Source organism: Paracoccus aminophilus JCM 7686, from assembly GCF_000444995.1.
Lineage (GTDB): Bacteria > Pseudomonadota > Alphaproteobacteria > Rhodobacterales > Rhodobacteraceae > Paracoccus > Paracoccus aminophilus.
In genome coordinates, this window is the sequence record NC_022041.1 from 325405 (window position 1) to 379183 (window position 53779).

58 protein-coding genes and 1 pseudogene (2 of these 59 running past the window's edge) are annotated in these 53779 nt (G+C 64.4%); 31 read left to right on the top strand and 28 right to left on the bottom strand.

The window, feature by feature from the left end; genetic code table 11:
• Positions 1 to 279, bottom strand: partial view of a TIGR00645 family protein gene (locus tag JCM7686_RS01665; protein WP_020949131.1) — the 5' portion only. It extends 246 nt beyond the left edge of the window; 279 of the gene's 525 nt are visible here — the first part of the coding sequence; the start codon lies at positions 277 to 279; the stop codon falls past the left edge of the window.
• A 119-nt stretch (positions 280 to 398) separates the two neighbouring features.
• Complete coding sequence (locus JCM7686_RS01670) at positions 399 to 869, bottom strand: YbaK/EbsC family protein (protein ID WP_020949132.1); 471 nt, start codon at positions 867 to 869, stop codon at positions 399 to 401.
• A 53-nt stretch (positions 870 to 922) separates the two neighbouring features.
• Here JCM7686_RS01670 and JCM7686_RS01675 point away from each other — a divergent pair, with 53 nt between their 5' ends.
• Positions 923 to 1273, top strand: coding sequence for a hypothetical protein (locus tag JCM7686_RS01675; RefSeq protein WP_020949133.1), 351 nt, complete (start codon positions 923 to 925; stop codon positions 1271 to 1273).
• Between the two features lie 58 nt (positions 1274 to 1331).
• On the opposite strand, the gene JCM7686_RS01680 is transcribed toward JCM7686_RS01675, so the two are convergent.
• The gene (locus JCM7686_RS01680; protein WP_020949134.1) at positions 1332 to 2528 is read right to left on the bottom strand and encodes an FAD-dependent oxidoreductase; all 1197 of its coding nucleotides are present in this window, start codon (positions 2526 to 2528) and stop codon (positions 1332 to 1334) included.
• 74 nt (positions 2529 to 2602) lie between these two features.
• On the opposite strand from JCM7686_RS01680, the gene JCM7686_RS01685 reads away from it, so the two are divergent.
• Both JCM7686_RS01685 and JCM7686_RS01690 read left to right on the top strand, forming a co-directional pair.
• The gene (locus tag JCM7686_RS01685; RefSeq protein ID WP_041527056.1) at positions 2603 to 3064 is read left to right on the top strand and encodes a MarR family winged helix-turn-helix transcriptional regulator; all 462 of its coding nucleotides are present in this window, start codon (positions 2603 to 2605) and stop codon (positions 3062 to 3064) included.
• Positions 3065 to 3208: 144 nt separating this feature from the next.
• Positions 3209 to 4474, top strand: a complete 1266-nt coding sequence (locus JCM7686_RS01690) for a lytic murein transglycosylase (protein ID WP_020949136.1) — start codon at positions 3209 to 3211, stop codon at positions 4472 to 4474.
• A 91-nt stretch (positions 4475 to 4565) separates the two neighbouring features.
• Here the strand turns inward: JCM7686_RS01690 and JCM7686_RS01695 are convergent, their stop codons facing one another.
• The 4 genes from JCM7686_RS01695 to gpmI are packed head-to-tail and all read right to left on the bottom strand — an operon-like array spanning position 4566 to position 9203.
• Positions 4566 to 5063: an RNA pyrophosphohydrolase gene (locus tag JCM7686_RS01695; RefSeq protein WP_020949137.1), complete on the bottom strand. Its 498-nt coding sequence runs from the start codon at positions 5061 to 5063 to the stop codon at positions 4566 to 4568.
• Positions 5060 to 6487: a S41 family peptidase gene (locus tag JCM7686_RS01700; protein ID WP_020949138.1), complete on the bottom strand. Its 1428-nt coding sequence runs from the start codon at positions 6485 to 6487 to the stop codon at positions 5060 to 5062. Before JCM7686_RS01700 ends, JCM7686_RS01695 begins: the two co-directional genes overlap by 4 nt.
• Complete coding sequence (locus tag JCM7686_RS01705) at positions 6484 to 7683, bottom strand: murein hydrolase activator EnvC family protein (protein WP_020949139.1); 1200 nt, start codon at positions 7681 to 7683, stop codon at positions 6484 to 6486. The genes JCM7686_RS01700 and JCM7686_RS01705 overlap by 4 nt, the downstream gene beginning before the upstream one ends.
• Entirely contained in the window at positions 7680 to 9203 is a 1524-nt protein-coding gene (gpmI, locus tag JCM7686_RS01710; protein ID WP_020949140.1) for a 2,3-bisphosphoglycerate-independent phosphoglycerate mutase, read from the bottom strand. The genes JCM7686_RS01705 and gpmI overlap by 4 nt, the downstream gene beginning before the upstream one ends.
• Positions 9204 to 9435: 232 nt before the next feature.
• Here gpmI and JCM7686_RS01715 point away from each other — a divergent pair, with 232 nt between their 5' ends.
• Positions 9436 to 9993, top strand: coding sequence for a hypothetical protein (locus JCM7686_RS01715; protein WP_020949141.1), 558 nt, complete (start codon positions 9436 to 9438; stop codon positions 9991 to 9993).
• A gap of 184 nt (positions 9994 to 10177) precedes the next feature.
• On the opposite strand, the gene rlmN is transcribed toward JCM7686_RS01715, so the two are convergent.
• On the bottom strand, positions 10178 to 11356 hold the full coding sequence (gene rlmN / locus JCM7686_RS01720; RefSeq protein ID WP_020949142.1) for a 23S rRNA (adenine(2503)-C(2))-methyltransferase RlmN: 1179 nt from the start codon (positions 11354 to 11356) through the stop codon (positions 10178 to 10180).
• A gap of 133 nt (positions 11357 to 11489) precedes the next feature.
• Positions 11490 to 12020: an invasion associated locus B family protein gene (locus JCM7686_RS01725; RefSeq protein WP_020949144.1), complete on the bottom strand. Its 531-nt coding sequence runs from the start codon at positions 12018 to 12020 to the stop codon at positions 11490 to 11492.
• 142 nt (positions 12021 to 12162) lie between these two features.
• Between JCM7686_RS01725 and JCM7686_RS01730 the strand changes: the two genes are divergently transcribed.
• Complete coding sequence (locus tag JCM7686_RS01730) at positions 12163 to 13155, top strand: asparaginase (protein ID WP_041527058.1); 993 nt, start codon at positions 12163 to 12165, stop codon at positions 13153 to 13155.
• A 75-nt stretch (positions 13156 to 13230) separates the two neighbouring features.
• On the opposite strand, the gene JCM7686_RS01735 is transcribed toward JCM7686_RS01730, so the two are convergent.
• Genes JCM7686_RS01735 through fsa form a run of 4 tightly spaced genes read right to left on the bottom strand, consistent with a single transcriptional unit; the run spans position 13231 to position 16388 of the window.
• Positions 13231 to 13995: a TSUP family transporter gene (locus tag JCM7686_RS01735; RefSeq protein WP_020949145.1), complete on the bottom strand. Its 765-nt coding sequence runs from the start codon at positions 13993 to 13995 to the stop codon at positions 13231 to 13233.
• A 59-nt stretch (positions 13996 to 14054) separates the two neighbouring features.
• A complete protein-coding gene (locus JCM7686_RS01740) occupies positions 14055 to 14990 on the bottom strand; it encodes a tyrosine recombinase XerC (protein WP_041527059.1) in 936 nt (311 codons plus the stop codon).
• A 7-nt stretch (positions 14991 to 14997) separates the two neighbouring features.
• Entirely contained in the window at positions 14998 to 15735 is a 738-nt protein-coding gene (locus JCM7686_RS01745; RefSeq protein ID WP_020949147.1) for a DUF484 family protein, read from the bottom strand.
• On the bottom strand, positions 15735 to 16388 hold the full coding sequence (gene fsa / locus JCM7686_RS01750; RefSeq protein ID WP_020949148.1) for a fructose-6-phosphate aldolase: 654 nt from the start codon (positions 16386 to 16388) through the stop codon (positions 15735 to 15737). The genes JCM7686_RS01745 and fsa overlap by 1 nt, the downstream gene beginning before the upstream one ends.
• 156 nt (positions 16389 to 16544) lie before the next feature.
• Between fsa and JCM7686_RS25005 the strand changes: the two genes are divergently transcribed.
• The 3 genes from JCM7686_RS25005 to JCM7686_RS01760 all read left to right on the top strand — a co-directional run bounded on the left by JCM7686_RS25005 (position 16545) and on the right by JCM7686_RS01760 (position 19630).
• Complete coding sequence (locus JCM7686_RS25005) at positions 16545 to 16676, top strand: hypothetical protein (RefSeq protein ID WP_268935163.1); 132 nt, start codon at positions 16545 to 16547, stop codon at positions 16674 to 16676.
• A gap of 147 nt (positions 16677 to 16823) precedes the next feature.
• Entirely contained in the window at positions 16824 to 19031 is a 2208-nt protein-coding gene (locus JCM7686_RS01755) for a primosomal protein N' (protein WP_020949149.1), read from the top strand.
• A 110-nt stretch (positions 19032 to 19141) separates the two neighbouring features.
• Positions 19142 to 19630, top strand: coding sequence for an ABZJ_00895 family protein (locus tag JCM7686_RS01760; RefSeq protein WP_020949150.1), 489 nt, complete (start codon positions 19142 to 19144; stop codon positions 19628 to 19630).
• A gap of 110 nt (positions 19631 to 19740) precedes the next feature.
• Here JCM7686_RS01760 and JCM7686_RS01765 read toward each other — a convergent pair whose 3' ends face one another.
• Both JCM7686_RS01765 and JCM7686_RS01770 read right to left on the bottom strand, forming a co-directional pair.
• The gene (locus JCM7686_RS01765; protein WP_020949151.1) at positions 19741 to 20664 is read right to left on the bottom strand and encodes a cation diffusion facilitator family transporter; all 924 of its coding nucleotides are present in this window, start codon (positions 20662 to 20664) and stop codon (positions 19741 to 19743) included.
• 159 nt (positions 20665 to 20823) lie between these two features.
• Positions 20824 to 21564 carry an N-formylglutamate amidohydrolase gene (locus JCM7686_RS01770; protein ID WP_020949152.1) on the bottom strand — a complete coding sequence of 247 codons (741 nt, stop codon included), beginning with the start codon at positions 21562 to 21564 and terminating at the stop codon, positions 20824 to 20826.
• Between the two features lie 123 nt (positions 21565 to 21687).
• On the opposite strand from JCM7686_RS01770, the gene pyk reads away from it, so the two are divergent.
• From pyk to rplT, 4 genes are all read left to right on the top strand, one after another.
• Positions 21688 to 23133: a pyruvate kinase gene (gene pyk, locus JCM7686_RS01775; protein WP_020949153.1), complete on the top strand. Its 1446-nt coding sequence runs from the start codon at positions 21688 to 21690 to the stop codon at positions 23131 to 23133.
• Between the two features lie 36 nt (positions 23134 to 23169).
• Positions 23170 to 23499 (top strand): hypothetical protein, encoded by a 330-nt coding sequence (locus tag JCM7686_RS01780; protein ID WP_020949154.1) that lies wholly within the window; start codon positions 23170 to 23172, stop codon positions 23497 to 23499.
• 107 nt (positions 23500 to 23606) lie between these two features.
• On the top strand, positions 23607 to 23807 hold the full coding sequence (rpmI, locus tag JCM7686_RS01785) for a 50S ribosomal protein L35 (RefSeq protein WP_020949155.1): 201 nt from the start codon (positions 23607 to 23609) through the stop codon (positions 23805 to 23807).
• Between the two features lie 12 nt (positions 23808 to 23819).
• Positions 23820 to 24179 (top strand): 50S ribosomal protein L20, encoded by a 360-nt coding sequence (gene rplT / locus JCM7686_RS01790; protein WP_020949156.1) that lies wholly within the window; start codon positions 23820 to 23822, stop codon positions 24177 to 24179.
• Positions 24180 to 24267: 88 nt separating this feature from the next.
• Here rplT and JCM7686_RS01795 read toward each other — a convergent pair whose 3' ends face one another.
• Positions 24268 to 24888 carry a ParB-like protein gene (locus tag JCM7686_RS01795; RefSeq protein ID WP_041527060.1) on the bottom strand — a complete coding sequence of 207 codons (621 nt, stop codon included), beginning with the start codon at positions 24886 to 24888 and terminating at the stop codon, positions 24268 to 24270.
• A gap of 187 nt (positions 24889 to 25075) precedes the next feature.
• Between JCM7686_RS01795 and JCM7686_RS01800 the strand changes: the two genes are divergently transcribed.
• The 8 genes and pseudogenes from JCM7686_RS01800 to JCM7686_RS01840 all read left to right on the top strand — a co-directional run bounded on the left by JCM7686_RS01800 (position 25076) and on the right by JCM7686_RS01840 (position 32653).
• A complete protein-coding gene (locus JCM7686_RS01800; RefSeq protein ID WP_020949157.1) occupies positions 25076 to 26428 on the top strand; it encodes a cytochrome P450 in 1353 nt (450 codons plus the stop codon).
• A 67-nt stretch (positions 26429 to 26495) separates the two neighbouring features.
• Positions 26496 to 26834: an arsenate reductase family protein gene (locus JCM7686_RS01805; RefSeq protein WP_020949159.1), complete on the top strand. Its 339-nt coding sequence runs from the start codon at positions 26496 to 26498 to the stop codon at positions 26832 to 26834.
• Positions 26835 to 26902: 68 nt separating this feature from the next.
• Complete coding sequence (pheS, locus tag JCM7686_RS01810; protein WP_020949160.1) at positions 26903 to 27985, top strand: phenylalanine--tRNA ligase subunit alpha; 1083 nt, start codon at positions 26903 to 26905, stop codon at positions 27983 to 27985.
• 206 nt (positions 27986 to 28191) lie between these two features.
• The gene (locus tag JCM7686_RS01815; protein ID WP_041527061.1) at positions 28192 to 28701 is read left to right on the top strand and encodes a hypothetical protein; all 510 of its coding nucleotides are present in this window, start codon (positions 28192 to 28194) and stop codon (positions 28699 to 28701) included.
• A gap of 151 nt (positions 28702 to 28852) precedes the next feature.
• Positions 28853 to 29089, top strand: a pseudogene (locus tag JCM7686_RS23795) (hypothetical protein); the annotation flags it as partial.
• A 591-nt stretch (positions 29090 to 29680) separates the two neighbouring features.
• On the top strand, positions 29681 to 32068 hold the full coding sequence (pheT, locus tag JCM7686_RS01830; RefSeq protein WP_020949162.1) for a phenylalanine--tRNA ligase subunit beta: 2388 nt from the start codon (positions 29681 to 29683) through the stop codon (positions 32066 to 32068).
• A 139-nt stretch (positions 32069 to 32207) separates the two neighbouring features.
• Entirely contained in the window at positions 32208 to 32387 is a 180-nt protein-coding gene (locus tag JCM7686_RS01835) for a hypothetical protein (protein ID WP_041527064.1), read from the top strand.
• Positions 32363 to 32653: a hypothetical protein gene (locus JCM7686_RS01840; protein ID WP_020949163.1), complete on the top strand. Its 291-nt coding sequence runs from the start codon at positions 32363 to 32365 to the stop codon at positions 32651 to 32653. The genes JCM7686_RS01835 and JCM7686_RS01840 overlap by 25 nt, the downstream gene beginning before the upstream one ends.
• Positions 32654 to 32700: 47 nt before the next feature.
• Here JCM7686_RS01840 and JCM7686_RS24850 read toward each other — a convergent pair whose 3' ends face one another.
• Both JCM7686_RS24850 and JCM7686_RS01850 read right to left on the bottom strand, forming a co-directional pair.
• On the bottom strand, positions 32701 to 33234 hold the full coding sequence (locus JCM7686_RS24850; protein ID WP_020949164.1) for an ankyrin repeat domain-containing protein: 534 nt from the start codon (positions 33232 to 33234) through the stop codon (positions 32701 to 32703).
• A 151-nt stretch (positions 33235 to 33385) separates the two neighbouring features.
• Positions 33386 to 34084, bottom strand: a complete 699-nt coding sequence (locus tag JCM7686_RS01850) for a glutathione S-transferase N-terminal domain-containing protein (RefSeq protein WP_020949165.1) — start codon at positions 34082 to 34084, stop codon at positions 33386 to 33388.
• 93 nt (positions 34085 to 34177) lie between these two features.
• Between JCM7686_RS01850 and mscL the strand changes: the two genes are divergently transcribed.
• Positions 34178 to 34618 carry a large conductance mechanosensitive channel protein MscL gene (mscL, locus tag JCM7686_RS01855; RefSeq protein ID WP_020949166.1) on the top strand — a complete coding sequence of 147 codons (441 nt, stop codon included), beginning with the start codon at positions 34178 to 34180 and terminating at the stop codon, positions 34616 to 34618.
• 74 nt (positions 34619 to 34692) lie between these two features.
• Here mscL and ald read toward each other — a convergent pair whose 3' ends face one another.
• Positions 34693 to 35811: an alanine dehydrogenase gene (gene ald, locus JCM7686_RS01860; protein ID WP_020949167.1), complete on the bottom strand. Its 1119-nt coding sequence runs from the start codon at positions 35809 to 35811 to the stop codon at positions 34693 to 34695.
• Positions 35812 to 35955: 144 nt separating this feature from the next.
• On the opposite strand from ald, the gene JCM7686_RS01865 reads away from it, so the two are divergent.
• Positions 35956 to 36414: an Lrp/AsnC family transcriptional regulator gene (locus JCM7686_RS01865; protein ID WP_020949168.1), complete on the top strand. Its 459-nt coding sequence runs from the start codon at positions 35956 to 35958 to the stop codon at positions 36412 to 36414.
• Between the two features lie 102 nt (positions 36415 to 36516).
• Here the strand turns inward: JCM7686_RS01865 and rpsU are convergent, their stop codons facing one another.
• Positions 36517 to 36723 carry a 30S ribosomal protein S21 gene (rpsU, locus tag JCM7686_RS01870; protein WP_011748553.1) on the bottom strand — a complete coding sequence of 69 codons (207 nt, stop codon included), beginning with the start codon at positions 36721 to 36723 and terminating at the stop codon, positions 36517 to 36519.
• Between the two features lie 103 nt (positions 36724 to 36826).
• On the opposite strand from rpsU, the gene JCM7686_RS01875 reads away from it, so the two are divergent.
• Together JCM7686_RS01875 and JCM7686_RS01880 are read left to right on the top strand one after the other, a co-directional pair.
• Positions 36827 to 37522, top strand: coding sequence for a COQ9 family protein (locus JCM7686_RS01875; protein ID WP_020949169.1), 696 nt, complete (start codon positions 36827 to 36829; stop codon positions 37520 to 37522).
• Between the two features lie 11 nt (positions 37523 to 37533).
• Positions 37534 to 38511 carry an NAD(P)H-quinone oxidoreductase gene (locus JCM7686_RS01880; protein ID WP_041527503.1) on the top strand — a complete coding sequence of 326 codons (978 nt, stop codon included), beginning with the start codon at positions 37534 to 37536 and terminating at the stop codon, positions 38509 to 38511.
• Positions 38512 to 38757: 246 nt separating this feature from the next.
• On the opposite strand, the gene JCM7686_RS01885 is transcribed toward JCM7686_RS01880, so the two are convergent.
• Positions 38758 to 39405, bottom strand: a complete 648-nt coding sequence (locus JCM7686_RS01885; protein WP_020949171.1) for a ribonuclease T2 family protein — start codon at positions 39403 to 39405, stop codon at positions 38758 to 38760.
• Positions 39406 to 39567: 162 nt separating this feature from the next.
• Between JCM7686_RS01885 and JCM7686_RS01890 the strand changes: the two genes are divergently transcribed.
• Positions 39568 to 40314 carry a DUF1013 domain-containing protein gene (locus JCM7686_RS01890; RefSeq protein WP_041527065.1) on the top strand — a complete coding sequence of 249 codons (747 nt, stop codon included), beginning with the start codon at positions 39568 to 39570 and terminating at the stop codon, positions 40312 to 40314.
• A gap of 60 nt (positions 40315 to 40374) precedes the next feature.
• Here JCM7686_RS01890 and JCM7686_RS01895 read toward each other — a convergent pair whose 3' ends face one another.
• Positions 40375 to 41856: an NAD-dependent succinate-semialdehyde dehydrogenase gene (locus JCM7686_RS01895; RefSeq protein WP_020949173.1), complete on the bottom strand. Its 1482-nt coding sequence runs from the start codon at positions 41854 to 41856 to the stop codon at positions 40375 to 40377.
• Between the two features lie 226 nt (positions 41857 to 42082).
• Here JCM7686_RS01895 and JCM7686_RS01900 point away from each other — a divergent pair, with 226 nt between their 5' ends.
• Positions 42083 to 42757, top strand: a complete 675-nt coding sequence (locus tag JCM7686_RS01900; protein ID WP_020949174.1) for a DUF1236 domain-containing protein — start codon at positions 42083 to 42085, stop codon at positions 42755 to 42757.
• Positions 42758 to 42800: 43 nt separating this feature from the next.
• On the opposite strand, the gene JCM7686_RS01905 is transcribed toward JCM7686_RS01900, so the two are convergent.
• Positions 42801 to 43784 carry a P1 family peptidase gene (locus tag JCM7686_RS01905; protein ID WP_041527066.1) on the bottom strand — a complete coding sequence of 328 codons (984 nt, stop codon included), beginning with the start codon at positions 43782 to 43784 and terminating at the stop codon, positions 42801 to 42803.
• A 230-nt stretch (positions 43785 to 44014) separates the two neighbouring features.
• Here JCM7686_RS01905 and msrA point away from each other — a divergent pair, with 230 nt between their 5' ends.
• Both msrA and JCM7686_RS01915 read left to right on the top strand, forming a co-directional pair.
• The gene (gene msrA / locus JCM7686_RS01910) at positions 44015 to 44602 is read left to right on the top strand and encodes a peptide-methionine (S)-S-oxide reductase MsrA (RefSeq protein WP_020949176.1); all 588 of its coding nucleotides are present in this window, start codon (positions 44015 to 44017) and stop codon (positions 44600 to 44602) included.
• Positions 44602 to 45471 (top strand): 50S ribosomal protein L11 methyltransferase, encoded by an 870-nt coding sequence (locus JCM7686_RS01915; RefSeq protein ID WP_020949177.1) that lies wholly within the window; start codon positions 44602 to 44604, stop codon positions 45469 to 45471. Before msrA ends, JCM7686_RS01915 begins: the two co-directional genes overlap by 1 nt.
• 231 nt (positions 45472 to 45702) lie before the next feature.
• Here the strand turns inward: JCM7686_RS01915 and JCM7686_RS01920 are convergent, their stop codons facing one another.
• On the bottom strand, positions 45703 to 45897 hold the full coding sequence (locus tag JCM7686_RS01920; protein ID WP_041527505.1) for a DUF1127 domain-containing protein: 195 nt from the start codon (positions 45895 to 45897) through the stop codon (positions 45703 to 45705).
• Positions 45898 to 46124: 227 nt separating this feature from the next.
• Complete coding sequence (locus JCM7686_RS01925; protein ID WP_020949179.1) at positions 46125 to 46850, bottom strand: 16S rRNA (uracil(1498)-N(3))-methyltransferase; 726 nt, start codon at positions 46848 to 46850, stop codon at positions 46125 to 46127.
• Between the two features lie 12 nt (positions 46851 to 46862).
• Between JCM7686_RS01925 and ubiA the strand changes: the two genes are divergently transcribed.
• The 3 genes from ubiA to JCM7686_RS01940 all read left to right on the top strand — a co-directional run bounded on the left by ubiA (position 46863) and on the right by JCM7686_RS01940 (position 51136).
• A complete protein-coding gene (gene ubiA, locus JCM7686_RS01930) occupies positions 46863 to 47810 on the top strand; it encodes a 4-hydroxybenzoate octaprenyltransferase (protein WP_020949180.1) in 948 nt (315 codons plus the stop codon).
• A 62-nt stretch (positions 47811 to 47872) separates the two neighbouring features.
• Positions 47873 to 50722 carry an OmpA family protein gene (locus tag JCM7686_RS23260; RefSeq protein WP_020949181.1) on the top strand — a complete coding sequence of 950 codons (2850 nt, stop codon included), beginning with the start codon at positions 47873 to 47875 and terminating at the stop codon, positions 50720 to 50722.
• A gap of 69 nt (positions 50723 to 50791) precedes the next feature.
• A complete protein-coding gene (locus tag JCM7686_RS01940; RefSeq protein WP_020949182.1) occupies positions 50792 to 51136 on the top strand; it encodes a hypothetical protein in 345 nt (114 codons plus the stop codon).
• A gap of 102 nt (positions 51137 to 51238) precedes the next feature.
• Here the strand turns inward: JCM7686_RS01940 and JCM7686_RS01945 are convergent, their stop codons facing one another.
• The 3 genes from JCM7686_RS01945 to smpB all read right to left on the bottom strand — a co-directional run.
• Positions 51239 to 52423: an amino acid aminotransferase gene (locus JCM7686_RS01945; RefSeq protein WP_020949183.1), complete on the bottom strand. Its 1185-nt coding sequence runs from the start codon at positions 52421 to 52423 to the stop codon at positions 51239 to 51241.
• The gene (sseA, locus tag JCM7686_RS01950) at positions 52423 to 53274 is read right to left on the bottom strand and encodes a 3-mercaptopyruvate sulfurtransferase (RefSeq protein ID WP_020949184.1); all 852 of its coding nucleotides are present in this window, start codon (positions 53272 to 53274) and stop codon (positions 52423 to 52425) included. The genes JCM7686_RS01945 and sseA overlap by 1 nt, the downstream gene beginning before the upstream one ends.
• Before the next feature lie 86 nt (positions 53275 to 53360).
• A protein-coding gene (gene smpB, locus JCM7686_RS01955; protein ID WP_020949185.1) for an SsrA-binding protein SmpB crosses the window boundary here: on the bottom strand, positions 53361 to 53779 show its 3' portion. 52 nt of this gene lie beyond the right edge of the window; the window shows 419 of its 471 coding nt (coding positions 53-471); its start codon lies off the right edge, out of view; the stop codon is at positions 53361 to 53363.

Consider the following 53779-nt stretch of genomic DNA (forward strand, 5'->3'; position numbering starts at 1 on the left):
GCGGTCCTTGTGGTCCAGCAGATCCATGCGGCTGATGAAGTTTTCATAGCCCGAGAGGATCACGATCAGCAAAAGATTGGCCGCGAGGCTGAGGTCGATCAGCGCCAGCGCGCTGAGGATCGCGTCATTGACGGTCAGGTTTGGCAGCGCCAGCACCAGATGGCCAAGCTCGGACAGAAAGACCCAGACCAGAATGAGCAAAGAGCCGGCAAGCCCGAGATACATGGGGGCCATGAGCCAGCGAGAGGCAAAGAGAAGGCGTTCGACGTTTCGTTCCATGGGGTTCCGTGCGAGGTGCGGGGCAAAGTGCCTGCGCTCCTCTCGGGCATGCGCGCGCCCCGCGCAAGAGTGTGACCTCCTGCCCGATTGTCGCAGGGCGCCGGGCAGGTGGGCGCGGCTCAGGCGGTGAAATCGGCCTCGGTCGCGCCGGTGATGCGCAAGAGATCCGCAGGCGCAATGGCAAAGACATGGTTCGGCGTGCCCGCCGCCGCCCAGACTTCGGCAAATTCGCCCAAACGCGGGTCGAAAAAGGCGGTGATCTCGCTCAGATGGCCGACGGGGGCGACGCCGCCGATGGCAAAGCCGGTCTCGGCCCGGATGAGCGCGGCATCGGCCTTACCCAGAGGCTGGCCCGCGACCGCCGTCGCCTTGGCCGCATCGACGCGATTGCCGCCCGCCGTCAGAAACAGCACGACATGGCCGCTGTCCTCGCCCCGGAAGATGATGGATTTCGCGATCTGATCGACCTCGCAGCCGACGGCGCGGGCGGCATCCTCGGCGGTGCGGGTGCTCGCCTCCATCTCTTTGACCTCGGCGGCGATCCCGGCGGCCTCCAGCGCCGATTTCACGCGATTCAAGCTCTTGCTCATTGCGTCTTTTCCTCCCTCGCGGAATAAGCTTGCCGCGTAAGGAAGGAAAAATCATGGCGGAACACAAGGTCTATACGCTGCTGGTCGAACTTGGCCGCAAAGAGGGTGACGGCTTGCCCGAGGACGCGACCGGCGGCGCGATGCTGATCTATGCCTCGGGCGTCGATCAGGACGAGGCCGTGCGCGAGACCGTCGCGATCCTCAAACAGGCCGGGCTCAATCCGGTCGAGGTCACCGGCCATGGCTCGATTGAAGAGCGCCTCGCTGAAGGGCACGAGATCCCGGAGGAAGAGCGCGAGTTGATGGAACGTGCTTTGGCCGAAAATTCGGTGATCGTCGTCCAGACCGAGCCGCTTTATGGCCCGCTCGAGCAAGACGATGACGAGGATGACGACGAGGCCTGATGCCGGCGCCTGAAACGGGCATCTGCATCCGGGGCCTGAGCCCCGGCTTGCATGGCGCTTAGGCCGAGGCTTCGGCCTTGCGCTGCTGAAGATGCTCTTCCATCCACGCCAGTCCGAATTCGCGCGAGCGGTGCGACAACTCGGTCGCGGCGCCTTCGGCGGAAAAGCGGGCAGGCTCTTCGACACGCTCGAACATCTCGGCCTCATAGGCTGCGACCGCAGACCGCCAATCTGGCGTCGTGGTCAGATGCCGCGCCAGCTCTGCGGCATCAAAGAGCGCCGCATTCGCGCCCTCGCCGCCAAAGGGCGACATGACATGGGCGGCATCGCCGATCAGGGTGATGCCGGGCCGGTTCGGCCAGTGATGCCCGACCGGCAGTGCAAAGATCGGGCGCGGCACGATCTGGTCATTGCTGGCGCGGATGAAGGCGAGCACCTTGGGCGACCAGCCCAAAAGCTCGTCCTCAAGCGCCCGTCGCACCGAGGCCGGATCGCTGAAATCAAAGCGTTTTTCGGCCCAATCCAGCGGCACGCGAAAGATGACATAGCCGCGCAGATGGGCATGACCGTTGCGCTGGATGATCATGGCGCGGGCGTCGTTGCTTTCGATGCCGAGCTTGCCCTTGCCGACAAGCGCGGCCAGCTCGGGATGGGCGTGATCGACATCGTCGATGCCGAATTCGATGAAGGTCAGGCCGCTATAGGCGGGCTGATAGCGCGAGACGAGCGGGCGGACCTTGGACCAGGTGCCATCGGCGCCGACCACGAGATCGAAGGTCTCGCGGCCCGCGGTCGTCACGACATCATAGCTGCCGTCGGGATTGGCCACGACCTCGCGCAGCGCCTGTCCCCAGCGGATCATCTCGGCGGGCAGGGCGCCCAGCAGCAGATCGCGTAGGGCGCTGCGGTCGATCTCGGGGCGATCGCCGTCTTCGGCATCGTCATCGGCCAGAAGCAGGCGCCCGGTTTCGTCGCAGAGCCGCGAGCCCTGATCCTCATAGCGCGCAAGCTTTTGGAATTCGGCCTCAAGTCCGGCGCGGCGCAGCGCGAGTTGGCCGGTCTCGGCGTGAAGATCGAGCGTGCCGCCCTGAGCGCGGGCATGTGGATCGGTTTCCCGCTCAAAGAGCGTCGTCGCGATGCCCTGCACATGCAGGATTCGGGCAAGGGTCAGGCCACCGGGGCCTGCGCCGATAATCGCGATGCGTAGCGGCGTCTGGGGGGCGGTCTGCGCGGGGGCGGCAGAAGAGAGGGTCATGGACAAGACCTCGGCGTTAAGATACATAGGTGACTATGCATTAAATATAGGTGCCTATTTAAATGTCAAGCGGGATGGATTGGGACCTGTTCGAAAACCCGGTGCCCTTGATCAATATGGCGGCGCGCAGCTTTTCGCGGCTGGGCGAGCGGCGGGTGAAGCCTTTGGGCTTCAGCGTCGGGCAATTGCCGGTGCTCTATCTGCTCAAGGATGGCCGGGCCTTGGCGCAAAAAGAGCTCGCTCGGCTTGCCAAGATGGAACAGCCCTCGATGGCCCAGCTTCTGGCGCGGATGGAGCGCGACGGGCTGATTGCGCGCAGCCCCGATCCCGAGGACCGGCGCAGCAGCTTGATTTCTCTGACGGAGTCGGCGCGTGGACGGATCGGCGCGGTGCGCGCGGCCTTGGATGCGGGCAATGGCGAGAGCTTTGCCGATTTCTCGGCGGAAGAGCTTGCGCTTTTCGTGGGGTTGCTGCGGCGGCTGAACAGTCGTCTGGACCGGCTGGTGGTAGAGGACCAAGCGGGCGCTTCAATCTGATCGACGGCAAGCTGACCTGCAGGGCCGGGTCGGCAAGGATCCCCCCGCGACAGATTGGCGCAACAATCTTGCCCTATCCATAGTTTGGGCCTTGGGCTAGACTTCTGGCAAAACGCCCAAAAGCAAAAACGGACAGGCAGTGACATGACCATTTCCCTTACCCGCATTTCGACCTCGGCCCTGCTGATCGGTGCTCTTTCAAGCTGCGGCGTTGCGATGAACCGGGCGCCCGGCATGATCGGGACGGGGCCGGTCGCGATCGCGCCGATCCCGCAGGCCTCGGCCGGAGACGAGGCCGGGCTTCAGCGCTTCGTGCAAAGCTTCAAACCGCGCGCGCTGGCTTCGGGCGTTTCGCCCGCGACCTATGACCGCGCGATGCGGATTGCGCGCTACAACCCCGATGTCATCCGGCTCGACCGCAAACAGGCCGAATTCTCGCGCCCGGTCTGGCTTTACCTCGACAGCGCCGTTTCGGATGTGCGCGTCACCACCGGGCGCCAGAAGGCCGCGCAGCTCAACAGCACCCTGTCGGCGATCGAGGCCCGCTACGGCGTCCCGCGCGAGATCGTTCTGGCCGTTTGGGGCATGGAATCGAACTTCGGCGCGAACCGCGGCAAGATGCAGATCATCCCCTCGCTCTCGACGCTCGCCTATGACGGGCGGCGCGGCGAGATGTTCCAGAACCAGCTGATCGCGGCGCTGAAGATCATTCAGGCGGGCGATACCGATCCCGAGCATCTGGTCGGCTCTTGGGCGGGGGCGATGGGCCACACCCAGTTCATGCCGACCTCCTATCTGGAATATGCGGTCGATTTCAACGGCGACGGCCGTCGCGACATCTGGTCGGACGATCCGACCGATGCTTTGGCCTCGACGGCGGCCTATCTCTCGCGCATGGGCTGGCAGCGCGGGCAGGCTTGGGGCGCCGAGGTGCAGGTGCCCTCGGGCTTCAATATGAAGCAGATCGGCAAGGGCACGCGCAAATCGACCGGAGATTGGGCGGCGCAGGGCGTGCGCCGGATCGGCGGCGGCGCGCTGCCTTCGGGCAATGGCTCGATCATCATGCCGGCGGGGGCGAATGGCCCGGCCTTCCTGATTCTCGACAACTTCCGCACGATCCTGCGCTACAACAACTCGGACAATTACGCGCTTGGCGTCTCGTTCCTCGGCGAGCGTATCGCAGGCCGCGCCGGAGTGCAGGGCGCCTGGCCGCGCAATGACCGCACGCTGACCACCAATGAGCGCCAGGAGATCCAGCAGCGTCTGACGCAGAAGGGTTATTATCAGGGCGAGATTGACGGGCTGTTCGGCTCGGCGACGATGGAATCGGTGGCGAATTATCAGCGCTCGATCGGGGTGACGCCGGACGGCTATCCGACCTCGATCCTGCTCGATCAGCTGCGCCGCTGACGCGCGTATCATCGCCAAAATGAAAGGACCGCTGACCACGGATGTGGCGGCGGTCTTCTTCATGTCACGAGAGAGATGGCGGGCCTGAGCCTCAGGCAAGAGTGTCGCGGAAATCCGCGACGACCTGCTCATAGACTGCGCGTTTGAAAGGCACGATCTTGGCGAGAAGCTCGTCGACCGAGGTCCATTGCCAGCGGTCGAATTCGGGATGTTCGGTCGCGATGTCGATGTCGCTGTCCGCGCCTTTGAAGCGCAGCAGGAACCATTTCTGGCGCTGGCCGCCGTATTTGCCCTTCCAGACCTTGCCGACGAGCTCCTCGGGGAGATCGTAGTAAAGCCAGTCCGGGCTTTCGCCGATCACCTCGACCAGATCGGGCGAGACGCCGGTTTCCTCGACCAGCTCGCGCAGGGCCGCGGTGCGGGGATCTTCGCCCTTGTCGATCCCGCCCTGCGGCATCTGCCACGCCTCGGAGGCGCTGTCGATGCGGTGGCCGGCGAAAACCAGCCCCGCTTCGTTGATCAGCACGACCCCGGCGCAGGGGCGATAGGGCAGGCCCTGCGGGCCCGTCCGTTCATCGCTCTTGCTCATTGGGTCTTGGTCCCTGCGGCGGGTTTGTCAGTGGCGGCCTTGTCGGTGGCCGGGGTGGCGGCGGCGGTATTGGCCTTGCCGTCCAGCTCCATCGCCGAGAGCCCCTTCAGGATATCGACCGCATAGGCGAGCTGATAATCCTCTTCGCGCAGCTTGGCGGTGGCCTCGACCTGCTTGGCCTCTTCTTCCATCTGCTTGCGCTCGTCATCGGTCACGGCGTCATTGTTCAGCGCGCCGCGCAGATCCGCTTCCGAATTCAGGAATTTCGAGGCGGTTTTCGGCTTGTTGTCCTCGCCATTGGCATCCGCCGCCGGGGGCTTCGGCTGCTCGACGATGATGTCAGGCTGGATGCCGAGCGCCTGGATCGAGCGGCCCGAGGGCGTGTAATAGCGCGCCGTGGTCAGGCGGATGGCGCTGTCGGCGGTGACCGGCATCACCGTCTGAACCGAGCCCTTGCCGAAGCTTTTCGTGCCGACAACCACCGCGCGGCGGTGATCTTGCAGCGCGCCGGTGACGATTTCCGAGGCCGAGGCCGAGCCGCCGTTGATCAAGACGACCATGGGCTTGCCTTCGGCGAGATCGCCCGGCTTCGCGTTCCAGCGCTCGCTGTCTTCGGCCTTGCGGCCCCGGGTCGAGACGATTTCGCCCTTGTCGAGGAAGGCATCCGAAACCGCGATCGCCTGATTGAGCAGACCGCCCGGGTTGTTGCGCAGATCAAGAACGATGCCCGAAACCTTGTCCATGCCACCGGCCTCTTTGACCGCTTTGGCGAGCTCGGATTTCATCGTGTCATAGGTTTCGTCGTTGAAGGTGGTGACGCGCAGAACCACGGTGTGGTTGATGACGCGGGTCTTGACCACGGTCAGCTTGATCGTGTCGCGCACGACTTTCACGTCGAAGGGCTCTTTTTCGCCCTGACGCAGAATGGTGATCGTCAGCTCGGAGCCGATCGGGCCGCGCATTTTCTCGACGGCCTCGTCCAGCGTCAGCCCCATCAGCGACTCGCCGTTGACATGGGTGATGAAATCGCCCGCCTTGATCCCGGCTTCGGCCGCAGGGGTGTCGTCGATCGGCGAGATGACCTTCACCAGCCCGTCTTCCTGCCCGACCTCGATGCCGATGCCGCCGAAGCTGCCCCGGGTCTGGGTCTGCATATCCTCGTAATCCTTGGCCGAGAGGAACGAGCTATGCGGGTCGAGCGAGGTCAGCATGCCATTGATGGCCGCCTCGATCAGCTTTTTGTCATCGACCTTTTCGACGTAATCGGCGCGCACGCGCTCGAAGACATTGCCGAAGAGATCGAGCTGCTCATAGACCGAAGCATTCTTTCCTGCTTCCTGTGCGATCAAGGGCGCGGCCAGCTGTGTCGTCACCAGAGCGCCAGCCAAAGTGCCGATGGCGCCTGCAAGAAGATAATGTTTCATTCGGTCGATCCGTCCTGACCTGTGTCACCAACAATTGGATTCATCATGAACCAGTCTGCCGGGTCCAGTGTTTCCTTACCTTTGCGCAGTTCAAGATAGAGTGTTTGCGTCAGGTCGGCATCACTGCCCGAGGCCGCGCCCTGCACAAACCCGATCCCGAACTCCTGCGCCGAGCCCTCTTTGCCACCCATCAAGCCCACCGGCTCGCCCGCGGCCAGCACGTCGCCAACCTCGCCGAACACCTGCGAGAGACCCGCGAAAATCATCAGATAACCCTGTCCCGGCTCGACGATCACGACATTGCCGTAGTCGAGCAGCGGGCCGCGATAGCGAATCGTTGCGGGCCAAGGCGTCGTGACCAAAGCCCCGGGGCTGGTCGAGACCACAAGGCCCGGGCGGCGCACGCCCGCGGCATCGGGCTGGTCATAGCCGCGCAGCACATGGCCGACGACGGGCAGGGGCAGGCTGCCCTGCGCGCCCTCGAAATCGGCCATCGGCGCGCCGACATCCTTTTCCATCCCGATAATGCCGGTGGCAAAGCCGTCAAGCGTCTCGGCCGATTGCACCAGAATCTTCAGCTCTTCGGGATCGGCACCATAGCGCACCGGCAGGTTCGAGCGGTCGGTGACGGCGCTCGCGAGCAGCCGGCGCGCCTCTTGCACCTGCGCCAAGCCCTGCGCCAGCGTATTGGCGGCGCTTTCTTCCAGCGCGCGCACGGTGTGGATTTCCTTCAGCTGATCGCGCAGCCCATCGGCCTCGGCCTTCAACGCGGGCGCAATCGAGGCAAGGATCATGCCCGAACGCGCGGTCGCCTCTGGTCCGGCGGGGTGCAGCAGAAGCGCGGTTTCCGGCGATTGCTCCATCGTGGTCATCACGCCGAGAACCCGGCTCAGACGCGCGCGGCGGGCCTCGAAATCGGCGGTGATCTGCTGCTCGCGCATCCCCGCACGGCGCAGACCCGAGCGCAGCGCGCCCAGACCCTTTTCATAGGCGCGGATCATCTCGGTCAGCGCGACGACCTGATCATTCGCGGTCAGCGCCTTGTCGAGCTCATTTGTCGCAGCCCGCAGCTGCGCCGCCGCCGCCGCCGCTTCTTCGGCAGCCTGATTGACCGGAGAGGCCGCGAGGGACGGGGCCTCGGCCAGAACCAGCGACAGAGAGAGCGACAGGGACAGCAGCGCGGAGGTCAGTTTCATCTGGGCTCGATCAGGCTTTGGCCGGTCATCTCGACGGGTTTGGCGAGGCCCATCAGATCCAGCACCGTGGGGGCAATATCGGCAAGCCGCCCCGACCGCAGCCGGGTCTGGGCAGGGCCGTTATGGACGATCACCGGGACCGGGTTGGTCGTATGCGCGGTATGCGGCCCGCCCGAGACCGGATCAACCATGGTCTCGCAATTGCCGTGATCGGCGATCACCACCGCCGCCCCGCCAACGCGGTCCAAAGCCTCGATCATCAGGCCAATCCCCTTGTCGACCGCCTCGCAGGCGAGAATCGCCGCCGACAGCTTGCCGGTATGGCCGACCATATCAGGATTGGCGAAATTGACGACGATCAGATCATAGCCCGCCTCAATCGCGCCGACGAGCCGCTCCGAGACCTCGGCTGCCGCCATTTCAGGCTGCAGATCATAGGTCGCGACCTTGGGGCTGGCGGGCATATAACGGTCCTCGCCCGGCTCGGGCGTTTCCTTGCCGCCGTTGAGGAAGAAGGTCACATGCGGATATTTCTCGGTCTCGGCCAGACGGAACTGGCGCAGGCCCTGCGCCGCGACCCAGGCACCCAAAGTATTGACGACCTGATGCTTGGGATAGGCCGCCTGCATGTATTTGTCGTGCTCGGTCGAATAATCGACCATGCCCAGCATCGCCGCCCAATTCGGACGCGGCCCGGTCACAAAGCCCGAGAAATCGGGTTGGGCCAGCGCCGCCAGAATCTCGCGCGCGCGGTCGGCGCGGAAATTGAGGCAGAAGAAGCCGTCACCGTCCTTCGCCCCGGCATAATCGCCGATCACCGTGGGCTGGATGAATTCATCGGTCTCGTCGCGGGCATAGGCGTCGACCACGGCCTGAGCGGCGTCAGGCGATTGCTTGCCTTCGGCTCGGGTGATCGCGGCAAAGGCGCGCGCGACACGCTCCCAGCGGTTGTCGCGGTCCATGGCGTAATAACGCCCGATCACCGTGCCGATGCGCGCACCGGCAGGCAGGTTGCCGGTCAGCTCTGTCATAAAGCCAAGGCCGGATTTCGGCGGCACGTCGCGGCCATCGACAATCGCATGGACGACGGTCGGAATGCCCTTTTCGGTCAGCGCACGCAGCACCGCCTCAAGATGGGCAATATGGCCATGGACGCCCCCGTCCGAGACGATGCCCATGACATGGGCGGTGCCGCCGCTGGCGCGCAGAGTCTCGACGAAAGCGCCGATCGCGGTGTTGTCGTAAAAGCTGCCATCCTCGATCGCGAGATCAATCTGGCCCAGATCCATCGCCACCACGCGGCCCGCGCCGATATTGGTATGGCCGACCTCGGAATTGCCCATCTGCCCGCGCGGCAAACCGACATCGGGACCGAAGGTGATCAGCGTGGCATGGGGGTCTTCGGCCATCAGCCGGTCGAAATGCGGGGTCCGCGCTTGATCCGGAGCGCTCTGCCCGGGGCGGTCGGAAACACCCCAGCCATCGAGGATACAGAGAACGACAGGTTTGGGATGGATCATGCGGGCCTCGGAAGTGGTCGCCCCGGTTCTACGCTGCACAGGCGGCGCGGGCAAGGATCGGGGCTAAAACTTCAACCGAGCGTGATTTTTTGGACTCGGAGCCCCGCCAAGGAGCCCGCCGACACAGCCGTCAAGCCGATCACGAACCGATCACCGACAATCGGGAAAAGTTGAGAAGCCTATCGCAAAAACGCGGCGTATGACTTGGCTTACGATCAACCCGGAGCACAACATGAAGCTCAGAACCACCCTGACGGTCGCCCTCACCCTGACAGCATTGACCAGCGCCATGCCCGTTTTCGCAGAAACGGTCGCGCCGAAAGCCGTGACCGCTCAGACTGCCACGGCAGAGGCCGCGACGACGGTCCAGAAAACCGTCAAATCCGCGGCTCAGACCTCCGCCCAAACCACGGCCAAGACCGCCGCGCGTCAGGCGGTCAAGCCGGTGCAGCACCATGCGGCAACGGCGAAACAGGCGCCCCATCCGCGCGCCCATGTCGGAGATGTGCTCAAAACCGCAGATTATACCGCGATCAAGGATCCGTCGGTCTATAAGCTCAAAACCCAGGCGGGTTGGACCTATTACCGCGGCAATGACCAACGCATTTACCGCACCGATGTCAAAAGCGGCAAGGTGCTCGCGGTGCTGACCCCGGTCAAAGCTCCGGCCAAAGGCGAAAGCCACAAGGTCGCCGCGAAAACGACGACCCATGCCAAGGCCGCGCCGCAAAAGGCCAAGCTCCCGGTTGCCCCGACCAAAGCCGCGACCGCCCCGGTGGTTGCCGACTAATCCCGACCCCTTATCCCTGACCCCGGAAACAGCCAGAGGCGGGAGAGTTTTCTCCCGCCTCTGCTTTATCGTTCCAGTCGTGTCGCCGAAGGCCAGACCCGCGAAAATCCGCGCGGCTGTGCTCCCGCTTTCTTCATCACCCAAATACCCCTGCAAGCGTGCGCAGGGGCACAGGTCCCGCCGCTCAGGCCCCGGCTTCGGCGGCGATCTCGGCCTTGGATTTGCGCCCGCGCTCGGTCGCTGATTTCAGCTGACCGCACGCCGCCATGATATCCTCGCCGCGCGGCGTGCGGATCGGGCTCGCATAGCCCGCCTTGTGCACGATATCGGCGAAGGATTCGATGCGCTCCCAGCTCGAACGGCGATAGGGCGAGCCCGGCCATTCGTTGAAGGGGATCAGGTTGATCTTGGCGGGGATGCCCTGAATGAGCTTCACCAGACGGCGCGCATCGGCATCGCTGTCATTCACCCCGTCGAGCATGACATATTCGAAGGTGATGCGCTCGGAGTTCGACAGGCGCGGATACTCGCGCAAGGCGCCCAGAAGGGCCGCGATATTCCATTTCTTGTTGATCGGCACCAGCTTGTCACGGGTCTCGTCGGTGGTCGCATGGAAGCTCACCGCCAGCAGACAGCCGATTTCCTCGGCGGTCTTGGCGATCTCGGGGACGACGCCGCTCGTCGACAAAGTGATGCGACGACGCGACAGGCTGATGCCCTCGCCATCCATCACCACTTTCATGGCGTTGCGGACATTGTCGAAATTGTAAAGCGGCTCGCCCATGCCCATCAGCACGACATTCGACACAAGGCGCGTTTCATCCTTGGGCGCGCCGGGTTCCGGCCATTCGCCGAGATCGTCGCGCGCGACCATGACCTGACCGACGATCTCGCCCGCCGTCAGGTTGCGCACCAGCTTTTGCGTGCCGGTATGGCAGAAGGAACAGGTCAGCGTGCAGCCGACCTGGCTCGAGACACACAGCGTACCGCGGGTTTCCTCGGGGATATAGACGGTCTCGACCTCATGGCCGCCCGCGATTTTCAGCAGATATTTGCGCGTGCCATCGGCCGAGATCTGACGCGTCACGATCTCGGGCAGAGCGACCTCGAAATGCTCGGCCAAGAGCGCGCGGTAATCCTTGGCGAGATTGGTCATCTGAGCAAAGTCGCGCAGACCCCAATGGTAAACCCATTGCCAGATCTGGCCGACGCGCATTTTCGCCTGTTTCTCGGGCGTGCCCGCCTCGATCAGCGCCTCGCGCAACTCGTCCCGGGTCAGGCCGACGATATTCTTCTTCGCAGCTTCGGGAAGCTTGCGGGGGATGGTCAGAACATCCTGCGTGATCGGAGCGGCAACGGTCATGACAATATCCGGAACAAGGGCGGCCAAAGGGCAACGTCAGGGGAAGGCCAGCCAAATATGGGGTCTTTCCCTGCATTTCAATGAAAAAACCCCGGCAAAAGAGCCGGGGCTTCGGATTGTGATCGCGCGGCGCTTATTTCGCGCAGCGTTCCTTGGAGGCATTGGTTGCCGCCGTAATGCCCGAAAGCGAGAAGGTGTCAGCGGTTTGCGTGCCGCGCGCCGAGCGCCCGGTGACAATCGCGGACGAGCCGCCGCGCAACGCGGCAACCAGCTTCTGATCCTCGGCAGGCGAGCCGGCCCAGGCGTTTTCGCCCTCGGTGAAGAGGTTGAACTTGTTGCCGCCGATATTGAGCTCGACCGTCGAATCAGGGGCGAAAGGATAGCCGCCCGAGAACGACACTTCCGCGGCCTGACCCGGACGATAGGTCACATAAAGACGAATATCGCCGCGATTCACCTGGGCGGGTTTGCCGTCCTTGGTGTTCTGGGACGATTTCGGTGCCGAGACAGCCCAGCACTCTTTCGGGCTGGCGGCCGCGAAAACGGTCCAATCGCCCTCGGTGGCGACGACATTGGTCGAATCCTGTGCGAGCACCGGTGCGGTCTGTGCAGCGATCGCGATCAAAGTGGCTGCCGCTGCTCTGCGCAGCGAGGGGATAGTCATGCCTGGCCTCCTGCCAATATCCGTTTACCGGACTTGTTTCGGATTACGGTGGTCTTTTCAACCGTCTGGCCGCAGAATAGCGCCAATCCGCAGGCAGACAAAAGCCCTGCGAGCAGAAAATCGCGCAATTGTCAGAGGAAAAATGACAACAAAAGCTGCCGAACTGATCGAATTGTGGCGTGGCGGGCTCAAGGAGAGCACGCATCACGGCCATATCGTGATTTCTGACGCCCATGGGATCGTCGAAGCCTGGGGCGATCCGACGGCGGTGATCTTCCCGCGCTCTTCGTGCAAGATGCTTCAGGCGCTGCCTCTGATGGAAAGCGGGGCGGCCGATCAGGCCGGGCTTTCCAGCCGCGAATTAGCACTCGCCTGCGCCAGCCACAGCGGCGCCGCGATCCACACCGAGGGCGTTGCGCGCTGGCTGGGTGGGCTTGGCCTTGCCGACGGCGATCTGCGCTGCGGCGTTCATATGCCGCGCGATCCGGTCGAGAACAAACGCCTGACCTGCTCGGGCGAGGCGCCATGCCAGATCCACAACAATTGCTCGGGCAAACATGCGGGGTTCCTGACGCTGAACCAGCATTTGAAGGGTGGCTCGGAATATGTCGAGCTGGACCATCCCGTGCAAAAGGCCGTGCGCGCGGCCTTTGAAGAGATGACCGGCGAAACCGCCAAGGGCTGGGGCATCGACGGTTGCTCGGCGCCGAATTTTGCCTGCACGATCGAGGGGCTTTCCCGTGCCATGGCACGCTTTGCCACGCCGGGCGCAGGCGCGCGGGGCGAGGCGATCCGGCGGCTTTACGACGCGATGGTCGCCCATCCCGAGCTGGTCGCGGGCGAGGGCCGGGCCTGCACCGAGCTGATGCGCGCGACGGCGGGCCGGGTTGCGGTGAAGACCGGGGCCGAAGCGGTCTTTGTCGCGGCGATTCCCGAAATGGGGCTTGGCATCGCCCTGAAGATCATCGACGGCGGCACGCGCGGCTCGGAGGCGGCGATTACAGCGCTTCTGGTCCATCTCGGGCTGCTCGACAAAGCCCATCCGATGGCGATGAAACATCTTTATGCGCCCCATACCAATTGGCGCGGCAAGAAGACCGGCGAGATGCGCACGGCACCGGGCTTTCCGAGCTGACGCGCCGGGGTGGGGGCATCGGGTGGGGGCTGCGCGCCCCCACACCCCGCGGGGTATTTCCGTGATGAAGAAAGATCAGGCGGCGAGGAGTTGCCAGATCAGGCGCAAAGCGAGCGCCGATGAGGTCACGACCAGCAGCGGTTTGATCACGCGCGCGCCGATCTTCATGGCGAGATGCGAGCCAAGCGTTGCGCCTGCGACCTGCGCCGCCGCCATGGCAAAGCCCAGAAGCCAGAGCGGTTTGGTCACCGCGGCGAAGGCGATCAGCCCGCCGAGGTTCGAGGCGAAGTTCAGCAATTTGGTATGGGCGGTCGCCTTGAGCACGCCGTAGCCCGCGAGCGTGACGAAAGCGATCATGTAGAAGGCGCCTGCGCCCGGGCCGAGGAGGCCGTCGTAAAAGCCGACAGCCGGCACGATCAGGGCGGCGAAGGCGAGCGGGGGGATGCGCTCGGTGCGGTCGAGGTCGTCGAGCCCGGGCTTCAGCGCGAAGAAGAGCGCGGTCGCGATCAGCAGCACCGGCAGGATATAGCGCAGCGCATCGGTCGGGATGAAGCTGACCATGAGCGCGCCCGCAAGGCCCGCAACGAAGGCGATCAGCGCGGCACCCAGCTGTTTGCGCGGGTCGACGAGGCCGCGCCGGGCATAGCGGATGGCCGCTGTCGCCGCCCCGAAGGCGCCTTGCACCTTGTTGGTTGCCAGCGCCTGTACCGGCGGGATCCCGGCGAGCAGGAGGGCCGGGACGGTGACGAGGCCGCCGCCTCCGGCAATCGAATCGATGAAGCCTGCGGCAAAGGCTGCGGCGACGAGCAGGATCACGATCTGGGGGTCTAGTCCGAACATGGGCTCTCCCATGCGCTTTGGTCTCGCGCTTGTAAAGGGAGGCGCGCCGAGGGTCGGGCTCAGGCGCGGGGATGGGCGGCGCGGTAGACCGCCAGCAGATGCGCGTCATCGACCCCGGTATAGACCTGCGTGGTCGAGAGGCTGGCGTGGCCGAGCAGCTCTTGGATCGTGCGCAGATCGCCGCCCGCTGCCAGCAGATGGGTTGCGAAGGAGTGGCGCAGCGCATGGGGCGTCGCGGTCTGGGGCAGGCCCAGACGTTCCCGCGCCAGCCGCATGGCGCTTGCGATGATATTGGCGCCGACGCGGCCGCCGCGCACGCCGCGAAACAGCGCCTCATCCGCAAGACGCGGCCAAGGGCAAAGGGCGAGGTAGTCCTCGATCGCGCGGCGGGCGACCGGCAGGACCGGGACCTGACGCTCGCGCCCGCCCTTGCCGCGGATCAGCAGTGCCTCTGGGAAGGGCCAGTCGCGGCCATTGAGGTTCAGTGCCTCGGAGATGCGCAGGCCCGAGCCATAAAGCAGCGTCAGCACTGCAAGATCGCGCGCCGCGACCCAAGGCGTCTCATGGCCTTCCGCCGCCATATCGAGCAGGTTGCGCGCCTGTGCGGGCGCGAGTGGGCGCGGCAGCGAGCGGGTGTAGCGTGGCCCGCGCGAATTCAGGACTTTCGAGGCCTCGAAGCCTTCGCGGTCCGAGAGCCAGCGGATGAAGCTGCGCACCGCCGAGAGCCTGCGCGCGAGCGAGCGGGCGCCAAAGCCGCGCGCGCGTTCGCTGGCGGCAAAGGCGCGCATATCGGTCTGGTCGAGATCGGCGAGATTGCCCGGCAGCGCCGGTTCTCCGCGATGCTGGCCGATGAAGGCGAGAAAGGCCAGAAGGTCGCCCTGATAGGCGGTGATCGTATGGTCCGAGCGGTCGCGGGTCGAGCGCTCGCTGTCGAGCCAGCGCTTGAGCGCCTCGGACATGGCCGGGGCCAGCGCGAGCTCTGGCCCGAAAGTCACAGCGCGCTCATTCGCTGAGCCAGTCGAGCAGGACCAGCCGGAAGACCTGCGAGAAGAAGCGCAAGAGATCGGTGCCATGGCTCGGCGCGAAGCGGCCCGCCTCGGTCGAGCCCATCAGCAAAAGCGCGGGCCAACGGCCGGGGCCGAGATCGATCGGCAAAAGCGCCTCGGTCAGGATCGGGGCATGGGTCGGGCCGTGCAGCGGCTGCGTCTCGGCCACGGCATCGCGCAGCACGATATTGTCGCCGCGCGGTGCCCGGCGCCCGCCGTGGATCAGCGCCGCGATCGTGCCGGGCGCCACAATGTCGAGCGCGCCGTCGATGCCCTTGGGCTGCGAGCCCTCGGCGCCGGTCTCGAAAATCAGCCGCAAGGTCTCGATGCGCAGGATCGGCGCAACCGCGAGATTGAGATTTTCGAGGAAGGATTGGAAATCCACCGGTTCGAGCAGCGCAAGCACGGCCCGGTGGATCATATTCATGCCCGACTGGTTCTCGTAGGCATTCGAGATCACCGTCTCATGGGCGGTTTCCAAGCGGTCGAGGCGCTCTTCCAGCGCCTGCATCGCGCGGCCGCGGATATCGATGACATTGGCGCCGAAATCCGCTTCGCGCGCATCGACCAGCGCGCGCATCACATCGCGATCCCCGAGGATCAGCTCGGGATGCGAGAGCAGATATTGCCGGATCTCCCCGGCCAGCAGGTCCTTGCTTTCGGTCGGGGCGGCGCTGCTCTCGCTCTCGGTCATCAGACGATCTTCTGGCCGGTTTTCGCCCAGTCGGCGTTGAACTGCGCCAGACCCTTGTCGGTCAACACGTGGCTGACCATGGATTTGATGACGGCGGGCGGAGCGGTGATGACATCGGCGCCGATGCGGGCCGCGTCGGTGATGTGGTTCACCGAACGGATCGAGGCGGCGAGGATTTCCGTCTTGAAGTCGTAGTTGTCATAGATCTCGCGGATCTGGGCGATCAGCTCCATCCCGTCGAGGTTGATGTCGTCCAGACGGCCAATGAAGGGGCTGATGAAGGTCGCGCCAGCTTTCGCGGCCAGAATCGCCTGCGCTGCCGAGAAGCACAGCGTGACGTTCAGCTTGTGGCCTTCGTCCGAGAGCACTTTGCAGGCTTTCAGGCCGTCCCAGGTCAGCGGCACCTTGATGGTGATGTTGTCGGCGATCTTGGCGAGGTGGCGCCCTTCGCGGATCATGCCCTCGGCGTCATTGGCGACGACTTCGGCGCTGACCGGACCTGCGACGATGCCACAGATCTCGCGGGTGACTTCCTCGATATTGCGGCCGGATTTCAGGATCAGCGAGGGGTTGGTGGTGACGCCATCCACCATGCCCAGATCGTTGAGTTCGCGGATCGCGTCGACGTCTGCGGTATCGACAAAGAATTTCATGGGGGAGGCCCTTGTGCAAAAAACTCACGCGCGGGTTTAGCGCAGAATGGCGCGCGCGGAAAGGGGAAGGCGCGCGGCTTGCCGCCGGAGGGGCGGACGTGGCAGGATCGCGGCGGTCGGTCTGGACCTTCACAGCATGAATGGGAAAAGCGAGAAATGGAAGCCGTAGCCTCACCCGCTATCTATAGCGTCAGCGATCTTTTCTCGTTCCTGGTGGGCGTTCCTCTGGCTTCGGCCGGCTGGCCGGCCTTGGCCTTGGCGAGCTATCTGGGCATTCCCAGCTATTGAGTGCTTGAAGGGCAGCAGCACCGGCGCCACATCAGGCCGTCGGGGCGAGGCGTTTGCCGAGAGAGCGCGTGCTTTCTATAAGGCCGCATCACGGGCCTATCGAAAAGGAATTCTCCCATGTGCCGCTTGCAGGCCTGACAGACCCATATGCCCGAGGCAATCCAGACATATTTCCCGCATGGCAGCCGCATTGCGGTGCTGACTCAAGAGCCGGTGGGGATGCTCGATTATCTGGCACCTGAAGGGGGCGTTCGGGTCGGGCAGTTGGTCATCGTGCCCTTGGGGCCGCGTCGGGTGATGGGCGCGGTTTGGGGGCCGGGGTTGGGCGGTTTCGATGCGGCCAAGCTGCGTCCCGTCCAAAGGCTGGTCGAGGCCGAGCCCTTGAGCCTCGAGATGATGGAATTTCTGGGCCGTATGGCCGAATACACGCTGACGCCCATGCCGATGATGCTGCGCATGGCGACGCGGGCGCCTGACATCGACCAGCCGCCGGGCGCGCGAAAGATCCTTTATCGCGGCAAAGTCACGCCCGAGCGGATGACCGAAGCGCGGACCTCGGTCCTGCGGGTGATCGAGGATCACGGCGGCGCGGGTTTTGCGCCCTCGGAACTCGCGCAGCTCGCCGGGGTCTCGGCTGGCGTGGTCAAGGGGCTGATCGAGCAGGGCGCTTTGGTCGAAACGCTCGCGCCGCGCGATCTGCCCTATCCCCATCTTGATCCCGAGCTTCCGGGCAAGCCGCTCGCCCCCGATCAGGCGAGCGCCGCCGAGGAGTTGCGCGCCGCCTTGCGTGCCAAGAGCTACGGCACGACCATGCTGCGCGGCGTCACCGGCTCGGGGAAAACCGAGGTCTATCTGGAGGCCGTTGCCGAATGTCTGCGGCAGGGGCGTCAGGCCTTGGTGCTTTTGCCCGAAATCGCGCTCTCGTCCGAATTCCTCGACCGGGTGGATCGCCGCTTTGGCGCGCGCCCCGGAGAGTGGCATTCCGGGATCACCCGGGGCGAGCGCCGACGCCTGTGGCAGATGGCCGGGCGCGGCGATGTCCAGCTTGTCGTCGGCGCGCGCTCGGCGCTGTTTTTGCCCTTCCGCGATCTTGGCCTGATCGTCATCGATGAAGAGCATGACAATTCCTACAAGCAGGAAGACGGGGTGTTTTACAGCGCGCGCGATATGGCGGTGCTGCGCGCCTCGATCGCCAAGGCGCAGGTGGTGCTGGCCTCGGCCACGCCCTCACTGGAAACTTGGGTGAATGCGCAAAGCGGCAAATATGCGCGGATCGACCTGCGCTCGCGCTATGGCGGGGCCGAGCTGCCCGATATGGCCGCGGTCGATCTGCGCGCCGAAGAGCTGCCCTCGGGGCGCTGGATCTCGCCGACCTTGGCCAAAGCGGTGACCGCGCGGCTGGAGAAGGGCGAGCAGTCGCTTCTGTTTCTCAACCGTCGCGGCTATGCGCCGGTCACGGTCTGCCGCGCCTGCGGCCAGCAGATCGGCTGCGATCACTGCGACGCGCGCATGGTCGAGCACCGTTTTCAGAACCGCCTTGTCTGCCACCAATGCGGCGAGACCAAACCGATCCCGCAGGCCTGCCCGTCGTGCGGGGTCGAGGGCAAGTTGGCCGCGGTCGGGCCGGGGGTCGAGCGGCTGGCCGAAGAGGTCCAGGAACGCTTCCCCGAGGCGCGGATGGCGGTTCTCTCGTCGGATCTCTTCAACTCGGCGCGGGCGCTGAAAGAGGCGATTGCCGAGATCTCGAGCGGCGCGACCGATATCATCATCGGCACGCAGATCGTCGCCAAAGGCCATAACTTCCCGCGCCTGACCCTGGTCGGCGTGATCGACGCGGATCTGGGCCTGCAAGGCGCCGATATGCGCGCGGCAGAGCGCAGTTTCCAGCTGATGCGTCAGGTCGCGGGGCGCGCTGGGCGGGAGGGCGGCGATGCGGCGGGGGTGGCGCTTTTGCAGACCCACCAGCCCGGCCATCCGGTGATCCGCGCGATTCTGTCGGGAGAGGATGAGGATTTCTGGGACGCCGAGGCCGCCGCGCGTCGCGGGGCAGGGATGCCGCCGTTCGGGCGGCTCGCGGGGATCATTCTGTCCCATCCCGATGCGGGGGTGGTCGAGGCCTATGCCCGCGACATGGCCCGCCGGATCGAGCCTCTGCGTCAGGTCGGGGCCGAGGTCTTTGGCCCGGCACCTGCGCCGATTGCACGGGTGCGGGGCCGTCACCGCGTGCGGATGCTGATCAAGGCGCCGCGTCAGGCGCCTTTGCAGACGGCGATCTCGGATTGGCTCGCGCGATTGCCGAAGCCGCCGTCGAATTTACGCCTCTCGGTTGATATCGACCCGCAAAGCTTCTTCTGAGCGCAGCAAATCATCGGATTTCGCCGCGAATTTGCCTGATTGGTCTTGGCTTCCTCGCGGCTTTGTGAGCTTTTGACGCAAAGTTCAGTTTCACGTTTTGCGAGGTCCCCATGGCGTTCAAATCTGCGCCCCGTCCGGCGTCTGTTCCGCTGCTTCTGGCCGTCTATCTGGGCGCGCTGATCGGCGGGATCATCCTGCTCTACATTCTGATCTATGTGATCGAGGATGTCCTGAAGACTCCCTTCCCGAACAACAATGCGATGGGCTTCATCCTGATCGCGGTCTCGGCGATGACCACCGGCACTTTCTGGTTCAACCGCGAGCAGGCCGCCCCGTCGAGCGCGCGGAAATGGGGGCTGGCCCTTGTTTTGAGCATCGCGACTTTCGTGCTTCAGGGCGGTTTCCTCTATCTCATCGCCTCGGCTGCGGGCGAGGTCCAGCAGCTTGCCCGCGAATTCGGCGGTCAGGATCAAATGCTCATCATCGCCGTCTTTGGCGTGCTCGCGCTGGTCGAGCTTTTGATGATCCGTGCCAGCATCTGGTCGGGCGTGCGCAGCGCGGTCAAACAGGCGGCGCGCAAGGCCGCCAAGGCCGGCTAAGGCCACGCACGCCCGCACAGGCAACAAGGCACAGGCAACAAACACGAGCAGCAAAAAGGGCCGGGATTTCCCGGCCCTTTCCTGTTGGCGGATCTCGCCCGACGGCCCGTCTATTCGGCCCAGTCGAGGTCGGTCGTGAAGGCGATCGTCAGCCAGCGGTCGGGGCCTTCATCGCCGATCTCATGGCCGATGTCGTCGCGGATGCGGTCCCATTCCTCAAGACGGCGCGGCGGCTCGCCTTGTGGGACGATGAAGTAAAGCTCGATCTGCTTGCCGCGCCCGACGCGGGCGACATAGGCGCGGTAGGTCAGAAAGCCGTAGCGCGAGACGATCCGGGCGGCGACCTCATCGACGTGGTTTTTCATATCGGCGGGCGTCACCAGCAAGATGTCGGACAAAGCCTGCACCACGGTCGAGATCGGCATCGGGATCACGAAGAGACAGACCACCGCCAGCACGGCGGGGTCGACATAGGGCGTCATCCAGTCGTAGCTCGTGCCGCGGATCGCCCAGCCGAAGATAAAGGCGATGAGCAACGCGCCGGTCAGCGCCGCCGAGATCATCCAGGCCTTGGAATCGAGCTCGATGAAGTTCGAGCCGATCTGGCGATTGGCGCGACGGGTGAAGACGATCATCGTCACCGCAACGGCAAGCTGGATCACCGCAAAGATCATGGCGCGGCCGAATTCGACCTCGTGGCCATTGTGCAAAAGGCTGCCGACCGCGCCGATGAAGGCGGTCAGCGCGGTGCCCATCAGAAGAACGCCGCTCAGCGCCAGAACCATCGGTTCGAGATGCCAAAAGCCCATGGTGAAATGTTTGACCAGCTTGGCGCGGGTGTTCTCGCCAAGCGAGGCGGTGATGAGCTTTGACACCAGCAGCGCGACCAGCGTCATGCTGGCATCCATCAGCGAATAAATGCCGTCGAAGATGATCGAGCCCGATCCGATGAAGAGCCCGTAAAGCACGCCAAAGGCCGCCAGCAGGAAGGTCATCACGATCGAAATGCGCAGGACGGCCTGCTCGGTTCTCATGGGTTCAGTCCTTTGGTCATCGCGAACCCGACCCCGGAACCGGGGTGGGTGCAATCCTGAAATCTATGCCATCATTGGCTCGTCCGGATGACAGAGGCGCGAGGGCGCGCAGAGCCCCGGAAGGGGCGGAATCCGTCGCTCCGGCGGAAGGGGTTTCCGCTAAAGACCCTGTATCTCTAGCAGATCTTGCAGCACCTCCGCCAGCCTCTCGGCCCATTCCGCCTGTCCGGCGGCGTCGCGGATCAGATCGTTGCGGATCTCGATCAGCACATTCGGGCGGCCATGGGCCAGCGCGTGCTGGTCGATGGAATCGCCTTCGAGATGGCCGGAATAGGGCTCATTGTCGCCCGTGACCCAGCCCCTGTCGCGGCAGATCTGGATCAGCGGCTGGCCCAGACGCTCGTCACGATGCGAGTAAAGGACGCCGACCTGCCAGGGGCGCGGCGGGCGGCCCTTGAGCTGCGGCGTGAAGCTGTGGATCGCGCAGATCGCCCGGTCGGGGCGCGCGCCTGCCAGCGCCGCATAGGCGTCGTGATAGGGGCGGTAAAGCCGCGCGATCCGCTCGGCCCGGCCTGCGGTGTCGAGCGCGCGATTGGCCGGAATGACCGTGCCGTCATAGATGCGCATGAGCAGCGTCGGATCGTCCTCGCCCCGGTTCGGGTCGATCACGAGCCGCGAGAAATCCGACAAAAGCGCGGGCGCGTCGAGCCGCTCGGCCAGGGCGCGGGTCAGCTCCGCCGCGCCCACGTCATAGGCGATATGGCGGGCCATATCCTCGGGGGCGATGCCCAGATCGCCGCCGCCCACCCAGTCGGGCACGCGGTTGGTGGCATGGTCGCAGGTCACGAGCCAGCGCGAGGGGCGCCCCTCGCCATAGGTCTGATAAGGCAGTTCTGTCATTTTCCGGTCGCGCTTTCCGGTGCAAGTTAGCTGCGAGCAATATGGATCTGCCAGTTGCCGCAGCGCAAGCAATCGGCCATAGATAACACGCACGATAGCGCAAACATGAGAAGGAAGAACGGGATGAGACGTCATCGCAAGGTCAAGATTGTAGCAACCCTTGGGCCTGCATCGAGCGACCATGCGACGATCAAGGCGCTCTTTGAAGCGGGCGCCGATGTGTTCCGCCTGAACATGAGCCACGGCACCCATGCCGAGCAGAAGGCGCGCTATGACATCATCCGCCAGATCGAGGTCGAGACCGGCCGCCCGATCGCGGTTCTCGCCGACCTTCAGGGCCCGAAGCTGCGCGTCGGCGTCTTTGCCGATGGCGCGCATGAGCTGAAAGAGGGCGATTCGTTCCGCGTCGATCTCGATGACGCGCAGGGCAGCGCCGCCCGCGTCCAGCTGCCCCATCCCGAGATTTTCGCAGCCCTCGAACCGGGCGCGACGCTTCTGGTCAATGACGGCAAGATCCGCCTGCGCGTCGAGACCTGCGGCCCCGATTTCGCCGATTGCACCGTGACGGTGGGCGGCACGATTTCGAACCGCAAGGGCGTGAACGTGCCCGATGTGATCCTGCCTTTGGCCGCTTTGTCCGAGAAAGACCGCGGCGATCTGGAATTCGCCTGCGAGCTGGGCGTCGAATGGCTGGCGCTTTCCTTCGTGCAGCGCGCCGAGGATGTGATCGAGGCCCGCAATCTGGCCAAGGGTCGCGCCGCGATCCTCTCGAAGATCGAGAAACCTGCGGCGGTTCGCTCTTTTGCCGAAATCCTCAAGGTCTCGGACGGGATCATGGTGGCGCGCGGCGATCTCGGCGTCGAGCTGCCGGTCCATTCGGTGCCGCCGATCCAGAAACGACTGGTGCGCGCCTGCCGCTCGGCGGCAAAGCCGGTGATCGTCGCGACCCAGATGCTCGAATCGATGATCGACAGCCCGATGCCGACGCGCGCCGAGGTCTCGGATGTCGCCACCGCGATCTATGAGGGCGCGGATGCGGTCATGCTCTCGGCCGAAAGCGCCGCCGGCAGCTGGCCGGTCGAGGCGGTTCAGACCATGGACAGCGTCGCCCGCTCGGTCGAAAGCGACCCGACCTATCGCGAGGTCATCGAAAGCTCGCGCAGCGTCAGCCGCGAAACCGTGGCCGATGCGATCGTCGGCGCCGCTCGCGAAGTCGCCGAAACGACCGATGTCGTCGCGATCTGCGCCTTCACCCAATCGGGCACCACCGTCAGCCTGACCGCGCGCGAACGTCCTCGCGTGCCGATCATCGCCATGTGCTCGGAGGAGACCACCCTGCGTCGCCTCTGCCTGACCTGGGGCGCGCATTGCGTGCGCACGCCCGAGCTCGAGCGCTTCAAGCAAGCCGTGGTCAATGCCGCGAAAGCCGCGCGCGAATTCGGCTTTGCCAATGAGACGCAGAACATCATCGTGGTCGCCGGTGTGCCCTTCAAGACCTCGGGCACCACGAACATCCTGCGCGTGGCGCCCTGCGACGAACGCTTGATCTATCGCACCGATCCGGAATAAGGGCGGCGCAGAACAGATAGCTGCAAGGGACAGTCCATGATCGACCTGATGCTGATTGCCGGTTCGGCTTTGTGCGTGCTTTCGATCGTCGCGGCCATCGTGGCGGTGTCGCAGACGCGCGCCCCACGCGGGGCGGCGATCCTGCTGATGCTTGGGATTATCGTCCTGCTGATCGGCGCCAAGATGGATGCCAAGGCGATGAACCCGGCCAATATGGTCGGCGCGTGGAAGCGTCTCTTTGCAGGCGAAATCTCGCTGCGCATGCCGGAGGCCCCGGCCGAAGGTGGGGCGTCCGATCCGGCGAGCACCGGGGCAGATGCCGCGCCCGCAACCCCCTCGACTGAGGCGCCCGCTGCATCGCAGTAAAGGCTTGCCTTTTGCGCAGTCCTCTCCTAAAGGCTGCGTTCCACCCGTGCGTCCGGCCAATTGGCATTGCCGAGTCGCGCGTTCACTCTGACCGCAAGGAGAGTAAAATGCCGAAGATGAAGACCAAAGCGGCCGCCAAAAAGCGGTTCTCTTTCACGGCCTCGGGCAAAGTCAAAGCTGGCCCGGCCGGCAAGCGCCACGGCATGATCAAACGCTCGACGAAATTCATCCGCGATGTGACCGGGACCATGATCCTGTCCGACGCGGACGCGAAGATCGTCAAGAAATACATGCCTTACAACCGCTAAGGAGAACCAGACATGGCACGAGTTAAATCGGGTAAAGTCACCCACGCCCGCCACAAGAAGGTTCTTGACGCGGCAAAAGGCTATTACGGCAACCGTTCGCGCAACTTCCGCACCGCGACCCAAGCCGTCGACAAGGCGAACCAGTACGCGACCCGCGACCGTAAGGCCCGCAAGCGCAACTTCCGCGCCCTGTGGATCCAGCGCATCAACGCGGCTGTCCGTGCGATCGACCCGGCGCTGACCTATTCGCGCTTCATCGCAGCTCTGGCGAAAGCTGGGATCGAAGTGGACCGCAAAGTCCTCGCCGATCTGGCCGTGCACGAGCCCGATGCGTTCAACGCGATCGTCGAAAAAGCCAAAGCCGCCGCCTGATTTCAGGTTTCGGTTCAGACTTCGGAAAGCCCGCGCTTCGGCGCGGGTTTTTTCGTTTTCGGGCCCGATTGGGGCGGTTGACCGCGCCTCAGCTCTCGGACACCCCGGCCCAACCCGGCAGGAATTGCGATGTCGTGCTTTTCGCCAGAGCCAGCGCCTTTTGCAGCGCCTTGGCGTCATCCTTGGCGACCGTTTCTGGGTCGATCCGACGGCGCATGTAATCGGCCCAGAGAAATTCGGTGAAGGGCGTCTCGACCTTGGCATAACCGCCAGCCCGGCGCAGCGCGCCCGAGAGCGAGCGATAGGGATCATCGGCCATGCCCGAGACGGTTTTCGGCAGATCGCGGTGGGGGTGACGCAGCCCCTCGGCGTCATAGGGATGCAGCCAGTTGCGGTTGTCGAGATGGGTGAAGAACTCGTCCTTCTCCATGCCGGAAAGATCGGCGACGACATTGACCAGAACCGCCGTGACCCCTTCGAGATGCAGCGCCAGCGCCAGATGGTGGTTGTCGATCAGGTGATAGCGTTTCTTCGGGCCGAGCACGCAGGGCAGCAGGTGATGGCCAAGGAAATTGACCTCTTTCGACTGCGAGTCCTCGCGCCAGTCATGGCGTTTGCGCTGGACCTCCTTCATGCCGACGGTCATTTGTGTCGGCCGCAGGGCAATCGGATCGACGGTATGCAAATAGGCGGTGGACAAAGCCTTCATGGGTGATCTCCGCACGGGACGGGTTTCCCGGATCGCTCGGCAGAGGCCGAGGTCGGGGCCGTCGTCGAGGATAACGAGGGCGGGGCGGCAAAGTTTCCCGCGATCGGCGGAGAGCGGCAGGTCGCGCGCGTAGGCTGCGGCACCGACACCCTTGCCAGCGGCGCGCGGCTTCGGCAGGCTGGGTCTCATGTTGTCAGATCCCGCCCTGTTGCCGCCGCGCGTGCCCGCCCATACGAAGCCCTTGGGGGTCATCGGCTCGGCGCTGACGGCGCGGCGCAATGTGCTCGAACTGATCCCCGAGATCGCCTATCGCCAGCCCATGGTCTCGGGCCGGACCGGTAAGCGCTGGCACATGGTCATGGACCCCGAGGCGCTGCGCCGCGTCCTCAAGGACCGGGTTGCGGATTATCCGAAATCGCTGGTCACCAAGCTGATCCTTGGCCCCGCCGTCGGCCAATCGATGTTCGTGGCCGAGGGCGCGCACTGGCGCTGGCAGCGGCTCGCGGCGGCGCCCGCTTTCGCGCAGCGCCATGTCGAGGCGATGGCGCCGGTGATGACGGCGGCGGCGGCGGCCTCGCTGCGCCGGATCGCGGCGGCGCAAGGCGAGGTCGATGTCTTCGCCGAGATGGTGGCCGCGACCTTCGATGTGATTTCCGATGTGACCTTTTCGGGCGGCGAGGGCTTTGATCGCGACGCGGTTCATACCGCCATCGACAGCTATATTGCGGGAACCGCGCGGATCTCGCTGCTCGACATTCTCGGCCTGCCGTCCTGGGTGCCGCGTCCCGGTCGGCTGGTCGCCGGGCGCGAGTTGCGTCGACTCAAGCGCACCGCCGATCATGTGATCGACGAGCGCAAGCGGCAGGGCGCGCAGCCGGTGCCCGATCTCCTTGATCTCTTGCAAGCGGGGGAGGACCCCGAAACCGGGCGGCGCATGACCACGCCAGAGCTGCGCGACAACCTCTTGACCTTCATCGTCGCGGGCCATGAGACGACCGCGCTGACGCTCGCCTGGGCGCTCTATCTCTGCGCCTTCGCCCCCGAGGTGCAAGAGCGCGCGAGCGCCGAGGCCCGCGCGGCGCTGGGTGATCGCATCGCCGGGGCCGCGGATCTGCCCGCGCTGCCCTATCTGCGCCAGATCGTCGAAGAGGCGCTGCGGCTTTATCCGCCCGCCGCCTTTCTGTCGCGCACGGCTTTGGCGGCGGATGAGCTCGGCGGGCGCGAGATCCGCCCCGGCGATACGGTCATGCTGCCGATCTATGCGCTCCATCGCCACCATCTGCTGTGGGAGGAGCCCGACCGTTTCGACCCTGAACGGTTCGCGCCCGGCGTCACCCGCGACCGCTTCGCCTTCCTGCCCTTCGGCGCGGGGCCGCGCATCTGCATCGGTGCGGGATTTGCCATGCAAGAGGCGGTGATCATCCTCGCGAGCTTGCTCGCGCGGTTCCGCTTCGAGACCACCGCCCGCGTGCCCACGCCGCGCATGATCCTGACCCTGCGCCCAGAAGGCGGGGTCTGGCTGCGGGCGATCCCGCGCTAGACCCCCAATAGGCCCGCGCTGGCCCTTGGGGCGGCGCCGCGCTATCACGGGGCAAAGGGAGGCCCTCATGTTCGTCATTTACCACAATCCGAAATGCTCGACCTCGCGCAAGGTTTTGGACCAGATCCGCGAAGCCGGGCACGCGCCCGTCGTCATCGACTACCTGAAAGACGGCTGGACACGGGGCGAGCTCTGGGGGCTCTTCGCCGCGGCAGGCGTCACGCCCGCGCAGGCGCTGCGGGTCAAGAATACCCCGGCCGAGGAGCTGGGTTTGATCGGCGCCGATGACGAGGCGACCATCGCCGCGATGGTCGCGCATCCCGTTCTGGTCGAGCGCCCGATTGTCGCCGCACCCAAGGGCGTCCGGCTTTGCCGTCCCGTCGAGCGGCTGCAAGAATTGCTCTGAGGCTTTTCCAAGGCTTTTCCCGAGGGCCTGCGCGTGCTACTCCGCGCGGGTAATTCAGGAAAGCCGCCATGTCCGACATCGAAGCCCTCCGCTCCACCTATCTGACCCGCATCGCGGAAGCCTCTGACGCGCCTGCGCTGGAAGAGGTCCGTCTGGCCGCCCTTGGCAAGAAGGGCGAGATCAGCGGCAAGATGAAGGAACTGGGCAAGATGAGCCCGGAAGAGCGCCAGACCACCGGCGCGAGCCTGAACCGCCTGCGCGACGAGATCGACGCCGCCCTGCGCGCCCGCCGCGAGGGGCTGGAGAATGCCGCGCTCGACGCGCGTCTGGCCGCTGAATGGCTGGATGTGACCCTGCCGGGCCGCCCGCGCCGTCAGGGCTCGATCCATCCGGTGTCGCAGGTCATGGAAGAAGTCACCGAGATCTTCGCCGATATGGGCTTCTCCGTGGCTGAAGGGCCGCAGGTCGAAAGCGATTGGTTCAACTTTGACGCATTGAACATCCCGCCCGAGCATCCCGCGCGCCAGGAACACGACACGTTCTTCATGGCCCGCGCCGAGGGCGACGACCGCCCGCCGCATGTTTTGCGCACCCATACCTCGCCGGTGCAGGTCCGCGCGATGCTCGATCAGGGCGCGCCGGTCCGCGTGATCGCGCCGGGCCGCGTCTACCGCATGGATATGGACCAGACCCATACGCCGATGTTCCACCAGATCGAGGGCATGGCGATTGGTAAGGACATCTCGATGGCGAACCTGAAATGGACGCTGGAAGAATTCTGCCGCGCCTTCTTCGAGGTCGATAACGTCGAATTGCGCTTCCGCGCGAGCCACTTCCCCTTCACGGAGCCCTCGGCAGAGGTCGATATCCGCTGCTCGTGGGAAGGCGGCAAGCTGACCATCGGCGAGGGCGATTCGTGGCTCGAAATCCTTGGCTCGGGCATGATGCATCCGAAGGTCCTGCGCGCGGGCGGGATCGACCCCGACCAATGGCAGGGCTTCGCCTTCGGCATGGGCATCGACCGGATCGCGATGCTGAAATACGGCATCCCGGACCTGCGCGCCTTCTTCGAAAGCGACCTGCGCTGGCTGCGTCACTATGGGTTCGCTGCGGGTGATGTGCCGAGCGTGAGCGGTGGTCTGAGTAGGTGAGTGGGGCCGCGGTAGACCTTCCGACCGTCGCTGCTGTCGGATCAGCGGTAGCGGCTGCAATTGGGGTAGTCGTCGCAATCGCATCGATGTTTGTAGCTAAGCAATCCGGGCGGGCCGCAGAAGATAGCGCTAGTTCAGCAAGGACTAGCTTGCGACTTGTAGCGGAGCAGTTACGCGTCGCAAGGCTTGGTAGTTTGGCGGAAAGTATGCTGCGACTTACTTTGCGCTTGGAGATCGCGCTTCAGCGAGCGCGTAGCTTAGTGCCGGAGTACGTGGCTGCGCGTGAAGGCACGGCTCCCGATTTGACTGCAGTCTACAGATTAAAGGTACACCGCGACGAGGTGTTACCGCTTTTGCAGCAACTTAAGGAAGATCTTTATATTATTCGTGTGATACGTTCGCCGGAGGGTGAACTCGCTCTATCCGCGACCGAAGGTGCCATTGTTCGCGCCCTTAGTGATCTGATTTCAAAGGTAAGAGTCGCTACGGGGCGGCTGGTTGGATACGATGAGTTTACCACTGATATTTTGCTTGGACGGCGTCCCGAAGCTAAAGGTAAAGCAGTACCTCCTGATCTCGAGAAGGAAATTGACCTAGCGATTTCCAGACAGGGCATATGGGGGGATGCGGTCGCGTCGGAGTTTGCCGCGCTTTTGCAGAAATTAACAAATTATTTGCAGCCGTTAGTTAAGGCGGAATATTCTGAATTGCAGTAAAGTGCGCGCTTTACTGGATACTTCGGGTTTGAACGGTGAACCCCACCCACACCCGACCAATCCCACGCACCTTCCGCTAAAACCCGTCCAAACCTGACGGAGTCGACCCAGGAAATTCACCCTCTCCTGGTTCAAAGAGCATCTCGATACGATCGCCACCCTCGATGAGATCGCCAAGGCGCTGACCGATCTTGGACTTGAGGTCGAAGAAGTCACCGACAGCGCGGCCAAGCTGAAGCCCTTTACCATTGCGAAGGTGCTTGAGGCCGGGCTGCACCTCGACGCCGACCGGTTGCGGGTTTTGAAGGTCGCGCCCGATGAGGGCGAGAAGCAGATCGTTTGCGGGGCGCCCGATCTGGTGGCAGCGGAATCTGCAGCCTTGTTGAAACAGCGAACCAGTCAATTACAGCCGCTGCTAAAGCGCGAGTATTTTCGCAACTAACAGGTTTGCGACCTTCCGCATTGGGGTCTTTAAGTGGGCGCTCGAAGGTCCGCGCTGAGATGCGATCTAACGACGTGACGTGGCTTTGAGATATGGGGGCTAACCTTCACTATCCTCATCCTCCCGCCTGCTGCTGCGTTTCTTTATCAACCCCCGAGGCATGTACAGCCAGAAATACGCGACAGACCCTAGGATCATCGTTGCCACTCCCATGACGATGACGGCGGGAGGGCCTAGGCCGATGCTCACGCACAGAAGCGCTAGCCATGCCGCGACCAGACCAAGAAGGCAGCGGGTGCAGTTTCGGGCGAGGTATAAAAGCCACATGAAGCCGCCGGCCAAGACCGGGGCGAGGGTATTGACCAGAAAGTCTTGGGTGGCGGTGCCGTGGTCCATTCGGGGGCTTTTGTGCAAGAAGGGTCTCACGCTTTTGCTCCCATGAACAGCCTTTCCACGCAAGCGGATTGACCCCACCCACACCCTACCAATCCCACGCGCCTTCCGCTAAAACCCGTCCAAACCTGACGGAGCCGACCCATGAAATTCACCCTCTCCTGGCTCAAAGAGCATCTCGATACGACCGCCACCCTCGATGAGATCACCGAGGCGCTGACCGACCTTGGCCTTGAGGTCGAAGAGGTCACCGACAGCGCGGCCAAGCTTGCGCCCTTTACCATCGCGAAGATCCTCGACGCCCAGCCCCATCCCGATGCGGACCGGCTGCGGGTGTGCCGCGTGATGACGGATGAGGGCGAGAAGCAGATCGTCTGCGGCGCGCCGAATGCGCGGACCGGCATCACTGTCGTGCTGGCGAAACCGGGCGATTACGTTCCGGGCATCGACACGACGCTTGGCGTGGGCAAGATCCGCGGCATTGAGAGCCATGGCATGATGGCCTCCGAGCGCGAGCTTGAACTCTCGGACGAGCATAACGGCATCATCGAGCTGCCCTCGGGCGAGGTTGGCGAGCGTTTCGTTGACTGGCTGGCCGCGAACCGTCCCGAATCCGTCGACCCGGTGGTCGAGATCAAGATCACCCCGAACCGCCCCGATGCGCTTGGTATCCACGGCATTGCCCGCGATCTCGCGGCGCGGGGTCTGGGCGTGTTGAAGCCGGTGAAAACGGCGGCGATCGCGGGCAAATTCGCCTCGCCGATCCGGGTCACCATTGCCGAGGATGCGGCCAAGGGCGCGCCCTATTTCGCCGGGCGTTTGATCCGCGGCGTCAAGAACGGCCCTTCGCCGGATTGGCTGCAAAAGCGGCTGAAGGCGATCGGGCTGCGTCCGATCTCGACGCTGGTCGATATCACCAACTATTTCACTTTCGATCTGAACCGTCCGCTGCATGTCTTTGACGCGGATAAGGTCGCGGGCGATCTGACCGTGCGCATGGCGCGGGCAGGCGAGGAGATTCTCGCGCTCGATGGCAAGACCTACCAACTGCCCGAAACCGCGATGGTCATTGCCGATGACAAAGGCCCGGAAAGCATTGCGGGCATCATGGGCGGCGAGCTCTCGGGCTGCACCGAGGAAACGGTCAATGTTTTCCTCGAAAGCGCCTATTGGGACCCGATCACGGTGGCGGCGGCTGGCCGCAAGCTGAAGGTTTCGTCGGATGCGCGCTACCGCTTTGAGCGCGGCGCGGACCCGGCCTTCACCCTGCCGGGGCTGGAGCTTGCGACACAGATGGTGCTTGATCTTTGCGGCGGCGAGCCGTCGGAACTGGTCGAGGCAGGGGCGGTCCCGGATACCACGCGCGCCTATCGCCTCGACACCGACCGCACGAAAAGCCTCGTCGGGATGGAGATCAGCGCCGAGACCCAGCGCGCGACCCTGACCGCGCTTGGCTTTGTCATGCAGGGTGATCTCGCGCAGGTGCCGAGCTGGCGTCCCGATGTGCAGGGTGAGGCCGATTTGGTCGAAGAAATCGCCCGCATCGCCAGCCTGACCAAGCTGCAGGGCCAGCCTCTGCCGCGTCCGCAAGCGGGCGTGCCGAAGCCGGTCCTGACCATCCAGCAGGTGCGCGAGAAAGCCGCGCGCCGCACCGCCGCCGCTTTGGGCTACAACGAGGCCGTGACCTATAGCTTCATCGACCAGAAAGCCGCCGAAGCCTTTGGCGGAGGCGCCGAGGCCACGCGGGTCGAGAATCCGATTTCCTCGGAAATGACCCATCTGCGCCCCGATCTGCTGCCGGGCCTTCTGGCCGCTGCGGCGCGCAATCAGGCGCGCGGCATTGCCGATCTCGCGCTCTTCGAATGCGGTCCGGTCTTTTCTGGCGGCGAGCCGGGCGAGCAGGCGGTGCAGATCGCGGGTCTGCTGGTCGGCGCGACCTCGCCGCGCGATCCCTTCGGCTCGCGCCGTCCGGTCGATCTTTACGACGCCAAGGCCGATGCCGAGGCGGTTCTGTCCGCCGTTGGCGCGCCGCAGAAGGTGCAGGTCAACCGCAAGCTCGACGCGTGGTGGCATCCCGGTCGCTCGGGCGTGATGGCTCTGGGGCCGAACAAGCTCGCGACCTTTGGCGAGGTGCATCCGCGCATCCTCAAGCACTTCGGCATCAAGGGGGCGGCGGTGGCCTTCACCGTGAACCTCCAGAACGTGCCGCTGCCCAAGGTCAAGACGCCGACCCGGCCCGCGCTCGAGATCTCTGATCTGCAAGCGGTCGAGCGTGATTTCGCCTTTGTCGTCGATGGCCAGGTCGAGGCGCTGACCTTGGTCAATGCCGCCGCCGGAGCCGATAAGGCGCTGATCGAGAAGGTTTCGGTCTTCGACCAATTCACCGGCATGGAAGGCGGCAAGAAGTCGATCGCGATCACCGTGCGGCTTCAGCCCAAGGATAAGACCCTGACCGATGCCGAGATCGAGGCGGTCGGCGCGAAGATCGTCGAAAAGGTCACGAAAGCGACCGGCGGCACGCTGCGCAGCTAAGCGGCGTTTCTCACATCTGCCAAAACAAAGCCCCGCAAGTGATTGCGGGGCTTTTCACATCAATTGGGCAGGCGCGGTGAATGGACATCCGCGTTTGCACAATCCCATAATGCCAAGGGGTTGATCTGGCGGAGAAAACATGAGCGGCGATAGATTTTTCGGTTTCTGGATCTCGGTCCGGGACGAAAGCAAGGCGCGCTATGCCGTGCAGATGGCGGGGCTGCCGGTTTTGACTTTGGGAGCGAATGCCGCCGTGCTCGCCTTGGATCTGGCGGTGAAATCCCCGATGTGCCAATGGCCGTCCCTGCCTTTGCCGTGATCGCCGCCCTGCTGGTCTTCATCGCCTTTCGGCTGCGTGCGGGGCGCGCGGCATGGGTTCCGCTGGCCTTCCTCGCCATCCTGAGCTTTCTGGCGGTCGAGCTCTTCACCAGCTTCCATCTCTTGCAGATCGTCGAGCCGTCGCGCGCCTTTGACCTCTTCATTCTAGCAAAATGGGTGGTTCCGCTGTTCTGTCTGGTCTTGGCCTTCAGCGGCTTGCGTGGCTGGCTCTGGCTCAGACGGAACGGCGTCGCGCAAAGCTGGTAGCTGGCGCGGCCTGAGAGGTGGCGCCGACGCGCCACCTCCGCTTGGGCTTATTTCAGCAGCGCCTTGATCTTGGGGTTTTGGGCCAGTTCATAGGCCGTCTGCTTCTTATAGGTGGTCTTGGCGTTTTTATCGGCCCCGGCTTCCAGCAGGGCCTTGACCACCTCGGGGTCGTCATCAGAGGAAACCGCCATCAGCAGCGGCGTCCAACCGTCATAATCGCCGACTGCATTCACATCCGCGCCGTTCGCGATCAGCAGGCGGACCATATCGGCAGGGCCCCAATAGGCGGCGGTGTGAAGCGGCGTCCAGCCCTCGTCGGTTTTCAAATTCACATCCGCGCCGCAGGCAAGCATCGCCTTCACCACGTCGAACTTCTTGGCCATGACCGTCGTGGCGAAATGAGTGTCGCCGCCGCTGTCTCGCCCGTTGGGGTCAAGCTCTGCGCAGTTGGTCTGGGCGTTTGCGGTCTGGGGCAGGGCGGCAAGGCTTGGCAGAGCAAGCGCGGCACAGAGCGCCAGACGGATGGCCGGACGGATGGCCGGACGGAGGGCCGGGCGGAGGGGAAGCAGATTTGAAAACACGATTTCCTCGATATGAACGATATGTCTTGGAAAGTGTTTACATGCCGAAAGTCCGGGATCAACTCCCGGACAGATATTCAAGACAAAAGGCGGCTTTGGAAGATTGCGAGCGCGTCAGACGACGCGCTCGCAGCAGGGCGCAGCGCGAGGCTTACGCGCCGACCAGAATGCCGCGCTGAACCGCCGGGCGGGCGAGGAAGCGGTCAAGATAGGCCTGAACATTGGCAAAGCCGTCCATGCCGGTTTCCTTCTCGGCCTCGTAATGGACGCGCACGCCGCGCAGCCAGGGCGCGATCGCCATATCGGCGATGGAATATTCGCCCGTCACCCAGTCGCGGCCGACCAGTTGCTTGTCCAACACGCCAAGCAGGCGGCGCGCCTCGTTATAGTAGCGGGTGCGCGGACGCGGGTCCTCGATCTCGCTGCCTTTGTAGCGGTGGAAATAGCCGACCTGACCGAACATCGGCCCGACGCCGCCCATCTGCCACATCAACCATTGGATGGTGTGATAGCGCGCAGCGCCCTCTTTGGGCAGGAATTGGCCGGTCTTGTCGCCCAGATAGATCAGCATGGCGCCGGTCTCCCACAGGCCCAGAGGCTTGCCGTCGGGTCCGTTCGGATCGATCAGCGCGGGGATCTTGTTGTTGGGGTTCAGCGAGAGATATTCCGGCGTCATCTGGTCTTCGGGATTGCCGATGCTGATGCGATGCGCCTCATAATCGAGCCCGGTTTCCTCCAGCATAACCGAGACTTTGATGCCATTCGGCGTCGCCAGCGTATAGAGCTGCAACACATCGGGACGCGTGGCCGGCCAGCGGCGCGTGATCGGAAAATCGGAAAGTGACGTCATCTGTGGAAACCCATAGGATAGTTGCGGAATTAGGCATCTGTAAGAACCGACGCAGTGGCAGTTCGGCATGCAACAGGACAGAAAGGTAAGCTCATGATTAAAGAGTTCAAGGAATTCATCGCCAGAGGCAATGTGATTGATCTGGCGGTCGGTATCATCATCGGTGCGGCCTTCACCGCGATTGTCAGCTCGCTGGTGGCCGATATCATCAACCCGATCATCGGTCTGTTGACCGGTGGGACCGATTTCAGCAGCCACTACTTCGTGCTGAAAGGCGATGTGCCGGCGAATGCCAGCCTTGATGTCGCCCGCAAGACCGGGGCGTCGATCTTTGCTTATGGCTCGTTCCTGTCTGCCGTCATCAACTTCCTGATCATCGCCTGGGCGGTCTTCCTGCTCGTCAAGGGCGTGAACAAGCTGCAAAGCGCCACGAACCGCAAGAAAGAAGAAGAAGCCGCGGCCGCTCCGGCTGGCCCGTCGCAGGAAGAGATCCTGCTGCAGATCCGCGACGAACTGCGCGCGCGCAACGCCTGATCGAAAGGCTCGCCCGAAATGGAAACGGCGCCCGAAAGGGCGCCGTTTTGCATGTCGCGCGAGGCGGCCCGGGATCAGCGCGCCAGCAAGGCGTCGGGCGTGATCGCGGGAATGCCCAGAGCCTCGCCCACCGGCGGCGAGGTCAGCTGGCCCTCATGGGTGGCAAGGCCCGCGCGCAGATGGGGATCCTCGGTGATTGCCTTGCGCCAGCCCTTGTCGGCCAAAGCCAGCACGAAGGGCAGGGTGGCATTGCCAAGCGCGCGCGCCGAGGTCCGCGCGACCGCGCCGGGCATATTCGCCACGCAATAATGCAGGATGCCATCGACCTCATAGATCGGATCCTGATGGGTGGTGGCGCGCGAGGTCTCGAAACAGCCGCCCTGATCGATCGCGACATCCACGAGCGCAGAGCCGGGCTTCATCGTGCCAAGCTGTGCGCGGCTGACGAGTTTCGGCGCAGCCGCGCCCGGCACCAGCACGGCGCCGACCACGAGATCGGCACGGGTCAGCCCCTCGGCCACGGCGGCGGCGGTCGCATAGCGCGTGGTCAGACGCCCCATGAAGAGATCATCGAGATATGAAAGCCGGGCCAGCGAGCGGTCGAGCACCGTCACCGTCGCGCCCATGCCGACCGCAACCCGCGCCGCAGCCGCTCCGACAACCCCGCCGCCGATGATCAAGACCTCGCCGGGGCTCACGCCCGGCACGCCGCCCAGCAGCACGCCCGAGCCGCCATTGGCCTTTTGCAGCGTCCACGAGCCGACTTGCGGTGCCAAACGCCCCGCAACCTCGGACATCGGCGCGAGCAGCGGCAGCCCGCCGCGCGCATCGGTCACGGTCTCATAGGCGATGGCGGTCACGCCCGATTTCAGCAGATCGCGGGTCTGGGCCTCGTCCGGGGCGAGATGCAGATAGGTGAAGAGGACCTGCCCCTTGCGCAGCAGCGCGCGCTCGGCGGGCTGGGGCTCCTTCACCTTCACGATCATCTCCGCCGCGCCATAGACCGCCGCCGCATCGGGCAGGATCTGCGCGCCGGCCGAAAGATAATCCTCGTCGGAAAAGCCCGCGCCGATCCCGGCCTCGGTCTGGATCAGCACCTCATGGCCATGCAGCTTGGCCTCGCGCACGGCATCGGGCGTCAACCCAACGCGGAATTCCTGCGGCTTGATCTCTTTGGGGCAACCGATTTTCATCGTCTCTCTCCTCCCGGCGCGAAAATATCGACTGAGTTTTGCACCCTTAATCTGGAAGAATCTTCTTAAACCTTGGTCTGGTTTCCGCTACAGCGGAAGAGATCGCCGCTACAGGCCCAGTGTGACACAGGAAATTCGAATATCGTGGAAATTGACGCAATCGATCGCCGGATCCTTACCGTACTTCAGAAGGATGGCCGGATTACCAATGCCGATCTGGCACAAAAGGTCAGCCTTTCTCCCAGCGCCTGCCACCGCCGCGTTCAAAGGCTGGAGGAAGAGGGGATCATCCGCGAATATGTCGCGCTGCTCGATACGAAGAAAATGCAGCGGCCCACCACGGTTTTCGTCGAGATCACCTTGTCAGGGCAGGCCGACGAGCTGCTCGAGGCCTTCGAGCGCGCGGTCCGCACCGTGCCCGATGTGCTCGAATGCCACCTGATGGCGGGATCGGCCGATTATCTGCTGAAGGTCGTGGCCGAAGATACCGAGGATTTCGCCCGCATCCACCGCCAGAGGCTCGCGAAACTGCCGGGCGTCGCACAGATGCATTCCTCGTTCTCGCTGCGTCGCGTCGCCTTCACGACGGCGCTGCCGCTTTAAGGCGGGACGATCCGGTCTGGCGCCATCCGCTTTGGCCAAAGAAAAACCCCCGACCGAGGCCGGGGGTCTTGTCCAAAGGCTGCCATCCGGCAGACGGACGACTTAAAGCGCGCCTTCGCGTTGCGCTTTTTTGCGTGCCAGCTTACGGGCACGGCGCACGGCCTCTGCCTTTTCACGGGCTTTCTTGACCGACGGCTTCTCGAAATGCTGCTTGAGCTTCATTTCACGAAAAACCCCCTCGCGCTGAAGTTTTTTCTTCAGGGCGCGAAGTGCCTGTTCGACGTTGTTGTCGCGAACACTTACCTGCATGTGGTTGTCACCACCTTCCTAGGTTAAAGTTGAGCTGAATTGCAGGATGGGGCCTCTTATCAGCCCGAATCTTGTTTGTCCAGATTTTCCGCGGGAGGATCCGATGAGCATCGAGACCGAAAAAGAGCGCCTGATCGACGCGGCCCTGAGCCATGCGATCTTTGAGGGCATGAACGAGGCGGCGATTGCCGCCGGCGCGCGCGACCTTGGCCTGTCGCCCCGGCTGGCGCGGGTCTATCTGCCGCGCGGCGGGGCGGATCTCGCGGCGGCCTATCACCGGCGTGGCGATCAGGCGCTGGCGCAATGGCTGGCGAATGCTCGCCCGCAAGGCCGTTTCCGTGATCAGATCACCCAGGCCGTGCTGCACCGACTCGAGATCACCGACCGCGAGCTGGCGCGCGCCGGGGCGGCGGTGCTGGCACTGCCCCAACATGCAGCGCTCGGCTCGAAGCTGCTGTGGGAGACTGCCGATGTGATCTGGACCGGGCTCGGCGATCGCTCGGAGGACATCAATTGGTATTCCAAGCGCACGACATTGGTGGCCGTCTATGCCGCGACCGTGCTCTATTGGCTCGGAGATGATTCGGAGGATCACGCCGACACCCGCCGCTTTCTCGACCGCCGCATCGACGGGGTCATGCGTTTCGAGAAGGCCAAGGCCTTTGCCGCGAAACTGCCCGGCGCCTCCCGGCTCGGCGCGCTGGCGACAGGCTGGATCCGCAAACCGGGCGGGCGTGATCTGCCCGGACATCTGAACCGCAACAGCCCGGCCGCGCCCGCCGAAGGAGCCCAGAAGTGATTCCAGGAATGATGAAGGCCGTCGAAATCAGCACGCCCGGAGGCGCCGAAGTCCTGCGCCTCACCGATCGCCCGGTGCCGGTGCCCGGTCACGGCCAGATCCTGATCCGCGTGGCCTGGTCGGGGGTGAACCGCCCGGATGTACTGCAACGCGCGGGCTCTTACGCGCCGCCGCCCGGCGCCTCGGATCTGCCGGGGCTCGAATGCGCGGGACGGGTTGCGGCGGTGGGGCCGGGCGTGACGCGCTGGAAGGAAGGCGACGCGGTCTGCGCGCTTCTGCCGGGGGGCGGCTACGCGGAATATGTGACCTGCCCGGCCGATCATGCCTTGCCGATCCCCAAGGGCCTGAGCCTGCGCGAAGCGGCAGCCCTTCCCGAAACCTGCTTCACCGTCTGGTCGAATATCGTCATTCGCGGCGGACTTGAGGCCGGAGAGCGCTTCCTCGTCCATGGCGGCACTTCGGGGATCGGCACAACCGCGATCCAGATCGCCCGCGCTCTGGGGGCCCGGGTCTGGGCGACCGCCGGATCGGCTCAGAAATGCGCGGCCTGCGAACGGCTGGGGGCTCAAGCAATCAACTATCGCAGCGAGGATTTCGTCGAGATCCTGCGCGCGGAAGGCGGCGCCAATCTCATTCTCGATATGGTTGGCGGCGATTACATCGCCCGAAACATCCGAGCGCTGGACGATGACGGTCGCCTGGTGATGATCGCCTTTCTGGGAGGCCCGAAAGCCGCGATCAACTTCGCCCCGATCATGACGAAACGCCTGACCGTGACCGGCTCGACCCTGCGCCCGCAATCCGATCTCGCCAAAGCCGGTATCGCCGAAACCCTGCGCAATCAGCTCTGGCCGCTGGTCGAGACCGGTCAGGTCCGCCCGATCATCGACAGCGAATTCGCCCTCGCCGAAGCGGTTCGCGCCCACCGCCATATGGAAAGCAGCGAGCATATCGGCAAGATCCTCCTGAAAGTCGCCGATCTCGCCTGACAGCGGCTTCGGCTGCCTCCGGCGGGGATATTTGAACATGAAAGACGCCGGAAGATTTCTGATCCGGCGTTAACTCGACAGCAACCTCTTTCTGGCAATGTGATCTGGCGGTACAGGCGGGGACGCTGATGGCCGTCATGGAAGACGCCACACCCCGACCGTGGCTCCGTCCGGCGGGGTGTGTGCGTTTTGGATGAGCCTGTCTTTCATGTTCAAATATCCCCGCCGGAGGCAAGGACGCGTCCGTTATCGGGGAGCGGGCATGGTCATGGTGCTGGTGCAATCGCGGCGGCTGTCCGGGGCGCAGTCTCGCGGTTGAAGGTCGCGGGTCAGGCAGATCCGCACCTCTTGCAGGTTTCCGCCCTGACAGGTGACGGTGATGCCGTTGCGGGTCAGGCCGGGGTTGCTTTCGATGAAGGCGTCCTCGATGATCGGGGCGCGCAGGGCGACGTCTCGGTTCAGGCGCGAGAAGAGCTCGGGGATCTGGATTTTCGTGGTGGCGCGGCGGATTTCGTCGAAATAGGTGCTTGCCGACAGGCCCGAGCAGCGGCCGTGTTTGCGCCATTGATACCAGGCAAGTCCTGACGATCCCATGAGATCGACCATCTCGCGGGTGTCGCGGCGGCTCGGGTTCGGTTCTGTCGTCGGGCAATTGTCCGGCCAGCCCGCTTCATATTGCGGCCAGAGCCCGTGGACCGTGAAGCCGGTTCGACGGCCGGGGTCGCAGGAGTTGCTGTCGCGGGTGTCCTCGGCCGAGCGGCACCAGCTTGGGGCCCAGCTCAGCGACAAAACATAGTAGTCAAATTCACCCGCAGAGCCTTCAGCCGCGGCGGGCGAGGTGAGGGCGGGTGCGAGAAGAAGCGGCAGGGCAAGGGCGACGAAGAGGGCTTTCATGGGCGCAGCCTAAGCGGGAGGAAGCAGATTTGCCACGCGATTCGGGCTTTATCGGAGCCCGGAAAGAGATTATATGTCGCGTCAATCCCCTCCCCGAAAATGGAATGGCAGCTGCCAAAAGCCGTTTTCCCGGCCCAGAGAGTTATTGCGAAGGAGACACAGATGAGCAAGCCGCTCATGGCCAAAGCCACCGCTGTTTGGCTGGTCGACAACACGACGCTGAGCTTCAAGCAAATCGCCGATTTCTGTGGAATGCACGAGCTTGAAGTTCAGGGTATTGCCGATGGCGATGTCGCTGTCGGCGTCAAGGGTTTCGACCCGGTCGGCTCGAACCAGCTCGACGAAAGCGAGATCGTCAAGGGTCAGAAGGACCCTGCTTACAAGCTGAAACTGAAGCGCAACCCCGCTGCGGAAGGCGAAGAAAAGCGCCGTGGCCCGCGCTATACGCCGCTGTCCAAGCGTCAGGACCGCCCGGCGGCGATCCTGTGGCTGGTGAAATTCCATCCCGAGCTTGCCGATGCGCAGATCGCGAAGCTGGTCGGCACAACCAAGCCGACGATTGCCTCGATCCGTGACCGGACCCATTGGAACATCCAGAACATCACGCCGATCGATCCGGTTGCGCTGGGGCTGTGCCGCCAGACCGAGCTCGATGCCGCCGTCCAGAAAGCCGCGAAGAAACATGCGGCAGGCGGCGATGTCATGACCGATGACGAGCGTCGCAAGCTGGTGAGCACCGAAGCTTCGCTGGCGATGGGCGACGAGCCGCGTCTGCCGTCCTCGCTCGGCGGTCTCGATAACTTCTCGCTGCGACGCGATGAGGTCAAGAAGCCCGAGCCGACCTTGGATGCGGACAGCTTCTTCAACCTGCCTGACGCCGATGATGAGGATGAAGACGACGAGCATTGAGCGCACGCCGTCCCAAAGCATCAAGGCCCGCCCGATGGCGGGCCTTTTGCATTCCGGGCCCTAGACCGCGAGGCAGATGTATTTCATCTCGAGATAATCCTCGATCCCGTGGCGCGAGCCTTCGCGGCCTAGCCCCGATTGTTTGACGCCGCCGAACGGGGCGACCTCGGTCGAGATCAGCCCGGTGTTGACGCCGACGATGCCGTATTCGAGTCCCTCTTGCACGCGGGTGATGCGACCGATGTCGCGGGCGTAGAAATACGAGGCAAGGCCGAAGATCGTGTCATTGGCTCGCGCGATCGCCTCGGCCTCGGTCTCGAATTTGAACAAGGGCGCGACCGGGCCGAAGGTTTCCTCCTGCGTCAGCTTCATTGCATCGGTGACGCCGGTCAGCACGGTCGGCTGAAAGAAGAGCCCGCCCAACGGCTGGCCGCCGGTTAGCACCTGTGCCCCCTGGGCGAGCGCGTCGCGGATATGGTCCTCGACCTTTTCGACCGCCGCCTGATTGATGAGCGGGCCGGTGGTCACGCCCGGGGTCATGCCGTCGCCGACCTTGAGCTTCTCGACCGCCGTCGCGAGCTTTGCCGCAAAGGCGTCATAGACGCTTGCTTGCACATAGATCCGGTTCGCACAGACGCAGGTCTGGCCATTGTTGCGGTATTTCGAGGCCATCGCGCCCTCGACCGCAGCATCAAGATCGGCGTCGTCGAAAACGATGAAGGGCGCATTGCCCCCAAGCTCCATCGAGCATTTGAGCACCTGATCGGCGGCCTGACGCAAGAGGATGCGCCCGACCTCGGTCGAGCCGGTGAAGGTGAGTTTGCGCACGCGCGGGTTTTCGCAGAACTCGCGCCCGATCTCGGAAGAGCGCGACGAGGTCACCACCCCGAAAATCCCGGGCGGCAGGCCCGCCCGTTCGCCCAAAACCGCCAAAGCCAGCGCAGAGAGCGGTGTTTCCGAGGCCGGGCGTCCGACAAAGCTGCAGCCCGCCGCCAGCGCCGGGGCGCATTTGCGGGTGATCATCGCGGTCGGGAAGTTCCAGGGCGTGATCGCGGCGACGGTGCCGACCGGCTGGCGGATGACGCTGATGCGCTTGTCGGCCTGATGGCCGGGGATGGTCTCGCCATAGATGCGCTTGGCCTCTTCGCCGAACCATTCGATGAAGCCTGCGCCATAAGCGATCTCGCCCTTGGCCTCGGCCAGCGGCTTGCCCTGTTCGGCGGTGAGGATGCGGCCAAGATCGTCCTGATTTTCCATCATCAGATCGAACCAGCGGCGCAGGATGCGGGCGCGGTCTTGGGCGGCGCGGGCGCTCCAGCCCGCCATCGCCTGATGCGCGGCCTCGATCGCCTCGGCGGCCTCGGCGCGCGACAGATCGGCGACGCGGGCGATGATCGCGCCCGTGGCCGGATTGGTCACCGCGAAGGTCTTGCCGTCCCGGGCCTCGACCCAGTGGCCGGCGACGAAGGCGCGGGTTTCGAGAAGGCTGGGGTCTTTCAGCGAGGCTTTGAAGGCCTCGGCTTCGGTCGCGGCGGCAGTCATGGCAGATCTCCATTCCAAAGGCGCGGTTGCTCTCACAGGAGCAAGTTGCGGCGCGCTTGTCCAGTTTTCTGCACGCGGCGGCGCGGCGCTTGGGGCGCTCTGTGCCGTCGCTCAACCGGGGGCGGTCTCAGCCAGACGTGATCGAACCGGGGCCCACAGCTTGCGTTTTCTCGGTGAGCGTCCAGCCGGATCGAACCTGCGGGCGCGGCTATGAGGAGAGCAAAACATGATGCGTTATCAAGTGATTGCTTCGGGGTTCATGGCTCTCGCCATGTCGGGTGCCATGTCGGGCGCGGCGATGGCCAGCACGACGGCGGTCGCGAACACCGATCTCAACATCCGCAACTTCCCCGATGCGACCGGCGAGATCGTCGGCATGATCACCTCGGGGGATTCGGTGGTGGTCAATGGCTGTATCGAGGACGACAGCTGGTGCAAGGTCGAATATGGCGCGACCCGGGGCTGGGCGGCGGGGGATTATCTCAACGTCACCGCCAATGAAAAGGTCGAGGCGCTTTATCCCAACCGCCGCGCGCTTGGCGTCGAGGTGATCGAGCGTCCCGCCGTCAGCCGCACCGAAGGGGCCGAGACCGGCGGGATCGCCGGGGCGGCAATCGGGGCGCTGGTCGGGGGCCCGGTCGGCGCGGTGGTCGGCGCGGCGATTGGCGGCGAGGCGGGGGCCTCGACCGCGCATCCGCGCGAGGAGGTGCTGACCTATGTGCGCGGCCATCCGGTCGAGCCGGTCATCTTGCGCGGCGAGGTCGTGCGCGGGGCGGGCATCCCGGGTAATGTCACGCTCTATGACATCCCGAATGTGCCGGAATACAAATATCTCGCGGTGAATGGGCAGACGGTTCTGGTCGATCCCGGCAGCCGCAAGATCGTCTATATCTACCGCTAAGTCGCGATGCTCTGGCGCGGGCGGCCAGTGAGCGGCCGCCCTTTCAGCGTCGCGACGACCAGACCGGCTGAAGATCGCCCGGACGGGCCTCGGCCGCATGGATCGCGCGGGCGACGGCGCGCGACATCGTGGTGGCGGCGGCATGGCACAGCCGGAAAGTCTCGGGCATGAAATCGCGCACCGGCCGGGCGCCAGTCGAGACCGCAAAGATCAGATCGCCGTCAATCGGCGTGTGCGAGGGCAGGATCGCCCGGGCAAATCCGTCATGGGCGCTGGTCGCCAGTCGATGCAGTGCCGCCTTGTCGAGATCGGCATCGGTCGCGATGATGGCGATGGTCGTGGCCTCGCCCAGCCGCTTCATCGGCTGAGGCTCCTGTGCGGGCTCGAACGGCCCGGCCAAGCCAAGCCCGCCGAATTCCGCGTCAAGCTCGAACGGCGCCGCCCAGAACTGACCTGAGGGCACGGTGACCGAACCCAGCGCATTGACCACAACCAGCGCGCCAATGGTGGTCCCGTCCTCCAGCACGCTTGACGCCGAGCCGAGCCCGCCCTTCCAGTTCTGCGTCATCGCCCCGGTGCCGCCGCCCGCCGTGCCAAGGCGAAAACCGCGCGCGGCGCTCTCATAGGCTTGGCGGCCAAGCGCGGCATAGGGGTTGTCCTGCCAGTCTTTGTCCCCGCCGTTGAGCAGGTCAAAGACAATCGCGCCCGGCACGATCGGCACCTGCACTGGGCCGACGGCAAAGCCGCGACCGCGCGCGCGTAGGCCCGCCGCGACACCGGAGCAGGCATCAAGCCCGAAGGCGCTGCCGCCCGACAAAACCAGCGCGTCGATGTCCTGCACCAGCCGGTCGGGGGCGAGCAGATCGGTCTCGCGCGTGCCGGGCGAGCCGCCCATGACATTCACCGCCGCGCGAAAGGGGCGCTCGGCGGTCAGGACGGTGGTGCCCGAGCGCAAGACATGGTCCTCGGCATTGCCGACCAAAAGCCCCGCGACATCAGTGATCAGATTGAGCGGACCGGGCTTCATGGCAACCTCGAAGTTGGTTTTCAGTGGCGCGCAGAATGTCGCTCTGCGCGCCGCCATGCAACCCGCCAAGCGACGGGCCGAGCGACCGGGCCAAGCGACCAGGCGGGGAACCCGCCGAAGAGCCCGTCATGCAACCGCGGCAATTCCTCGGGGGTTATTTCCGAACGACGTTGCACATCGCCCGATCTGCACCTACCTGTTTCGAACAAAACCAGAAGGATTTGCGACCGATGACAACACCCATTCACCGCATTTTCGGCCGGCCGCTCGACGCGCCGGTGCCGCAGGGCTTTGACCAGATCCTCATCGGCATGGGCTGCTATTGGGGGGTGGAGCGCCTGTTCTGGGAGCAAGAGGGCGTCTGGATGACCTCGGTCGGCTTTGCCGGTGGCCATGTCGACAATCCGACCTATAAACAGGTCTGCACCGGCCAGACCGGCCATGCCGAGGTCGTGCGCGTGGTCTATGACAGCTCGCGCCTGAGCACGGACCGGCTGATGCAGATCTTCTGGGAAAACCACAACCCGACGCAGGGCAACCGTCAGGGCAATGATGTCGGCGATCAATATCGCTCGCTTTTGATGTATTACAACGACAACCAGCGTGCGATCGCCGAAGCCTCGAAGATCGACTTCGACAACCGGCTGGCCGTGGCGGGTTTTCCGAAAATCACCACCCAGATCCTGCCCGCCTCGACCTATTGGCTCGCGCCCGAGGAAGATCATCAGCAATATCTCGATCGCCACCCGGACGGCTATTGCGCGTTGCGCGGGACCGGTGTTCAGTCGCCGCTCACTGAAAGACGCGAGGAGATCTGATGCCGACCTGGACCGCATTGTCGCAGACAAACGGCCGCGATGCCGCTGAAACCATTGCCGAGCTGGCCGAGGATCTGACCCCCGAGCCCGTCGGCACCGGGGTTTTCGAGATCGAGGACGGTTCGAATCGCTGGGAAGTCGGCGTCTATTTCACCGAGGCGCCGGATGAGATCGGGCTGGCGCTGCTGGCGGTTGCGCATGGCGCCGATCCTTTCGTGATCTCGGAACTGCCCGAGGTTGATTGGGTCGCGCATGTCAAACGCGAGCTCAGCCCGGTCGAGGCCGGTCAGTTCTTCGTCCATGGCAGCCATGATGCCGACAAGATCCCGGAAGGCGCCGAGGCGCTGCTGATCGAGGCCGCGATGGCCTTTGGCACCGGCCATCACAACACCACCAAGGGCTGCCTTCTGGCGCTCGATCGGCTGGTGAAAGAGGGCAAGAGCTTCGAGCGCATCGCCGATATCGGCGCGGGCACGGCGGTTCTCGCCATGGCGGCGGCGCGGGTCTTCCCGGTCGTGGTCGCGGCGGGCGACATCGACCCGGTCGCGGTCGATACGGCGCGGGCGAATGTGATGGCCAATGGCCTCGACGGGCGGGTCGAATGTGTCGAGGCGGTGGGGTTCGATCATCCGCTGCTGGAACGCGCCGCGCCTTATGATCTCGTGTTCGCCAATATCCTGAAGCAGCCGCTGATTGATCTCGCGCCCGATATGGCGCGCTATATCGGCAAGGGCGGCAAGGCGATTCTGTCGGGCATCCTGACGACTCAGGCGGAAGAGGTGATTGCCGCCTATCAGGCGCATCATTTCGCGCTCGATCATCGCGATGATCTCGGCGAATGGACGGTTCTGGTCGTCACCCGCATCTAAGCCGCGCGGGTTGCGCGGCCTTTTGGGTATTTGGATGATGAAGAAATCGGGCTTGGTTCGCCTTCGGGCGGGCTGAGCCGGGTTACCGTGCGTGGCGTGGCTGTTCAGAGCCTGGGCTGGCTACGTCGCGACGGGAAGCTGCAACGGGCATAGTTGGGGCTGAAAAAGAAAAAGGCCCCATCCGGGTTCGCCGGGGGGGCCGTTCTCAAAGCGGGTGTGTTCCGCCGGGGATTAGCGATGAAGCGCAACCCGGTCGATATCGCCGCGGACGAGGCCGATATCATCGAGCTCACGGTCCGTCAGACGGTTCAGCGCATTGCGCGTCGTGCGGGCGTCGTTCCACGAGGAAACAGCCGCAACAAGTTTCGAAACAAAACCAGCTTCGCGCGTCCCGCCAAGGACGCGGTTCGTGTCAATTGCCGACATCATCTCACCTATTTCTGTAAATTGCCCGATCAGCGGGCGTTTGCTTGATGAAGCGGATATAGGACGAGCATTCGGCGAAGGATAGGCCGGGGCGGGCAAGTCAGCTATGCAGCGGCTGCATAAGCTGCCGAATTCATTAAACTTTTACCTGCTCGCGTTTCCGAGAGCAAGGCAAGAAAGTTACGAAATTCTGCGGCGCAGCATTGGAATCTGTCTGTGACGTGGGGTCAAACCCCGTTCCAATCGCCCAAATGGCTTTGCCACAGGGTAATGGCTGCAACCGCCGCGGTATCGGCGCGCAGGATGCGCGGGCCGAGGCTGATGCGGGTCACGAAGGAAAGTGCAGACAATTGTTGCCTTTCTGCATCGGACCAGCCGCCCTCGGGGCCGATCAGAATGGCCCAGGGGCCTCGCGGCAGGGTCGACAACGTCTCGGCGGGGCCTGCGAGGGCCTCATCTGCCCAGAGAATCCGGCGAATCGGGTCCCAGCCTGACAAAAGGCGCGAGAGGGGCGTCAGATCGCCGACCTCGGGGACAAAGGTGCCGCCGCATTGTTCGGCCGCCTCGACCGCATGGGCCTGCAGGCGGTCCTGACGGATGCGCTCGGAATTGGTGTGGTCGGTCTGGATGGGCAGGATGCGGGCCGCGCCAAGCTCGGTCGCCTTTTCGACGATGAAATCGGTGCGCGCTTTCTTGATCGGCGCAAAGAGGAGCCAGAGGTCCGGAGGATTGCGCTGCGGCGCGGTTTGGGTCTCGGCGATCAGATCTCCGCCGCGTTTGGCCATGCGGGTGATCCGCGCCAGCCATTCGCCGTCCTGCCCGTTGAAGACGAGAATCTCGTCGTCCGGGCCAAGGCGCATGACGCTGCCGAGATAATGAGCCTGATCCGGAGTGAGGGCGATGCCTTGTCCCGGGGCGAGTGGGTGATCTATGAAAAGCCTGACTTTTGCCATGAGGGCAACTTAATGCAGACCACACGCCAGATACCAGATGCCGTCGCAGATGCTCCCAAGGACAATTGGGTCGATCTTTATGCCCCGCCGGGCTGGAGGCCGTGGTTGCGGCTGTCGCGCGCCGATCGCCCGATCGGGACCTGGCTGTTGCTGTTGCCCTGTTATTTCGGCATCGGGCTGGCGATGATCGCGACCGGGCCTTTGTGGTTCGATCTGTGGATCGTCCTGGCCTGCACCCTTGGCGCGGCGGTGATGCGCGGTGCTGGCTGCACCTGGAACGACATCACCGACCGCCATATCGACGGCAGCGTTGAGCGCACCCGGCTGCGACCGATCCCGTCCGGGCAGGTCAGCCTGCGCGGCGCGGTGCTGTGGATGATCCTTCAGGCCCTCGTCGGGCTGGTGATCCTGCTGACGCTTGGGCGCGCGGCGATCATCATGGGGGTGATCTCGCTGGTGCCGGTTCTGGTCTATCCCTTCGCCAAACGCTTCACCTGGTGGCCGCAGGTCTTTCTGGGCACCGCCTTTAACTGGGGCGTCATGTTGGCTTGGGCCGCGCATACCGGCTCGATGTCGGTGGTGCCGGTGGTCGCCTGGCTCGCCGGGATCTGCTGGACGGTCTTTTATGACACGATCTACGCCCATCAGGATGCCGAGGATGATGCGCTGATCGGGGTGAAATCGACCGCGCTCTATTTCGGCGAGGACTCGCCGCGCTGGCTTTTGGGCTTTGCCGTGGCGACGGTGGCGCTGACGACGCTGGCGGTTTGGGCGGCTGGACCCGAAGGTGTCGCGGCGGTTGTGGCCTTTGGCGGTGTCGCCGGTTTCGCCCTTCATCTGGCTTGGCAGCTTGGCCGGTTTGATCAACACAACAATCAACTCTGCTTGAGATTGTTCCGCTCGAACCGGGATGCCGGGCTTTTCCTTGCCTTCTGCCTCGGGCTCGCCGGGCTGCTGTGATTGCGATCTGGGGGCTTTGCCGTTAAACCTGCCGGATTGGAAACAGCCGGAGGGCTTGCCGCATGAGCGAGGCGCCCAAAGAGACCAGATCCCCCGCCGACGGCCGAAAGCCCCGCTCACGGGTGGCGCGCGGTCTGGCCAGCGTGGTGGCGCTTGCGGCGGCGGGTGCGCTGTCGGTCTATGCCGCGATTGCCGCGGTGGGCTTTCTCGAAGAGCGGCGGGTCGATCAGGCGCAGGCCGCGCTGGAAACGGCGGGCTTTGATTGGGTCAGCGTCGAGGGCAGCGGCCTTCAGCTGCATCTGCGCGGCACCGCTCCTGATGAGGCCAAGCGCTTCCGCGCGCTGACGCTGGCCGAGGGGGCGATCGACGGCGGTCAGGTCATCGACGAGATGGAGGTCGCGCCGGTTCAGGCGGTGAAGGCGCCCGATTTCAGCGTTGAGCTGCTGCGCAATGACGAGGGCGTTTCGGTCATCGGGCTAGTGCCCGCCAGCATCGACCGCGACAAGGTGGTCGAGCGGCTGACCAAGACCACCGGCGGCGCCAAGGTCACCGATCTGCTTGAGACCGCCGATTACGCCGTGCCGCAAAGCTGGCAGTCGAGCTTTGATTTCGGCCTGCGCGCCGCCGAGATTGCGCGCCGGGCCAAGGTCTCGATCGCGACCGGGCGGGTCGTCGTGACGGCGATTGCCGATTCGCGCGAAGATAAGGCCGCGATCGAGGCGGCTCTGCGCCGCGCCAAGCCTGCCGATGTCGCGCTGACCACGAATATTTCCGCGCCGCGTCCGGTGATCTCTCCCTTCACTTTGCGCTTCGTCAAGGATGAGGATGGCGCGCGGTTCGATGCCTGCGCCGCCGATACCGAAGAGGCGCGTGGCCGGATTCTTGAAGCGGCCAAACGCGCCGGGCAAGCGGGGGCCTCGACCTGTCAGCTTGGTCTGGGCGCGCCCTCGAATGATTGGGCAAGCGCGGCGGTCGCGGCGATTGACGCGGTGACGGCGCTGAAGGGCGGGCAGGTGACGATGTCGGATACTGATATCGCGCTTCATGCGCCGGCGGGCACGCCTCAGGCGGAATTCGACGAGACGGTCGGGCGGTTGCAAGCGGCCTTGCCGCGGCTTTACAGCCTTACCGCGGTGATCGAGCAGGGCGGCCAGACCGAAGGGCCTGCCGAGTTCTCGGCGGTTTCGGATGCCAAGGGCCGCGTGGTTTTGCGCGGGCGCATCACCGATCAGCGGATGCGCGAGGCGGTCGAAAGCTTCGCGCGCTCGCGCTTTGGCCAGATCGACAGCGCGCTGCGGCTCGATCCCGATGTGCCAAGCGGCTGGACCGTGCGGGTGATTGCGGCGCTCGAAGGCATGGCCGAGCTCAAGAACGGCTCGGCTCGGGTCTCGCCCGATCTCATCCGCATCACCGGCAGTTCGGGCGATCAGACCGCCTCGGACAAGGCGGCGACCGCTTTGGCCGAGCGGCTGGGCGCGGGGGCGAATTACGAGCTGGCGATCCGCTATGACCGCCGCCTCGATCCGCTGCTTGGTCTGCCGAGCGGCGAGGAATGCGTCGATCGGTTGAACAACATCATGCAGGAATCGCTGATCGGTTTCGAGCCGAACAAGGCGGTGATCGCGGGCGATCCCGAGCCGACGCTGAAGGCTTTGGCCGAGGGGATGCAGGATTGCCAGGAGTTCCGCATCGAGCTGGGCGGGCATACCGATTCGCAGGGCTCGGATGCGTTCAATGCCGAGCTGTCGCGCAAACGGGCGCAGGTTGTGCTCGAGGCGATGACGAAACACGGCATCGACACCGCGCTGATGAGCGCCAAGGGCTACGGCGAAAGCCAGCCCATCGCCGATAATGCGACCGAGGCCGGGCGCGAGGCCAATCGCCGGATCGAGTTCAAGCTGCTTTCGGAAGCGCCGGTGCAGGATGCGCCCAAAGCGGTTCAGACCTTGTCTGGCGTGACCGAAGAGCTGCCCGAGGCCGAGACGCAAGGCCCAGAGCAGCCTGCCGCCTCTGGGGTCGCAGGCGAGGGGAACGGGCAGGCGTCTGGGACGCCGACCCCGCTTGCGCCGCCCCATGCCGAGGCCCAGCCGCCCGTCGCCGCCGAGGCCGCGCCGGACGAGCCTCAGGTGGGCGCGCCCCAAGCGGAAGAGCCGCTTTTGGCCGAGACCGATCGCCCGGCGCTTGATCCCGACAGTCAGGAATATGCGCTGATGGTCGCGACCATTCTGGTGACCGAGCTTGCTCAGTCGCAAGAGCTTGGTGGCGAGGGCATGCCCTTCGACACATTCGATGCCGAAGACGGTGGTCCTGATGGGCTGACAGCCGAGAACGACCTCGCCAATCCCGCAGCGGCAGAGGCCCCTCCGAAGCCTGAGGCGCAGCCAGAAGCGACCCCGGCGGCAGGGGGGAGCGCGGAAGCCGCTTCGGCGAGCGAGAGCTCTGCTGCGGCGACTGCAGGCGAAGAAAAGCCCTCGGCAGATCAGGCTGCATCTGATGGGGCCTCGCAGAACGCGAGCCAGCAGGATGGGGCCAAGCAGGACGCTGCACCCAATCAAAACGAGGGACAGCAAAGTGCTGACCCGCAAGCCGCCACGGGACAAGAAGGCGCAGGACAGGCAGAGACCGGGCAAGCCGAGACCGGACAGACAGAGCCCGTGCCGTCCGACACCGCTCAGGCCAACCCCGCGCAGACCTCTGGGGACGCAACCTCCGCTGCTCCCGGCCATGATGGTGCCGTCAGCCCCTATGCGGATCTGCGGGCCGAAGGTCTGCCGGATTTGTCGGGTGCGATTTACCACAGTGCTGAAGCGGCTCCGGTTGCGGGATTGGCGCAGGGCGAAACTGGCGCTAGCCTGCAGGTCCAGACCCCCGACGACACCACGCCGCGTCCGAAACCGCGCCCGACGCCGTAACCACGCCGTAAACCCGTAACGCCGACCGATAGCCGACCCTCAGCCGCCGACCCCTAGCCGACGAGCATCATGGACCGTACCAAATTCATCATTGCGACCGCGATCATCCTCTTCGCGGTGTTTATCCTCGGCTGGCTGGTCAGCTCGCTTTTGGCGCGGTTCAGCCGCGTGCCGGTGTCCGAGATGGATGAGGTCGAGCGGCTGTCGCAGCGGCTCCATGACGTCGAAAGCCAGCGCGACCGCGCCGTGACCGAGCTGGAAATGCGCGAGGCCGAGCTGACCGAGCGGCTGTCCCATACCTCAAGTGAGCTGCGCTCTGCCCTGGATGGGCTGCGCGACAGCCGCAATGAGATCGAAGAGCTGCGCGACTATATCGAGCGCAAGCTGGCCAAGAACCGCCAAAGCGGCGCCTGAGTCTTGCCGAGACCGCCCTGAAAAGCCGTGAAAACCCATGAAAAAGGCCCGCGAGACGCGGGCCTTTCGTTTTGGTCACTGCGGGTCACATCCCGGCCCGGATCAGATCCCGGCGTCGATGATCGCGCGGGCCAGAATCGGCACGCTGTCGGTGTTCAGACCGGCGATGTTCAGACGCGAATCGCCGACCAGATAGATCGCGAAGTCGCGTTTGATCAGCTCGACCTGCTCGGGCGTGGCACCGAGGCGCGAGAACATGCCGCGATGGGTCTCGATGAAGTCGAAGCGGTTCGAGCCCGAAAGCTCGCGCAGCTCGCCGGCCAGCTGGGCGCGGATCGCGAGCATCCCGTTGCGGACCTCTTCAAGCTCGGCTTTCCAATCGGCGGTCAGGCCTTCGTCGCCCAGAATCGTCGAGACGATGCGCGCGCCGTGATCGGGCGGGAAAGAGAAGGTCTGGCGGTTGAGGAAAGCCATCGCGCCCTGGGTCAAATCGCGCGCTTTCGCGTCATCGGTCAGCGCAAGCAGGATGCCCGAACGCTCGCGGTAGATGCCGAAGTTTTTCGAGCACGACGCCGCGATCAGCACTTCCGGAATGCGCGAGACGATGATGCGCGTGCCCTGCGCATCTTCCTCCAGACCATCGCCAAAGCCCTGATAGGCAAGGTCGATCATCGGGGTCGCACCAGTCTTGGCGATGATCTCGGCGACCTCATGCCATTGCTCAACCGTCAGGTTGGCGCCGGTCGGGTTGTGGCAGCAGCCATGCAGCAGGACGACATCGCCCTTCTTGGCCTTGGCGAGATCTTCCTTCATGCCCTCGAAATTCACGCCGCGGGTGGCGCTATCGAAATAGCGGTAGGAAATCGCCTCGACGCCCATCCATTTCAGGATCGAGGTGTGGTTGGGCCAGGTCGGGTCCGAATAGAAGACGCGCATCTCGGGGCTGCCCATGCGCGCGAGCTCAAAGCCCTGACGCAAGGCGCCGGTGCCGCCGACAGTGGCGAGGCTCGCAATGCGCGAGGCGTCGTAAAGATCGCCAAGGATCATCTTCGCCATGGCGTCGCGGTAGGCGGGCTCGCCTGCCAGCACGGTGTAGCTTTTCGAGGTCTCGGTTTCGAGCAGGCGACGCTCGGCCTCTTTGACCGCGCGCATGATCGGAGTGTGGCCAGTCGGATCCTTGTAGACACCGACGCCAAGGTCGATCTTGCCCTGACGGGTATCGGCCTTGAATTCGCCCATCAGGGCCAGAATTTTATCGGGATCTTGAGGTTTCAGATTCGACAGCATCACGCGTCTCCGGTTGCGATTTTAAGGTCCGGGAAGCTGCCCCATTCGGTCCAGCTTCCGTCGTAAAGCGAATTGTTGCGATGACCCATGCGCTCGAGCGCGAGGAAGAGGATCGCCGCGGTCACGCCCGAGCCGCAGGTGGTGATCGCCGGTTTCGACAGATCGACGCCTGCCGCCTCGAAAATCGCCTGCATCTCGGCGGGCGCTTTCATCGTGCCGTCCGGGTTGTATAGCAGCGTGAAGGGCACGTTTTTCGAGCCCGGAATATGGCCCGAGCGCAGGCCCGGACGCGGCTCGGCGACTTCCCCGCGGAACCGCTCGGCCGAGCGGGCGTCGATGATTTCGTGATCGCCGAGCTTCGAGGCCGCCGCGACTTGGGTCACATCACGGACCAGACCGGCCTGACGCTGCGCCGTCATATGGCGGTCGCGCAGGACCGGGGCCATATCCTCGACCGGGCGACCCTCGGCCTGCCATTTCGCCAGACCACCGTCCAGAACCGCGACATCGGTCTTGCCCATCAGGCGGAAGGTCCACCACACGCGCGGCGCAGATTGCGAACCGGCGCTGTTGTAGATCACGACCTGATGGCCGTCGCCGATGCCCATGGCGCGCATCCGGCTGACGAATTTCTCGGGCTGGGGCGCCATATGCGGCAGCTCGCTGCGGTGGTCCGAGATCTCGTCGATGTCGAAGAACCGCGCGCCGGGGATATGGTTGGCCTCATATTCGGCCCGGGCGTTGCGCGCCGGGTCCATGTGCCAGCTTGCATCAATGATGCGCAGATCGGGATCATTCAGATGAGCGGCCAGCCAATCTGTGGAAACCAAGGTCTTCGGATCATCGGACATGCGCAATCCCCCCGCAAAAGAAGCTTGGCCCGATGTAACGATCCGGCCGGGAGGCTGCAATGGAAAGCTGGCGAAAAGCGCGCGGCTCAGCCCTGTTTGAGCAGGCGCTGCTTTTGGCGGCCCCAGTCGCGCTTGGCATCGCTTTCGCGCTTGTCGTGGTTCTTCTTGCCTTTGGCCACGCCGATCTTGAGCTTCACCATGCCGCGGTCGTTGAAATACATGACCAGCGGGATCAGCGTCATGCCCTCGCGCCCGACCGCCTGCCAGAGCCGTGAGAGCTCCTTGCGCGAGACCAGCAGCTTGCGGCGGCGGCGTTCCTCGTGCCCGAAAACGCCCGCCTGCTTATAGGCGGCGATATAAGAGTTGATCAGCCAGAGCTCGCCATTCTCGGTCGAGGCATAGCTTTCGGCAATATTCGACTGGCCGGTGCGCAGGCTTTTCACCTCGGAGCCGGTCAGCACGATGCCCACCTCGAGATCGCTTTCGATGAAGTAATCGAAGCGCG

Bases quoted from the DNA above. Each gene is read 5' to 3' on its own strand.
- JCM7686_RS01670 (WP_020949132.1), bottom strand. From the start codon at position 869: ATGAGCAAGAGCTTGAATCGCGTGAAATCGGCGCTGGAGGCCGCCGGG.
- JCM7686_RS01675 (WP_020949133.1), top strand. From the start codon at position 923: ATGGCGGAACACAAGGTCTATACGCTGCTGGTCGAACTTGGCCGCAAA.
- JCM7686_RS01680 (WP_020949134.1), bottom strand. From the start codon at position 2,528: ATGACCCTCTCTTCTGCCGCCCCCGCGCAGACCGCCCCCCAGACGCCG.
- JCM7686_RS01685 (WP_041527056.1), top strand. From the start codon at position 2,603: ATGGATTGGGACCTGTTCGAAAACCCGGTGCCCTTGATCAATATGGCG.
- JCM7686_RS01690 (WP_020949136.1), top strand. From the start codon at position 3,209: ATGACCATTTCCCTTACCCGCATTTCGACCTCGGCCCTGCTGATCGGT.
- JCM7686_RS01695 (WP_020949137.1), bottom strand. From the start codon at position 5,063: ATGAGCAAGAGCGATGAACGGACGGGCCCGCAGGGCCTGCCCTATCGC.
- JCM7686_RS01700 (WP_020949138.1), bottom strand. From the start codon at position 6,487: ATGAAACATTATCTTCTTGCAGGCGCCATCGGCACTTTGGCTGGCGCT.
- JCM7686_RS01705 (WP_020949139.1), bottom strand. From the start codon at position 7,683: ATGAAACTGACCTCCGCGCTGCTGTCCCTGTCGCTCTCTCTGTCGCTG.
- gpmI (WP_020949140.1), bottom strand. From the start codon at position 9,203: ATGATCCATCCCAAACCTGTCGTTCTCTGTATCCTCGATGGCTGGGGT.
- JCM7686_RS01715 (WP_020949141.1), top strand. From the start codon at position 9,436: ATGAAGCTCAGAACCACCCTGACGGTCGCCCTCACCCTGACAGCATTG.
- rlmN (WP_020949142.1), bottom strand. From the start codon at position 11,356: ATGACCGTTGCCGCTCCGATCACGCAGGATGTTCTGACCATCCCCCGC.
- JCM7686_RS01725 (WP_020949144.1), bottom strand. From the start codon at position 12,020: ATGACTATCCCCTCGCTGCGCAGAGCAGCGGCAGCCACTTTGATCGCG.
- JCM7686_RS01730 (WP_041527058.1), top strand. From the start codon at position 12,163: ATGACAACAAAAGCTGCCGAACTGATCGAATTGTGGCGTGGCGGGCTC.
- JCM7686_RS01735 (WP_020949145.1), bottom strand. From the start codon at position 13,995: ATGTTCGGACTAGACCCCCAGATCGTGATCCTGCTCGTCGCCGCAGCC.
- JCM7686_RS01745 (WP_020949147.1), bottom strand. From the start codon at position 15,735: ATGACCGAGAGCGAGAGCAGCGCCGCCCCGACCGAAAGCAAGGACCTG.
- fsa (WP_020949148.1), bottom strand. From the start codon at position 16,388: ATGAAATTCTTTGTCGATACCGCAGACGTCGACGCGATCCGCGAACTC.
- JCM7686_RS25005 (WP_268935163.1), top strand. From the start codon at position 16,545: ATGGAAGCCGTAGCCTCACCCGCTATCTATAGCGTCAGCGATCTTTTC.
- JCM7686_RS01755 (WP_020949149.1), top strand. From the start codon at position 16,824: ATGCCCGAGGCAATCCAGACATATTTCCCGCATGGCAGCCGCATTGCG.
- JCM7686_RS01760 (WP_020949150.1), top strand. From the start codon at position 19,142: ATGGCGTTCAAATCTGCGCCCCGTCCGGCGTCTGTTCCGCTGCTTCTG.
- JCM7686_RS01765 (WP_020949151.1), bottom strand. From the start codon at position 20,664: ATGAGAACCGAGCAGGCCGTCCTGCGCATTTCGATCGTGATGACCTTC.
- JCM7686_RS01770 (WP_020949152.1), bottom strand. From the start codon at position 21,564: ATGACAGAACTGCCTTATCAGACCTATGGCGAGGGGCGCCCCTCGCGC.
- pyk (WP_020949153.1), top strand. From the start codon at position 21,688: ATGAGACGTCATCGCAAGGTCAAGATTGTAGCAACCCTTGGGCCTGCA.
- JCM7686_RS01780 (WP_020949154.1), top strand. From the start codon at position 23,170: ATGATCGACCTGATGCTGATTGCCGGTTCGGCTTTGTGCGTGCTTTCG.
- rpmI (WP_020949155.1), top strand. From the start codon at position 23,607: ATGCCGAAGATGAAGACCAAAGCGGCCGCCAAAAAGCGGTTCTCTTTC.
- rplT (WP_020949156.1), top strand. From the start codon at position 23,820: ATGGCACGAGTTAAATCGGGTAAAGTCACCCACGCCCGCCACAAGAAG.
- JCM7686_RS01795 (WP_041527060.1), bottom strand. From the start codon at position 24,888: ATGAAGGCTTTGTCCACCGCCTATTTGCATACCGTCGATCCGATTGCC.
- JCM7686_RS01800 (WP_020949157.1), top strand. From the start codon at position 25,076: ATGTTGTCAGATCCCGCCCTGTTGCCGCCGCGCGTGCCCGCCCATACG.
- JCM7686_RS01805 (WP_020949159.1), top strand. From the start codon at position 26,496: ATGTTCGTCATTTACCACAATCCGAAATGCTCGACCTCGCGCAAGGTT.
- pheS (WP_020949160.1), top strand. From the start codon at position 26,903: ATGTCCGACATCGAAGCCCTCCGCTCCACCTATCTGACCCGCATCGCG.
- JCM7686_RS01815 (WP_041527061.1), top strand. From the start codon at position 28,192: ATGCTGCGACTTACTTTGCGCTTGGAGATCGCGCTTCAGCGAGCGCGT.
- pheT (WP_020949162.1), top strand. From the start codon at position 29,681: ATGAAATTCACCCTCTCCTGGCTCAAAGAGCATCTCGATACGACCGCC.
- JCM7686_RS01835 (WP_041527064.1), top strand. From the start codon at position 32,208: ATGAGCGGCGATAGATTTTTCGGTTTCTGGATCTCGGTCCGGGACGAA.
- JCM7686_RS01840 (WP_020949163.1), top strand. From the start codon at position 32,363: ATGGCCGTCCCTGCCTTTGCCGTGATCGCCGCCCTGCTGGTCTTCATC.
- JCM7686_RS01850 (WP_020949165.1), bottom strand. From the start codon at position 34,084: ATGACGTCACTTTCCGATTTTCCGATCACGCGCCGCTGGCCGGCCACG.
- mscL (WP_020949166.1), top strand. From the start codon at position 34,178: ATGATTAAAGAGTTCAAGGAATTCATCGCCAGAGGCAATGTGATTGAT.
- ald (WP_020949167.1), bottom strand. From the start codon at position 35,811: ATGAAAATCGGTTGCCCCAAAGAGATCAAGCCGCAGGAATTCCGCGTT.
- rpsU (WP_011748553.1), bottom strand. From the start codon at position 36,723: ATGCAGGTAAGTGTTCGCGACAACAACGTCGAACAGGCACTTCGCGCC.
- JCM7686_RS01875 (WP_020949169.1), top strand. From the start codon at position 36,827: ATGAGCATCGAGACCGAAAAAGAGCGCCTGATCGACGCGGCCCTGAGC.
- JCM7686_RS01880 (WP_041527503.1), top strand. From the start codon at position 37,534: ATGAAGGCCGTCGAAATCAGCACGCCCGGAGGCGCCGAAGTCCTGCGC.
- JCM7686_RS01885 (WP_020949171.1), bottom strand. From the start codon at position 39,405: ATGAAAGCCCTCTTCGTCGCCCTTGCCCTGCCGCTTCTTCTCGCACCC.
- JCM7686_RS01890 (WP_041527065.1), top strand. From the start codon at position 39,568: ATGAGCAAGCCGCTCATGGCCAAAGCCACCGCTGTTTGGCTGGTCGAC.
- JCM7686_RS01895 (WP_020949173.1), bottom strand. From the start codon at position 41,856: ATGACTGCCGCCGCGACCGAAGCCGAGGCCTTCAAAGCCTCGCTGAAA.
- JCM7686_RS01900 (WP_020949174.1), top strand. From the start codon at position 42,083: ATGATGCGTTATCAAGTGATTGCTTCGGGGTTCATGGCTCTCGCCATG.
- JCM7686_RS01905 (WP_041527066.1), bottom strand. From the start codon at position 43,784: ATGAAGCCCGGTCCGCTCAATCTGATCACTGATGTCGCGGGGCTTTTG.
- msrA (WP_020949176.1), top strand. From the start codon at position 44,015: ATGACAACACCCATTCACCGCATTTTCGGCCGGCCGCTCGACGCGCCG.
- JCM7686_RS01915 (WP_020949177.1), top strand. From the start codon at position 44,602: ATGCCGACCTGGACCGCATTGTCGCAGACAAACGGCCGCGATGCCGCT.
- JCM7686_RS01920 (WP_041527505.1), bottom strand. From the start codon at position 45,897: ATGTCGGCAATTGACACGAACCGCGTCCTTGGCGGGACGCGCGAAGCT.
- JCM7686_RS01925 (WP_020949179.1), bottom strand. From the start codon at position 46,850: ATGGCAAAAGTCAGGCTTTTCATAGATCACCCACTCGCCCCGGGACAA.
- ubiA (WP_020949180.1), top strand. From the start codon at position 46,863: ATGCAGACCACACGCCAGATACCAGATGCCGTCGCAGATGCTCCCAAG.
- JCM7686_RS23260 (WP_020949181.1), top strand. From the start codon at position 47,873: ATGAGCGAGGCGCCCAAAGAGACCAGATCCCCCGCCGACGGCCGAAAG.
- JCM7686_RS01940 (WP_020949182.1), top strand. From the start codon at position 50,792: ATGGACCGTACCAAATTCATCATTGCGACCGCGATCATCCTCTTCGCG.
- JCM7686_RS01945 (WP_020949183.1), bottom strand. From the start codon at position 52,423: ATGCTGTCGAATCTGAAACCTCAAGATCCCGATAAAATTCTGGCCCTG.
- sseA (WP_020949184.1), bottom strand. From the start codon at position 53,274: ATGTCCGATGATCCGAAGACCTTGGTTTCCACAGATTGGCTGGCCGCT.